Origin of the sequence: Klebsiella sp. GG_Kp175, from assembly GCF_040062325.1 — a bacterium.
In the GTDB taxonomy this organism is placed as follows: Bacteria; Pseudomonadota; Gammaproteobacteria; order Enterobacterales; family Enterobacteriaceae; genus Klebsiella; species Klebsiella quasipneumoniae.
The window spans coordinates 168,121-223,478 of sequence record NZ_JBEAFX010000001.1; the positions used below are offsets into that span (position 1 = coordinate 168,121).

General features: G+C 60.1%; 52 protein-coding genes, 1 tRNA gene, 3 pseudogenes and 1 riboswitch (2 of these 57 only partly in view). Of the genes and pseudogenes, 22 read left to right on the forward strand and 34 right to left on the reverse strand.

Annotation, left to right across the window (positions count from 1 at the left end; translation table 11 throughout):
- A protein-coding gene (gene rlmG / locus ABLU73_RS00885) for a 23S rRNA (guanine(1835)-N(2))-methyltransferase RlmG (RefSeq protein WP_065802869.1) crosses the window boundary here: on the forward strand, window positions 1–137 show its 3' end. 994 nt of this gene lie to the left of the window's left edge; only the last 137 of its 1,131 coding nucleotides appear in the window; its start codon lies off the left edge, out of view; the stop codon is at window positions 135–137.
- Between the two features lie 155 nt (window positions 138–292).
- Here the strand turns inward: rlmG and ABLU73_RS00890 are convergent, their stop codons facing one another.
- From ABLU73_RS00890 to lsrR, 3 genes are all read right to left on the reverse strand, one after another.
- Window positions 293–2,314 carry an NADPH-dependent 2,4-dienoyl-CoA reductase gene (locus tag ABLU73_RS00890; RefSeq protein ID WP_348850013.1) on the reverse strand — a complete coding sequence of 674 codons (2,022 nt, stop codon included), beginning with the start codon at window positions 2,312–2,314 and terminating at the stop codon, window positions 293–295.
- Between the two features lie 364 nt (window positions 2,315–2,678).
- Window positions 2,679–4,277, reverse strand: a complete 1,599-nt coding sequence (lsrK, locus tag ABLU73_RS00895; RefSeq protein WP_017900671.1) for an autoinducer-2 kinase — start codon at window positions 4,275–4,277, stop codon at window positions 2,679–2,681.
- Between the two features lie 37 nt (window positions 4,278–4,314).
- Window positions 4,315–5,286, reverse strand: a complete 972-nt coding sequence (gene lsrR, locus ABLU73_RS00900) for a transcriptional regulator LsrR (protein WP_348850015.1) — start codon at window positions 5,284–5,286, stop codon at window positions 4,315–4,317.
- 218 nt (window positions 5,287–5,504) lie between these two features.
- Between lsrR and lsrA the strand changes: the two genes are divergently transcribed.
- Genes lsrA through lsrG form a run of 6 tightly spaced genes read left to right on the forward strand, consistent with a single transcriptional unit; the run spans window position 5,505 to window position 11,230 of the window.
- Entirely contained in the window at window positions 5,505–6,992 is a 1,488-nt protein-coding gene (gene lsrA, locus ABLU73_RS00905) for an autoinducer 2 ABC transporter ATP-binding protein LsrA (RefSeq protein ID WP_264923576.1), read from the forward strand.
- Window positions 6,989–8,023, forward strand: a complete 1,035-nt coding sequence (gene lsrC, locus ABLU73_RS00910; RefSeq protein ID WP_062914468.1) for an autoinducer 2 ABC transporter permease LsrC — start codon at window positions 6,989–6,991, stop codon at window positions 8,021–8,023. Before lsrA ends, lsrC begins: the two co-directional genes overlap by 4 nt.
- A complete protein-coding gene (gene lsrD / locus ABLU73_RS00915; protein WP_264923577.1) occupies window positions 8,024–9,028 on the forward strand; it encodes an autoinducer 2 ABC transporter permease LsrD in 1,005 nt (334 codons plus the stop codon). It abuts the gene before it with no gap.
- Window positions 9,025–10,038: an autoinducer 2 ABC transporter substrate-binding protein LsrB gene (gene lsrB, locus ABLU73_RS00920; RefSeq protein ID WP_004206101.1), complete on the forward strand. Its 1,014-nt coding sequence runs from the start codon at window positions 9,025–9,027 to the stop codon at window positions 10,036–10,038. The genes lsrD and lsrB overlap by 4 nt, the downstream gene beginning before the upstream one ends.
- Before the next feature lie 11 nt (window positions 10,039–10,049).
- A complete protein-coding gene (gene lsrF, locus ABLU73_RS00925; protein ID WP_004206100.1) occupies window positions 10,050–10,937 on the forward strand; it encodes a 3-hydroxy-5-phosphonooxypentane-2,4-dione thiolase in 888 nt (295 codons plus the stop codon).
- Window positions 10,934–11,230, forward strand: coding sequence for a (4S)-4-hydroxy-5-phosphonooxypentane-2,3-dione isomerase (lsrG, locus tag ABLU73_RS00930; RefSeq protein WP_004181386.1), 297 nt, complete (start codon window positions 10,934–10,936; stop codon window positions 11,228–11,230). Before lsrF ends, lsrG begins: the two co-directional genes overlap by 4 nt.
- A 70-nt stretch (window positions 11,231–11,300) precedes the next feature.
- Here the strand turns inward: lsrG and ygjG are convergent, their stop codons facing one another.
- Together ygjG and ABLU73_RS00940 are read right to left on the reverse strand one after the other, a co-directional pair.
- Entirely contained in the window at window positions 11,301–12,680 is a 1,380-nt protein-coding gene (gene ygjG, locus ABLU73_RS00935) for a putrescine aminotransferase (RefSeq protein ID WP_032426172.1), read from the reverse strand.
- A 257-nt stretch (window positions 12,681–12,937) separates the two neighbouring features.
- Window positions 12,938–13,492, reverse strand: coding sequence for a PadR family transcriptional regulator (locus ABLU73_RS00940; protein ID WP_004206098.1), 555 nt, complete (start codon window positions 13,490–13,492; stop codon window positions 12,938–12,940).
- 237 nt (window positions 13,493–13,729) lie between these two features.
- Between ABLU73_RS00940 and ABLU73_RS00945 the strand changes: the two genes are divergently transcribed.
- Window positions 13,730–14,506: a siderophore-interacting protein gene (locus tag ABLU73_RS00945; protein ID WP_074404081.1), complete on the forward strand. Its 777-nt coding sequence runs from the start codon at window positions 13,730–13,732 to the stop codon at window positions 14,504–14,506.
- A 154-nt stretch (window positions 14,507–14,660) separates the two neighbouring features.
- On the opposite strand, the gene ABLU73_RS00950 is transcribed toward ABLU73_RS00945, so the two are convergent.
- From ABLU73_RS00950 to ABLU73_RS00970, 5 genes are all read right to left on the reverse strand, one after another.
- Complete coding sequence (locus ABLU73_RS00950) at window positions 14,661–16,310, reverse strand: glycerone kinase (protein WP_043520960.1); 1,650 nt, start codon at window positions 16,308–16,310, stop codon at window positions 14,661–14,663.
- 74 nt (window positions 16,311–16,384) lie between these two features.
- A complete protein-coding gene (dhaM, locus tag ABLU73_RS00955) occupies window positions 16,385–17,806 on the reverse strand; it encodes a dihydroxyacetone kinase phosphoryl donor subunit DhaM (protein ID WP_264923579.1) in 1,422 nt (473 codons plus the stop codon).
- Between the two features lie 10 nt (window positions 17,807–17,816).
- Window positions 17,817–18,449 carry a dihydroxyacetone kinase subunit DhaL gene (gene dhaL / locus ABLU73_RS00960; protein ID WP_017899726.1) on the reverse strand — a complete coding sequence of 211 codons (633 nt, stop codon included), beginning with the start codon at window positions 18,447–18,449 and terminating at the stop codon, window positions 17,817–17,819.
- Between the two features lie 10 nt (window positions 18,450–18,459).
- Window positions 18,460–19,530: a dihydroxyacetone kinase subunit DhaK gene (dhaK, locus tag ABLU73_RS00965; protein ID WP_004206091.1), complete on the reverse strand. Its 1,071-nt coding sequence runs from the start codon at window positions 19,528–19,530 to the stop codon at window positions 18,460–18,462.
- Between the two features lie 173 nt (window positions 19,531–19,703).
- Window positions 19,704–19,889, reverse strand: a complete 186-nt coding sequence (locus ABLU73_RS00970; protein ID WP_087770974.1) for a hypothetical protein — start codon at window positions 19,887–19,889, stop codon at window positions 19,704–19,706.
- Between the two features lie 251 nt (window positions 19,890–20,140).
- Here ABLU73_RS00970 and ABLU73_RS00975 point away from each other — a divergent pair, with 251 nt between their 5' ends.
- Both ABLU73_RS00975 and dhaR read left to right on the forward strand, forming a co-directional pair.
- Window positions 20,141–21,238 carry a glycerol dehydrogenase gene (locus ABLU73_RS00975; RefSeq protein ID WP_017899727.1) on the forward strand — a complete coding sequence of 366 codons (1,098 nt, stop codon included), beginning with the start codon at window positions 20,141–20,143 and terminating at the stop codon, window positions 21,236–21,238.
- A 101-nt stretch (window positions 21,239–21,339) separates the two neighbouring features.
- Entirely contained in the window at window positions 21,340–23,265 is a 1,926-nt protein-coding gene (gene dhaR, locus ABLU73_RS00980) for a dihydroxyacetone kinase operon transcriptional regulator DhaR (RefSeq protein WP_004206088.1), read from the forward strand.
- Here dhaR and ABLU73_RS00985 read toward each other — a convergent pair.
- The 3 genes and pseudogenes from ABLU73_RS00985 to ABLU73_RS00995 all read right to left on the reverse strand — a co-directional run.
- Window positions 23,243–23,341, reverse strand: a pseudogene (locus tag ABLU73_RS00985) (cobalamin adenosyltransferase); the annotation flags it as partial. The gene dhaR and the pseudogene ABLU73_RS00985 overlap by 23 nt on opposite strands.
- 113 nt (window positions 23,342–23,454) lie before the next feature.
- Window positions 23,455–23,760 (reverse strand): acid-activated periplasmic chaperone HdeB, encoded by a 306-nt coding sequence (hdeB, locus tag ABLU73_RS00990; RefSeq protein WP_004206087.1) that lies wholly within the window; start codon window positions 23,758–23,760, stop codon window positions 23,455–23,457.
- A 26-nt stretch (window positions 23,761–23,786) separates the two neighbouring features.
- The gene (locus ABLU73_RS00995) at window positions 23,787–24,362 is read right to left on the reverse strand and encodes an HdeD family acid-resistance protein (RefSeq protein WP_023319177.1); all 576 of its coding nucleotides are present in this window, start codon (window positions 24,360–24,362) and stop codon (window positions 23,787–23,789) included.
- Between the two features lie 239 nt (window positions 24,363–24,601).
- On the opposite strand from ABLU73_RS00995, the gene ABLU73_RS01000 reads away from it, so the two are divergent.
- Window positions 24,602–25,264, forward strand: coding sequence for a YfdX family protein (locus ABLU73_RS01000; RefSeq protein ID WP_072140371.1), 663 nt, complete (start codon window positions 24,602–24,604; stop codon window positions 25,262–25,264).
- Between the two features lie 89 nt (window positions 25,265–25,353).
- Here the strand turns inward: ABLU73_RS01000 and ABLU73_RS01005 are convergent, their stop codons facing one another.
- Together ABLU73_RS01005 and evgA are read right to left on the reverse strand one after the other, a co-directional pair.
- Entirely contained in the window at window positions 25,354–28,596 is a 3,243-nt protein-coding gene (locus ABLU73_RS01005) for a transporter substrate-binding domain-containing protein (protein ID WP_264923581.1), read from the reverse strand.
- 4 nt (window positions 28,597–28,600) lie between these two features.
- Window positions 28,601–29,215 (reverse strand): acid-sensing system DNA-binding response regulator EvgA, encoded by a 615-nt coding sequence (evgA, locus tag ABLU73_RS01010; protein ID WP_004205283.1) that lies wholly within the window; start codon window positions 29,213–29,215, stop codon window positions 28,601–28,603.
- Between the two features lie 300 nt (window positions 29,216–29,515).
- Between evgA and ABLU73_RS01015 the strand changes: the two genes are divergently transcribed.
- The gene (locus ABLU73_RS01015; protein ID WP_072140372.1) at window positions 29,516–29,881 is read left to right on the forward strand and encodes an HdeA/HdeB family chaperone; all 366 of its coding nucleotides are present in this window, start codon (window positions 29,516–29,518) and stop codon (window positions 29,879–29,881) included.
- 68 nt (window positions 29,882–29,949) lie between these two features.
- Here ABLU73_RS01015 and ABLU73_RS01020 read toward each other — a convergent pair whose 3' ends face one another.
- Together ABLU73_RS01020 and ABLU73_RS01025 are read right to left on the reverse strand one after the other, a co-directional pair.
- On the reverse strand, window positions 29,950–30,222 hold the full coding sequence (locus ABLU73_RS01020; protein WP_004205279.1) for a hypothetical protein: 273 nt from the start codon (window positions 30,220–30,222) through the stop codon (window positions 29,950–29,952).
- 569 nt (window positions 30,223–30,791) lie between these two features.
- A tRNA-Ile gene (locus ABLU73_RS01025) sits at window positions 30,792–30,867 on the reverse strand.
- 124 nt (window positions 30,868–30,991) lie between these two features.
- Between ABLU73_RS01025 and mug the strand changes: the two genes are divergently transcribed.
- Window positions 30,992–31,498 carry a G/U mismatch-specific DNA glycosylase gene (gene mug, locus ABLU73_RS01030; protein WP_004205266.1) on the forward strand — a complete coding sequence of 169 codons (507 nt, stop codon included), beginning with the start codon at window positions 30,992–30,994 and terminating at the stop codon, window positions 31,496–31,498.
- A 99-nt stretch (window positions 31,499–31,597) separates the two neighbouring features.
- Here mug and rpoD read toward each other — a convergent pair whose 3' ends face one another.
- The 3 genes from rpoD to rpsU all read right to left on the reverse strand — a co-directional run bounded on the left by rpoD (window position 31,598) and on the right by rpsU (window position 35,731).
- Entirely contained in the window at window positions 31,598–33,439 is a 1,842-nt protein-coding gene (gene rpoD, locus ABLU73_RS01035; RefSeq protein ID WP_004174339.1) for an RNA polymerase sigma factor RpoD, read from the reverse strand.
- A 219-nt stretch (window positions 33,440–33,658) separates the two neighbouring features.
- Window positions 33,659–35,404, reverse strand: coding sequence for a DNA primase (gene dnaG, locus ABLU73_RS01040; RefSeq protein WP_017899733.1), 1,746 nt, complete (start codon window positions 35,402–35,404; stop codon window positions 33,659–33,661).
- A 111-nt stretch (window positions 35,405–35,515) separates the two neighbouring features.
- Window positions 35,516–35,731 (reverse strand): 30S ribosomal protein S21, encoded by a 216-nt coding sequence (rpsU, locus tag ABLU73_RS01045; RefSeq protein WP_001144069.1) that lies wholly within the window; start codon window positions 35,729–35,731, stop codon window positions 35,516–35,518.
- A gap of 237 nt (window positions 35,732–35,968) precedes the next feature.
- On the opposite strand from rpsU, the gene tsaD reads away from it, so the two are divergent.
- Window positions 35,969–36,982: a tRNA (adenosine(37)-N6)-threonylcarbamoyltransferase complex transferase subunit TsaD gene (tsaD, locus tag ABLU73_RS01050; protein WP_002916879.1), complete on the forward strand. Its 1,014-nt coding sequence runs from the start codon at window positions 35,969–35,971 to the stop codon at window positions 36,980–36,982.
- 44 nt (window positions 36,983–37,026) lie between these two features.
- Here tsaD and ABLU73_RS01055 read toward each other — a convergent pair whose 3' ends face one another.
- The 8 genes from ABLU73_RS01055 to ABLU73_RS01090 form a co-directional block, all read right to left on the reverse strand.
- Window positions 37,027–38,634, reverse strand: coding sequence for a cytosine permease (locus ABLU73_RS01055; RefSeq protein WP_049003153.1), 1,608 nt, complete (start codon window positions 38,632–38,634; stop codon window positions 37,027–37,029).
- A 152-nt stretch (window positions 38,635–38,786) separates the two neighbouring features.
- A complete protein-coding gene (gene ureG, locus ABLU73_RS01060) occupies window positions 38,787–39,404 on the reverse strand; it encodes an urease accessory protein UreG (protein ID WP_002916877.1) in 618 nt (205 codons plus the stop codon).
- Between the two features lie 8 nt (window positions 39,405–39,412).
- The gene (locus ABLU73_RS01065) at window positions 39,413–40,087 is read right to left on the reverse strand and encodes an urease accessory protein UreF (RefSeq protein WP_004205263.1); all 675 of its coding nucleotides are present in this window, start codon (window positions 40,085–40,087) and stop codon (window positions 39,413–39,415) included.
- A 1-nt stretch (window position 40,088) separates the two neighbouring features.
- A complete protein-coding gene (gene ureE, locus ABLU73_RS01070; protein WP_017899736.1) occupies window positions 40,089–40,565 on the reverse strand; it encodes an urease accessory protein UreE in 477 nt (158 codons plus the stop codon).
- Window positions 40,566–40,574: 9 nt separating this feature from the next.
- Window positions 40,575–42,278, reverse strand: coding sequence for an urease subunit alpha (gene ureC / locus ABLU73_RS01075; protein ID WP_017899737.1), 1,704 nt, complete (start codon window positions 42,276–42,278; stop codon window positions 40,575–40,577).
- The gene (locus ABLU73_RS01080) at window positions 42,271–42,591 is read right to left on the reverse strand and encodes an urease subunit beta (protein ID WP_017899738.1); all 321 of its coding nucleotides are present in this window, start codon (window positions 42,589–42,591) and stop codon (window positions 42,271–42,273) included. Before ABLU73_RS01080 ends, ureC begins: the two co-directional genes overlap by 8 nt.
- A 9-nt stretch (window positions 42,592–42,600) precedes the next feature.
- Window positions 42,601–42,903, reverse strand: a complete 303-nt coding sequence (locus tag ABLU73_RS01085; RefSeq protein ID WP_002916871.1) for an urease subunit gamma — start codon at window positions 42,901–42,903, stop codon at window positions 42,601–42,603.
- A 9-nt stretch (window positions 42,904–42,912) separates the two neighbouring features.
- The gene (locus ABLU73_RS01090) at window positions 42,913–43,737 is read right to left on the reverse strand and encodes an urease accessory protein UreD (protein WP_065802860.1); all 825 of its coding nucleotides are present in this window, start codon (window positions 43,735–43,737) and stop codon (window positions 42,913–42,915) included.
- Here ABLU73_RS01090 and ABLU73_RS01095 point away from each other — a divergent pair.
- Window positions 43,727–43,873: a hypothetical protein gene (locus tag ABLU73_RS01095; RefSeq protein ID WP_032447021.1), complete on the forward strand. Its 147-nt coding sequence runs from the start codon at window positions 43,727–43,729 to the stop codon at window positions 43,871–43,873. The two genes, ABLU73_RS01090 and ABLU73_RS01095, sit on opposite strands and share 11 nt — an antisense overlap.
- A gap of 10 nt (window positions 43,874–43,883) precedes the next feature.
- Here ABLU73_RS01095 and ABLU73_RS01100 read toward each other — a convergent pair.
- Together ABLU73_RS01100 and plsY are read right to left on the reverse strand one after the other, a co-directional pair.
- Window positions 43,884–43,985 (reverse strand): annotated as a pseudogene (locus ABLU73_RS01100) (hypothetical protein); the annotation flags it as partial.
- Window positions 43,986–44,134: 149 nt separating this feature from the next.
- A complete protein-coding gene (gene plsY / locus ABLU73_RS01105; protein WP_004205257.1) occupies window positions 44,135–44,752 on the reverse strand; it encodes a glycerol-3-phosphate 1-O-acyltransferase PlsY in 618 nt (205 codons plus the stop codon).
- A gap of 107 nt (window positions 44,753–44,859) precedes the next feature.
- On the opposite strand from plsY, the gene folB reads away from it, so the two are divergent.
- Both folB and bacA read left to right on the forward strand, forming a co-directional pair.
- Window positions 44,860–45,243: a bifunctional dihydroneopterin aldolase/7,8-dihydroneopterin epimerase gene (gene folB, locus ABLU73_RS01110; RefSeq protein WP_004150923.1), complete on the forward strand. Its 384-nt coding sequence runs from the start codon at window positions 44,860–44,862 to the stop codon at window positions 45,241–45,243.
- A 198-nt stretch (window positions 45,244–45,441) separates the two neighbouring features.
- Complete coding sequence (bacA, locus tag ABLU73_RS01115; RefSeq protein WP_004205255.1) at window positions 45,442–46,263, forward strand: undecaprenyl-diphosphate phosphatase; 822 nt, start codon at window positions 45,442–45,444, stop codon at window positions 46,261–46,263.
- An 11-nt stretch (window positions 46,264–46,274) separates the two neighbouring features.
- Here the strand turns inward: bacA and ABLU73_RS01120 are convergent, their stop codons facing one another.
- Both ABLU73_RS01120 and ABLU73_RS01125 read right to left on the reverse strand, forming a co-directional pair.
- Entirely contained in the window at window positions 46,275–47,516 is a 1,242-nt protein-coding gene (locus ABLU73_RS01120) for a multifunctional CCA addition/repair protein (RefSeq protein ID WP_017899740.1), read from the reverse strand.
- Between the two features lie 61 nt (window positions 47,517–47,577).
- Window positions 47,578–48,198, reverse strand: a complete 621-nt coding sequence (locus tag ABLU73_RS01125; protein ID WP_004205252.1) for a TIGR04211 family SH3 domain-containing protein — start codon at window positions 48,196–48,198, stop codon at window positions 47,578–47,580.
- 214 nt (window positions 48,199–48,412) lie between these two features.
- On the opposite strand from ABLU73_RS01125, the gene ABLU73_RS01130 reads away from it, so the two are divergent.
- Genes ABLU73_RS01130 through hldE form a run of 3 tightly spaced genes read left to right on the forward strand, consistent with a single transcriptional unit; the run spans window position 48,413 to window position 54,061 of the window.
- Window positions 48,413–49,711 carry an inorganic triphosphatase gene (locus ABLU73_RS01130; RefSeq protein WP_032456631.1) on the forward strand — a complete coding sequence of 433 codons (1,299 nt, stop codon included), beginning with the start codon at window positions 48,413–48,415 and terminating at the stop codon, window positions 49,709–49,711.
- Window positions 49,712–49,731: 20 nt separating this feature from the next.
- Complete coding sequence (gene glnE / locus ABLU73_RS01135) at window positions 49,732–52,569, forward strand: bifunctional [glutamate--ammonia ligase]-adenylyl-L-tyrosine phosphorylase/[glutamate--ammonia-ligase] adenylyltransferase (protein WP_004205250.1); 2,838 nt, start codon at window positions 49,732–49,734, stop codon at window positions 52,567–52,569.
- 58 nt (window positions 52,570–52,627) lie between these two features.
- Complete coding sequence (gene hldE / locus ABLU73_RS01140) at window positions 52,628–54,061, forward strand: bifunctional D-glycero-beta-D-manno-heptose-7-phosphate kinase/D-glycero-beta-D-manno-heptose 1-phosphate adenylyltransferase HldE (RefSeq protein ID WP_064187774.1); 1,434 nt, start codon at window positions 52,628–52,630, stop codon at window positions 54,059–54,061.
- A gap of 80 nt (window positions 54,062–54,141) precedes the next feature.
- Here hldE and ABLU73_RS01145 read toward each other — a convergent pair.
- Window positions 54,142–54,288: pseudogene (locus ABLU73_RS01145) on the reverse strand (hypothetical protein); the annotation flags it as partial.
- Between ABLU73_RS01145 and glgS the strand changes: the two are divergent.
- Entirely contained in the window at window positions 54,280–54,477 is a 198-nt protein-coding gene (gene glgS / locus ABLU73_RS01150; RefSeq protein ID WP_004205248.1) for a cell surface composition regulator GlgS, read from the forward strand. The pseudogene ABLU73_RS01145 and the gene glgS overlap by 9 nt on opposite strands.
- A gap of 34 nt (window positions 54,478–54,511) precedes the next feature.
- Here glgS and ABLU73_RS01155 read toward each other — a convergent pair whose 3' ends face one another.
- Window positions 54,512–54,784 (reverse strand): accessory factor UbiK family protein, encoded by a 273-nt coding sequence (locus tag ABLU73_RS01155; RefSeq protein ID WP_004174355.1) that lies wholly within the window; start codon window positions 54,782–54,784, stop codon window positions 54,512–54,514.
- Window positions 54,785–54,904: 120 nt separating this feature from the next.
- Window positions 54,905–55,056: riboswitch (FMN riboswitch) on the forward strand.
- Window positions 55,057–55,161: 105 nt separating this feature from the next.
- Here ABLU73_RS01155 and ribB point away from each other — a divergent pair.
- A protein-coding gene (ribB, locus tag ABLU73_RS01160; protein WP_017899745.1) for a 3,4-dihydroxy-2-butanone-4-phosphate synthase crosses the window boundary here: on the forward strand, window positions 55,162–55,358 show its 5' portion. It continues 457 nt past the right edge of the window; only the first 197 of its 654 coding nucleotides appear in the window; its start codon is at window positions 55,162–55,164; its stop codon lies beyond the right edge, outside the window.

The window sequence follows — 55,358 nt, forward strand, 5'->3', positions numbered from 1 at the left end:
GTGAGCTGTACGTCGTCGGCAACCGTCATCTCGACTACTTCCGTAAGCTGAAGCGCGCTTTTGGTAACTGCACGACGATTGCGACGAACAATAAGTTTGTCATTTTGAAAGCGACCAAGGTGCGTAAGCAGCGCTGATCCGTGTGGCTATTTCCCCGGCTTGCGGCTGTCGCCTTAGCCGGGCTACCGACTGTCGCCTTAGCCGGGCTACCGGCTGACGCCTTCGCCGGGCTAGCGTGCGGGATTATCGTGGTAGCCCGGGGAAGGCGCATCGCGCCGCCCCCGGGACACGGCTAAATCGTCAGCGCCAGCTTCGTGCCCTGGGCAATCGCCCGGCGCGCATCCAGCTCCGCCGCCACGTCGCAGCCGCCGATCAAATGCACCGTTTTCCCTGCCGCGCGCAGCGGTTCCGCCAGCTCGCGGCGCGGCTCCTGACCGGCGCAGACAATCACATGATCCACCGCCAGCAGCTGGCGTTCGCCGCCGATAGTCACATGTAACCCCTCATCATCGATCTTCTCATAGCTGACCGCCGGGATCATTTTCACGCCGCGCGCCAGCAGCGTCGCGCGATGGATCCAGCCGGTGGTTTTGCCGAGCCCTTCGCCCGGTTTGCTCGCTTTGCGCTGCAGCATCACAATCTGTCGCGGGCTTTGACTCAGCTGCGGGCCTTCAGGACGCAGCCCTCCCGCCGTTTGCAGGCTGGTATCGATCCCCCATTCGCGACAGAACTCGCCGATATCCTGGCTGGTGGCCACGCCCGACTGGCTTAGGTACATCGCGGTGTCGAAGCCGATGCCGCCGCAGCCGATGATCGCCACCTTCTCGCCAACCGGCGCTTTGTCGCGCAAGACATCCAGGTAGCTGAGCACCTTGGGATGATCGATCCCGGCGATCGCCGGCAGGCGCGGGGCGATACCGGTGGCGAGGATCGTCTCATCGAACGCCAGCAGATCGTCTGCCGTAACGCGGGTGTTCAGGCGCAGATCGACGCCGTTAAGATCGAGCATGGTGCGGTAGTAACGCAGCGTCTCGTGGAACTCCTCTTTGCCAGGGATCTGTTTGGCGATATTAAACTGGCCGCCGATCTCCGGCAGCGCATCGAACAACGTGACCTGATGGCCACGGGCGGCGGCGTTAACGGCAAAGGCCAGACCGGCCGGCCCGGCGCCGACCACCGCCAGCCGTTTAGGCGCGTTGGCCGGCAGGACCGGCATCAGGGTTTCATGACAGGCGCGCGGGTTGACCAGACAGGAGGTGACTTTGCCGACGAAGATCCGATCGAGACACGCCTGGTTGCAGCCGATGCAGGTGTTGATCTGATCGGCACGATCGTTCTGCGCTTTTGACATAAATTCGGCGTCGGCGAGGAACGGGCGGGCCATCGATACCATATCGGCATCGCCGCGGGCGAGAATATCCTCCGCGACCTGCGGATCGTTGATGCGGTTGGTGGTGATCAGCGGGATCGACACCGCGCCTTTCAGCTTGCGGGTGACCCAGCTAAAGGCGCCGCGCGGTACCGGCGTGGCGATGGTTGGAATGCGCGCTTCGTGCCAGCCGATCCCGGTGTTGATGATGGTCGCCCCCGCCGCCTCGATGGCTTTGGCCAGCTCGGTGACTTCCGTCAGCGTGCTGCCGTCGTTGACCAGATCGAGCATCGACAGACGGTAGATGATAATGAAATCGTGGCCGGCGCGCTGGCGCACGGCCTTGACCACTTCAACGGCGAAACGCATACGGCGCGCGTAATCGCCGCCCCATTGATCGCTGCGCTGGTTAGTGCGCGCGGCGAGGAATTCGTTAATCAGATAGCCCTCAGAGCCCATCACCTCGACGCCGTCATAGCCCGCTTCCCGCGCCAGCTGGGCGCAGTGGGCAAAATCATCGATCAGCGTGAGGATCTCGTTGTGGCTCAGCTCATGAGGGGTGAACCGGTTTATCGGCGCCTGCAGAGGCGAAGGGGCGACCAGCGCGGGCTGGTAGCTGTAGCGCCCGGTGTGCAGGATCTGCAGGGCGATTTTACCGCCTTCCTGATGTACCGCGTCGGTGATCTGGCGATGATGCGCCAGATGGCTGGCATCGTTGAGCACCGCGCCGCCGGCCATGGTCACCCCGGACGGGGCGGGAGCGATGCCGCCGGTGACGATCAGCGCCACGCCGTGACGCGCGCGCTCGGCGTAAAAGGCCGCTAACCGCTGCGCGCCGTCGGGCAGTTCTTCCAGACCGGTATGCATGGAGCCCATCAACACGCGGTTTTTAAGGGTGGTGAAGCCCAGCTCAAGCGGGGCGAAAAGCGACGGATAGCGGCTCATAATGGCTTCCAATGTAAAATTATTGTTATGTGGTCGGATGAGTTACTAATTTAGCCGTCGTGGAGAAAAAGGGAAAAGGGGAGTGCGGTGATTGTGATGGGATTCAAAGAACGGCGAAGCGTTGCCCCTCACCCCGGCCCTCTCCCAAAGGGAGAGGGAGAAAGGCGGACCAGCACTGGTATTCAGGCCTGCGCCGGACGGTTCCCTCTCCCACCGGGAGAGGGTTAGGGTGAGGGCGAAGACGGGCACCGATATCCAGGCCAGCGCCGGACGGTTCCCTCTCCCGCCGGGAGAGGGTTAGGGTGAGGGCGAAGACGGGCACCGATATTCAGGCCAGCGCCGGACGGTTCCTTCTCCCACCGGGTTAGGGTGAGGGGGAAGACGCAACGCGCTGGCGGCGTTCCAGACCCGGCGCCTGCCACATCGATGTTGTCAGCCCGCTATCGACAAGACCAAGCTGATCGGCATACACCGACTGCCATTTACTCATCATCTCCTGATAAAGCTCGCGATGTTGCGGATTAGGGCTGAATTCGCGGTGCCAGCTCACTAACTTTTCTCCAGCGCTGGCCATATCGCCGTACAGCCCGGCGCCAGCGCCGGCGGCAATGGCGCAGCCGAGGGCAGTGGCTTCGCGGACCACCGGTACCCGCACCGGCAGGCCGGTGACGTCGCTGAGGATCTGGCTCCACAGCGCGCCTTTAGAGCCGCCGCCGGCAAACACCAGGCTGTCGAAAGTCACCCCGGAAAACTGCGAAATCTGCGCCAGGTTGCAGGCGGAGACAATCGCCGCGTTCTCCTCCAGGGCCCGGAACAGGGTGGCTTTATTGCACTTCTCCGGATCGATGGAGAGGTTAATAAACGATGGCGCAGCGTGGTACCACTGCTTAAAGTGCATGGCGTCGGAAAAAATAGGCATCACGCCGTGGGAACCGGCGGGTACGCGGCTGGCCATCTCCTCCAGCAGCGAATAGGCATCGACGCCGAGACGCTCGGCAATCAGCTTTTCTTCAGCGCAGAAGGCGTCGCGGAACCAGCGCATGGTCAGTCCGGTAAAGAAACTGATCGATTCCGCCTGCGCCATGCCGGGGATCACGTGAGGATTGACGCGGATATTCATCTGCGGGTCGGTGCGCACCTGCGGCAGATTGACCACCTGCTGCCAGAAAGTGCCGCCGAGTACCGCGCTTTGCCCGGCGCGTACCACCCCGAGCCCGAGGCAGCCGAGCTGCACGTCGCCGCCGCCCATCACCACCGGCGTCCCGACGCGCAGGCCGCTCTGCTGGGCTGCTGCTTCGGTGACGGCGCCCAGCAGCGTGCCGGTCTCTTTCACCGGCGAGAGCATATCGGCGCGCAGCCCGGCCATATCCAGCAGCGCCGGACGCCAGTCGCGGCTGAACAGATCGAGCATGCCGGTGGTGCCTGCGTTTGACGGGTCGACCGCCAGCTCGCCGGAAAGCTTCGCCGCCAGCCAGTCGCTGATCATGGTGATAGTCGCCGCCTTGCGGTAGATATCGGGACGATGGTGCGCCAGCCACAGCAGGCGTGGCATGGCGCTGAGCGCCAGCGTTTGCCCGGAGACCTCGTACACCTCGGATTCAAAACGATAGTCGTGGATCTCCTTAAGCTCCGCCACTTCGCGGCTGGCGCGGGCATCAACGTTGGCGCAGGCCCAGATGGCCTCGCCGTTGCGGTCATAGAGGACGATCCCTTCGCGCATCGAACAGCAGGCGACGGACTGAATATCGGCGGCAGAGAGCCGGGCGGCGTCGAGCGCCTGGCGAATGCACTGGCAGGCCAGCTGCCAGTTGGTGGTAAGGTCGAACTCCATCGAGCCGGGGACGTTATCGACGCTCAGGTGTTTCCATTCGGCCTGGCCCACCGCCAGCTGGCGGCCATTAAGATCGAAAATGACCGCCCGTATGCTGCCGGTCCCGGCATCTAACGCTAACAGGTAACTCATGACATGCGCCTCACTGTTGTCGCGCGGCGCCGGGCCGTCAGGAGGCCAGTGCGAGCACCGCGCGTGCTGTTGTCTCTTCCGTTACCAGGCCATTAATGCGCTTGCCAATCAGAGCGGCATGAATCGCCTGCGCTTTTTGTTCTCCCCCGGCGACGCCGACGATGGTCGGCAGCTGCGCCAGCTCATCAAGGGTCACGCCGAGCAGTTCCCGATGGATCTCCAGTCCTTCTACCGGCCGGCCGTCGGCCTGCAGGAAATAACCTAAAATGTCGCCGACCGCCCCTTTGCGGGCGTACATCAGCTGTTCGCCCTCGCTGATATAGCCGGAGCGCAGAATGGTCGCGTCGCGCCGCTGATCGATAGCGCCAATGCCAACCACCGCCGCGTCCGCCGCCGTCGCCGCCAGCATCACATCGCGCACGCTGGATTCGCGGCGCAGGATCTCAGCGACCTCCGCCGACGAGACCCGCAGCGGCGCCGGAATAATACTGACGCTGCAGGCGGCATCCAGTTGGCCGATGCCGGTCATATAGGGGCCGACGCCGCCGGAGAGAGTGACCAGTCGCACCTGCTGCGAGCCGATAAAGCCGCTGAGATGCTGCAGGCAGCTCATGGTGGCTTCGCCGAAGCCGACCGCCAGCAGCTGTCCCGGTTGCAGAATGCCCATCAGCGACTGCGCGGCACCGATCCCCAGCCGGGTATTCACCGGCGGGGTGTTGAGCGCCGGCAGCACACGGGCAATCTTGAGGCCAAAGCGCTGCTGGAGTTCACTTTCCAGCGCCAGACAGCCCTCATAGCGCGAGTTGATCTGCACGCGGATCACCCCGGACTGGCGGCCTTTCTCCAGCAGGCGGGAAATCTTCAGCCGCGGCAGCCCCAAACGCTCGCCGATGTCGTTTTGCGTCAGGCCGTCGTGGTAGTAACACCACGCCACCCGCGCCACCAGCTCTTCCTCGGCTAACGCCAGCCCGGCGTAGCGATGGTCTTCCGTAATGCGTTTTTCGCTCATAAATTGAACTCTTATAAAAATTTAGATCATATGTTCGCTATTGCGCGGCCGGAAAGTGTGAGCCGACTGGCAAAACGGATCTTTCATCTCTGGCCGCTTTTTTCCGGACGATCTAAAGCGCCAAACTGTGATCTTCGCACGGTTGTAAATATAGTTCACCGTCTACGCTTTTGAACATTATTAAATTTAAAAATCATTTGTTCAAACGAGGCGCGACGATGAAGCCACTGCTTGAAGCTCGCCAGATCCGCAAACAGTTCTCCGGCGTTGCCGTGCTGAAGGGCATCGACTTTACGCTATGCGCGGGCCAGGTGCATGCGCTGATGGGGGGCAACGGCGCGGGTAAATCGACGCTGATGAAGATCATCGCCGGCGTCGAAACCCCGGATAGCGGTGAACTGACGATCGGCGAACGCGCGTTTGCGCGCCTTAACCCGGCGTTGGCCCACCAGCTGGGCATCTATCTGGTGCCGCAGGAGCCAATGCTGTTTCCCAACCTCAGCGTGCGCGAGAACATTCTCTTTCGTCTGCCGAAGCGGGCGGATACCACCGCGCGGCTGCAGGAAAAACTGCAGCAGCTGAACTGCCAGATCAACCTCGATGCCAGCGCCAGCACGTTGGAAGTGGCCGATCAACAGATGGTCGAGATCCTGCGCGGCCTGATGCGCGAGGCGCGGATCCTGATCCTGGATGAACCCACCGCCTCTTTAACGCCGGGTGAAACCGAGAGACTGTTTAGCCAGATCCGCGCGTTACAGGCGCTGGACGTTGGGATCGTCTTTATCTCGCACAAACTGCCGGAAATCCGCCAGCTGGCCAGCCATGTGTCGGTGATGCGCGACGGGGCAGTGGTGCTCAGTGGCGAAACGGCGGGCTACGGCGACCAACAGCTTATCAGCGCCATGACGCCGGCCAGCCGCGACCATGCGCTGAGCGACACGCAAAAGCTGTGGCTGGCGCTACCGGGCAATCGCCGTACCCAGGCGCAGGATTTTCCCGTGCTGCGGGTGGAGGATCTAACTGGCGAAGGTTTTATCGATCTCAGTCTGGAGATCCGCGCCGGGGAGATCGTCGGCCTTGCCGGGCTGGTGGGATCCGGGCGCACCGAATTTGCCGAAACCTTATACGGCCTGCGTCCGCCGCGCGCCGGGAGGATCTGGCTGGAGAACCGCGAGATTAGTCAGGAGAGCACCCGCGCCAGGTTGGCCAGCGGGCTGGTCTATCTGCCGGAAGACCGCCAGGTCTCCGGGCTGTTTCTCGATGCGCCGGTGCGCTGGAACACGGTGATGTTCAATCAGCCGTCGTGGTGGCAGCAGGGGAAACGGGAGGCGGCGGTGGTCGAGCGCTATCACCGGGCGCTGGGGCTCAAGCTGGCCGATGGCGACCAGCCGGTACGCACTCTCTCCGGCGGCAACCAGCAGAAGGTGCTGCTGGCGCGCTGTCTGGAAGCTAATCCGTTGCTGCTGATTGTCGATGAGCCGACGCGCGGCGTGGATGTCTCCGCCCGCGCCGATATCTATCAGCTGCTGAAAAGCGTCGCCGCGCAAAATGTGGCGGTGCTGATGATCTCTTCCGATGTGGAGGAGTTCGTCGGTCTGGCCGACCGGGTGCTGGTGATGCATCAGGGCCGCCACAGCGGCGAGCTGGCGCGGCAGGCGGTGACCGTCGATCGCATGATGACCCTGGCCTTCGGAGGGCAGGCATGAAAACGTTATTCAAGAATCGCGAACTGAGCGCCTTTTTTGCCATCGTGGCGCTGTTTGCCGTGCTGGTGGCGCTCAATCCGGCCTATTTCAGCCTGCAGACGCTGGCGATGATTTTCGCCAGCTCACAAATCCTGTGCCTGCTGGCGCTGGGGGCGACGCTGGTGATGCTGACCCGCAATATCGACGTGTCGGTGGGCTCCACCGTTGGCCTGAGCGCCATCGCCGTTGGGGTAGCGCTGAACAACGGCTACGGGCTGGCGACGGCGATCGCCTTCGCGCTGGCGATAGGCGCGCTGGCCGGGGCTTTTAACGGCCTGCTGGTGGTGGGGCTGCGCATTCCGGCGATCGTCGCGACGCTCGGCACGCTGGGGTTGTATCGCGGGGTGATGCTGCTGTGGACCGGAGGGAAATGGATCGAAGGCTTGCCCGACAGCCTGAAATCGCTCTCGGAGCCCGCGTTTATCGGCGTGTCGCCGCTGGGCTGGCTGGTGCTGGCGCTGCTGCTGGCGGGCGGCTGGCTGCTGTCGCGCACCGCCTCTGGACGTGATTTCTATGCCGTTGGCGATAACCTCGCCGCTGCCCGCCAGCTGGGCGTGGCGGTCAATCGCACACGGATGCTGGCTTTTACCCTCAACGGTATGCTGGCGGCCTGCGCCGGGATCGTCTTCGCCGCGCAGATTGGCTTTGTGCCCAATCAGACCGGCAGCGGCCTGGAGATGAAAGCCATCGCCGCCTGCGTGCTGGGCGGAATATCGCTGCTCGGCGGCACCGGTACGCTGCTCGGCGCGTTTCTCGGCGCCTTTTTCCTCACCCAAATCGACACCGTGCTGGTGCTGTTCCGCCTTCCTGCCTGGTGGAATGACTTTATCGCCGGCCTGGTGCTGCTCGGGGTGCTGGTGCTTGATGGACGCCTGCGCCAGGCGCTGGCCCGCCATCAGCGGGCGCTGAAGTACGGTCGTTTCCAGCCCGGCAACAAAGGGGGCAAACAGGTTGCCCGCTTTCCCGAACGCAAAAGCAAAGAGGTGGCTTAAATGAAGCTGAAGCTTAACTGGGAAAGCGCGCTGCTGGCGTTATTAGTCGTGGAAATCCTGCTGTTCGGCGCGCTGAATCCGCGCATGCTGGATCTCAATATGCTGCTCTTTAGCACCAGCGACTTTATCTGCATCGGCATCGTCGCGCTGCCGCTGACGCTGGTGATTATCAGCGGCGGGATCGATATTTCGCTGGGCTCGACCATCGGACTGTGCGCCATCGCCCTCGGGGTGATGACCCAGGCGGGCTGGCCGCTGTGGCTGGCGGTGTCGCTGACGTTGCTGCTGGGGCTGCTGTGCGGGCTAATCAACGCCGCGCTGATCCACTACACCGGCATCAGCCCGTTGGTGATCACCCTCGGGACGCTGTATCTGTACGGCGGCGGCGCGCTGCTGCTTTCCGGCATGGCCGGCGCCACCGGTTATGAGGGGATCGGCGGCTTTCCCGACAGCTTCACCGCCTTCGCCAATTTAACTCTGGGCGGGCTGCCGCTGCCGCTGGTGCTGTTCGCGGGTATCACCTTTCTCTTCTGGCTGCTGGCCCATCGCGGGCGCTTTGGCCGCCACCTCTTTTTACTCGGGCAAAACCCGCGCGCCGCGCGCTATGCGGCGCTGTCGGTGAACGGCATCCCGTATGTGCTGTATGGCCTGGTCGGTATTGCCTCGGCGGTCGCGGCGCTGGTGATGGTCTCCTATTTCGGCTCGGCGCGTTCGGATTTAGGCCGTGACCTGCTGATGCCGGCGCTGACCGCGGCGGTGCTCGGTGGGGCCAATATTTACGGCGGCTCGGGATCGATACTGGGTACCGCGCTGGCGGCATTGCTGGTGGGGTATCTGCAACAGGGTTTACAGATGGTCGGCATCCCCAACCAGGTGTCGAGCGCGCTGTCAGGGGCGCTGTTGGTTGTGGTGGTGATGGGGCGTTCGCTGAGCCTGCACAGTGAATGGGTGCGCGCGACCTGGCGGCGTCTTTTCTCGCGTAAAACAATCGGAGCACAACAATGAAAACAAAACGTATCCTGCAGGTCAGCGCGCTGGCGCTGGCGATGAGCGTGGCAACCGCGCAAGCGGCGGACCGCATCGCCTTTATTCCTAAGCTAGTCGGCGTCGGCTTCTTTACCAGCGGCGGCAACGGCGCGAAAGAGGCGGGGAAAGCGCTGGGCGTGGATGTCACCTATGACGGCCCAACCGAGCCCAGCGTCTCCGGCCAGGTGCAGCTTATCAACAACTTCGTCAACCAGGGCTACAACGCGATTATCGTCTCAGCCGTCTCACCGGACGGCCTGTGTCCGGCGCTGAAGCGGGCGATGCAGCGCGGGGTGAAAGTCCTGACCTGGGATTCCGATACCAAGCCGGAGTGCCGCAGCATCTATATCAATCAGGGCACGCCGCAGCAGCTCGGCGGCCTGCTGGTGGAGATGGCGGAAAAGCAGGTGACGAAGCCCGCTGCCAAAGTGGCGTTTTTCTACTCCAGCCCGACGGTGACCGACCAGAACCAGTGGGTGAAGGAAGCCAAAGCCAAAATCGAAAAAGAACATCCGCAGTGGCAAATCGTCACCACCCAGTTTGGCTATAACGATGCCACCAAATCGCTGCAAACTGCCGAGGGGATCTTAAAAGCGTATCCGGATCTCGACGCCATTATCGCGCCGGATGCCAATGCCCTGCCGGCGGCGGCGCAGGCGGCGGAGAACCTCAAGCGTCAGGGCGTGGCGATCGTCGGCTTTAGTACACCCAATGTGATGCGCCCCTACGTGGAGCGCGGCACGGTGAAAGCCTTTGGCCTGTGGGATGTGGTTCAGCAGGGCAAAATTGCGGTTAACGTCGCCGATCGATTACTGAAAAAGGGCGATCTTAACGTCGGCGATAGCGTTGAGGTGAAAGATATCGGCTCGCTGAAGGTCGAACCGAACAGCGTGCAGGGCTACCAGTATGAGGCGAAGGGCAACGGTATCGTGTTGCTGCCGGAGCGCGTGGTGTTCAGCAAAGAGAACATCAATAACTACGACTTCTGACGGAGGATGAGATGGCTGATTTAGATGATATCAAAGAGGGCAAGGACTTCGGCCTCGACCGCCCGCAGCAGAACACGCTGTACACCCTGAAAGGCTGCGGCTCGCTGGACTGGGGCATGCAGTCGCGGCTGGCGCGCATTTTTAATCCGCACAGCAACCGCACGGTCATGCTGGCCTTCGACCACGGTTACTTCCAGGGGCCAACCACCGGGCTGGAGCGTATCGACCTGTCGATTGCGCCGCTGTTTGAGGAGACCGACGTGCTGATGTGCACCCGCGGCGTTTTGCGCAGCCAGGTACCGGCGGCGACCAATAAACCGGTGGTGCTGCGCGCCTCCGGCGGTAACTCGATTTTAAGCGAACTCTCCAACGAATGCGTGGCGGTGGCGATGGAGGACGCCCTGCGTCTCAACGTTTGCGCGGTGGCGGCGCAGGTCTATATCGGCAGCGAATACGAACATCAGTCGATCAATAACATCATCAAACTGGTGGACGCCGGCAACCGCTACGGTATGCCGGTCCTGGCGGTCACTGGCGTCGGCAAAGAGATGGCCCGCGACGCCCGCTACTTCTCGCTGGCCAGCCGGATTGCCGCCGAAATGGGGGCGCAGTTTGTGAAGACTTATTTTGTTGAGGACGGTTTTGAGAAAGTGACCGCCAGCTGCCCGGTACCGATCGTCATCGCCGGGGGCAAAAAGCTGCCGGAGCATGAGGCGCTGGAGATGTGCTGGCGGGCGATCGACCAGGGGGCGTCCGGGGTGGATATGGGACGCAATATCTTCCAGTCCAGCGCCCCACGGGCGATGCTGAAGGCGGTGAAAAAGGTGGTGCATGAGAATCTGAACGCGCGCGAAGCGTACCAGTTCTGGCAGGAAGAGAAACAGGGAGAGCGGAAATGAACGTGACGCTGGTGGAGATCAATATCAAACCGGAGCGGGTCGACGAGTTTCTCGAGGTATTTCGCGCCAACCACGAAGGCGCGCTGCGGGAGCCGGGCAACCTGCGCTTTGATGTCCTGCAGGATCCGGAAGTGAAGACCCGCTTTTTTATCTACGAAGCCTATAAAGACGATGAGGCGGTGCTGGCGCACAAGAAAACCCCGCACTATTTAGCCTGCGTCGAAAAGCTGGAGGAGATGATGTCGCAGCCGCGGCAGAAGCGCAGCTTTATCGGCCTGCTGCCGCAGGTGTGAGAGAAATCCAGAGGAGAAGGTAACCCCGGCCCTCTCCCATGGAGAGAGGGCCGGGGGGAGGGGCAGTGTATTACGCCTCTGCAACCGAGACGCGCAGGGCCGCCAGCGCCTTACGCGCCGCCTTCAGCACCTGCTCGCACTGCTCAAGGGTGAGCGTCAGCGGCGGTTCAACGCGGATCGTCTTGGCGTTGTTTAACGTCCCGGCGACCAGCACCCGCTGTCTGAACATCTCGCTGGCAAAGTCGTAGCCAATCTCGTTATCGACAAACTCGATGGCCATCAGCATGCCTTTCCCGCGCACATCATTCACCAGGTCCGGATACTCCTGCGCCAGCAGGCGGAAACCGTCCAGCAGTATATCGCCTTTCTGCGCCGCCTGCGCCGGCAGGTTTTGCGTCAACAGCACGTTGATGGTCGCCAGCGCCGCCGCACAGGCCAGCGGGTTGCCGCCGAAGGTGGTGGTGTGCAGGAACGGGTTGTCGAACAGCACCGAGAAGACCTCCTCCGTCGCCACCGTCGCGCCGATCGGCATCACGCCGCCGCCGAGCGCTTTCGCCAGACACAGGATGTCAGGCTGAACGTTCTCATGCTCGCAGGCGAACATCTTGCCGGTGCGGCCCATACCGGTCTGCACTTCGTCGAGGATCAGCAGGGCGCCAAACTCGTCGCACAGTTTGCGCACCGCCGGCAAATACCCCGTCGGCGGCAGGATCACCCCCCCTTCGCCCTGAATCGGCTCAAGGATCACCGCCGCGACGTCGTCACCGGTTTTCTTGCACTCGCTCAGCATGGTGCGCATGGCGTTGATATCGCCGAACGGCACATGGCGGAAGCCCGGCAGCAGCGGCATAAACGGTTTGCGGAAAGTCGACTTGGCGGTGGCCGACAGCGCCCCCAGCGATTTGCCATGGAAGGCGCCGCTGGTGGCGATGAAGGTGAATTTACCTCGCGGCGACTGATAGGCTTTCGCCAGCTTGATGGCCGCCTCTACCGATTCGGTACCGCTGTTGCAGAAGAAGCTGTACTTCAGTTTGCCGGGCGTTAAGGCCGCCAGGGTTTTCGCCAGCATCGCGCGTAGCGGGTCCAGCAGTTCCTGACTGTGAAGCGGTTGTTTCGCGAGTTGATTCTCGACGGCGGATACCACAACTGGATTACGGTGCCCTACATTGAATATGCCAAACCCGCCAAGGCAGTCGATAAACTCCTGTCCCTGGGTGTCGACAAGCGTATTTAACCCTCCCGCTTGCCACTCTACGGCTCCGTAATCCCCGCCGGCTGTGACCGATTTTCGATACTCTAAAAACCCCGGATTCACATGCTCTTTAAAGTATTCTCTAACCTCCTGGTTAAGTGCTTTCATTTCCTCATGGTCAAGCGTGCGCTTTTCAATGAGATTCAGTGCGTGTGCGCTGCAGGCCAGAGCCGATGCGCTGGAAGGTAACCTGTTCAAAATGTGCTCCTGGGGCGGACGTATCACACGATACTGGATTAAGTATTGCAGGGATTACGCCAGTTCGGCAGAAGCGGTGAAAATCGGGATAAATGCAAAGTAAAAGACGAAATGTGTAAAATTTAATCTCATGGCGCCATTATTGGCACGTTTTATTCCTGAGCTGGCGAGATTTTCTGCCTTGTGGACTTTAGCGGGACGATCCGTCGTGGTGCGGGCTGCCCCAGCGCGGGGCAACCGATGGTGAGAAAAGAGGCTTAGTCTAGCTGGGAGATCTCCATCGCCGCTCGGTCGATAATGCCAATGATCTGCTTGAGCTGGGCGGCGCTGCTGGCCTGCTGGTTCACTTTCAGGTCGAGGACCGCTTTGAAATTCTCCAGCGCGCGCTTCATCTGCGGATCTCTGCGCAGCTCGCAGCCGACCATCCGCGCCTGCAAACGCGCCTGGATATGGGCCAGGTGCTCCTGGTTCTCCGCGTGCAGCTGTTTCCCCTCTTCGCTGATGACGATTTTTTTGCGTCCGTTGTCGTCTTCCACGCTGATAAGGCCCTGGTCCTGGAGCAGATCCAGCGTCGGGTAGATCACCCCCGGGCTGGGGCTGTAGTTCCCCTGGGTGAGGGTTTCGATCTCTTTGATCAGCTCATAGCCGTGGCTGGCGCTGCGACTGAGGATGTCCAGAATAATCAGCCGCAGTTCGCCGTGGCCAAAGAAACGCTGGCGACGTCCGCCGCCGCGGCGGCCATGTTCGCCGTGTTCGCTGGGATCGCTGTGGCGCCCGCGTGGCCCACGCCCCTCTTCATGATGATGTCGCATGGTTACCTCCTGCTGTTTTTGATATATCTAATTTATATCTAAAAAATGAATGTTCGCAATGCTGGTTGCTATTTATTTTCTAAGATATTGATATGTATGTAATTATTTTCTGGTTGTGGATTTTGATGCGGTTTGTTTTGACTATATCAAAAAAAGACTTGCATTCTTTTTAGTTGGCAATCATTATCATTTGCATCGAGTTTAGATATATCTATTTACTGTTCACGAAGGCGATCGATGATGACAAAAACCAAAGCAGACAAGTACCCGCAGCGTGTCCGCAATGAGCTGCGTTTCCGTGAGCTGACGGTGCTGCGCGTGGAGCGCGCAGGCGCGGCCTTCCAGCGCATCGTGCTGGGAGGCGAGGCGTTGGAAGGTTTCGTTTCCCGCGGCTTTGACGACCACACCAAGCTTTTCTTCCCGGAACCGGGCGCGGCGTTTGCGCCGCCGCAGGTGACCGAGGAGGGGATCGACTGGGGTGAGGGCGTGCGGCCTGCTACCCGCGACTATACGCCGCTGTACGATGCCGAACGCCATGAGCTGGCGTATGACTTCTTTATCCACGATGGCGGAATTGCCAGCCGCTGGGCGCTGGAGGCAAAAGTGGGCGATAAGCTGGTGATCGGCGGTCCGCGCGGCTCGCTGGTGGTGCCGGAAGATTACGCCTGGCAGCTGTATGTCTGCGATGAGTCCGGTATGCCGGCGCTGCGTCGTCGTCTGCTGGGATTGCGTCAGCTGGCGGTGACGCCGCAGGTGACGGCCATCGTCACTATCGCTGATGCGTCATATAAAGATTATTTGGCGGATCTCGACGGCTTTAACATCGAGTGGGTGGTGGGCCACAATCCGGCGTTCGTCGCCGAGCGTCTGGCCCAGGAGAAGGTGCCGGCGGAGGATTATTTCATCTGGCTGACCGGTGAAGGCGCGGTGGTGAAATCGCTGCTGGCGCGCTTTGAAGATGAGAGCATCGATCAGCAGCTGGTGCGTTCGCAGGCGTACTGGCACAGCAAGTAAAAAGCCATCGTGGTAAAACCCGGATAGCCGCGCGTAGTGCCTTATCCGGGCTAACCGCGATGCCGTTTTTTGTCGGGTGTCGGCTAACGCCTTACCCGACCTACCCTTCGGCGCTGTGACGTTGCCCCGGTAAGCGCAGCGCCACCGGGGAGGCTTATCGTTCCGCCAGCGCCTTAAACACCATCGCCACCGCGTGGGCGCCTGGGTCCATGTTGCCGAGCAGGCTGTCGCTGTTGAGATAGGACGCTCGTCCGGCGCCGGCTTTGCTCGACTGGCAGGTGCGATCCGCGCCGGCCTGCGCCGCGGCAAAAGCGGCCTGCAGGTTCTCCGGTTCGGCCAGCAGCGCCGTCAGCGCCGGCTGCAGAGCATCGATCATTGTCCGGTCGCCTTCATCGGCGCCGCCGTAAAATTTCATCTGCTCCAGACCAGCGTTCAGCGCCTCGGCCACGCTGGCGCCTTGCTCCAGTTTCTGCCCGGCAGCGGTGAAGAAGATCGACATCAATACCCCGCTGGAGCCGCCCATCACCACCGTCAGGCGTTCGCCCGTGAGCGCGAACAGCGTGGGTAGATCGTTGAGCGGCAGCTGCTGGCGCTGCAGCAGGTCGGCAATCTCACGCGCCCCGGCGGCGAAGGTGGAGCCGGTATCGCCATCGCCCACTTTGGCATCCAGCGCGTTGAGATGATCTTCAAGCCCGACGAGGGTGCTGGTCACCTGCGCGACGTAATCGCCCACCTGCGGGTTGGCAGAGGGCGTAAAGTCGACGCGTGCGCTGGCGAGAGTGGAGGGCATGATGTTAACTGTCCGCGGCTGCACCGGCCGTGGCCAGCCGGCGGTTTCCACATCCGCCAGCAGCGCTTTCTCAATACTCTCTTCCAGCACGATGGCGCTCAGCGAGAAACCCTTCATATCCAGGGCCGTCACCAGCGAGGCCGGGCCAATCAGCCAGTCAACGCGCGCCTGCAGCGGCGTGTTAGCCAGTTCGCGGGTCAGGATCGCCATTTCGGCCACCGACACGCCGCCGAGGTTATTGAGCATCACCGCCAGACGGCCGGTTTCCGGTAGGGCGGCGGTCAGTTTTTCCACCATCAGGTTGATGATGTCCGCACTGTTTTGCGTGGCGATGGTGGAGGCGCCAGGCTCGCCGTGGATGCCCATTCCCAGCTCGGCGTGACCGGCCTGATGGCGCGGCGCGCTGTCGGCCTCCTGTGGCAGATGGCAGCTGGCCAGCGCCACCCCGATGCTGGCGGTGTGGTTGGCGGCGTACCGCGCTTCGCGCAGAACGGTGGCGAGGTTGTAGCCGCGTTCGGCAAAATAGCCCGCCACCTTATGGACGAACAGCGTACCGGCGATGCCCCGCGGCTGTTTATTATCCGGCAGCGAAATGTCGTCGCCAACGATCAGCATTTCCACGTTGTAGCCAAGACGGCGCGCTTTCTCCGCCGCCAGGCCAAAGTTCAGCCGGTCGCCGGTATAGTTTTTTACGATCAGCAGGCAGCCCGCCTCGCCGGTCACCGCCTGAATGGCGGTAAGCACCGCGTCGACGCTCGGCGAGGCGAACAGATCGCCACAGACTGCGGCGGTCAGCATGCCTTTACCAATAAAGCCGACGTGCGCCGGTTCGTGGCCGGCGCCGCCGCCGGAGATCACCGCCACGTTGTTTTTATTCAGGTCGCGACGGACCACCACCCGGATCGCCGGGTCGCTCTCCAGCCGGGCGAGGTTATTCCACGGACTGGCGATGATGGTTCCCTCAATCACGTCGTTGACGAGGCTGGCGCGCTGGTTAAAAAAGAATTGAGACATAGTGGTTCCTGAAGAGTAAGCGAAAACTCACCCTCCGGAGGCAGACCTCCGGAGCGGTAACGGTCAAAGTGGATTTAGTGGCGGATAAGGCGCTGGTGGCGCATATCGAGCGCGATGGGCTCGCCGGGCTGCACGCTGTTCAGCGCCTCGCCCTGCTGGCACAGCCAGGCGATCCCCGCCGCGCGGGCGATAATCGCGCCGTGGGCCTGTTCGCTGCCGTCGCGCAGGCACAGGCCTTTGACGCGACTGGCATCCAGTTGCAGGACGGTCGACGGGAACATGTTGTCGGCGATAATAATGGTCGGCTCGCCGGGCGTCGGCAGCGTCTCCTGAACGTCCTGCAGATGGCGCAGGGTGCGCTGCAGAATATCTTCGATATCGATATAGCGCGCCTGCAGATAGGGGTCATCCAGCTGGCGATACTGCTGGCTGAGCTCCATCAGCACCTGATGCCACGCCCATTCCGCCGAGCACGGCTCGGTGAGCAGACGATCGTTGGCAGCATCAAACAGATCCTCATCGTCGAGCAGGGTGTGGTGCCCGGCGAAAATCGCCGCGATGTCGGCGTTAAATTTATTCTCCGCCAGCCCGGTCAGGGCGGTGAGCTCCGCCAGCGTCTGGTCGATGGCCCGGCGCAGTCGCTGCTGCTCGCGGGCGACATCGGCGGCGGCCGGACGCACAGGTTGGATCAGGGCCAGCGGATAGCGCAGCGCGATGCCTTCGACGCGCCCGGAGGCGGCAGGGGCTGCTGCCGGTTGCGCCGCAGGCGATTCGCCGAAGTTATCGGCGGCCAGCGCCTGAAACGCCGCCAGCGCCGCATCGGCCTCTGGCCCACGGGCCAGCAGGCGCAGCTTGTCGTTGCGTCGCACCTGCAACAGGGCGATTTGGTTGAGGCTGTCCGGTTTGACGCACTTCCCGTTTTTCTCCAGCAGCAGATCGGCGTTAAAGCCTGCCAGCGCGGCGACCAGCTTCGACGCCGGACGCACGTGCAGGCCGTTGTGGTTCTGTATGACCACCGCAAGCGATTTGCTGTCGCCATCGTCGGCAAGCGTCGGCGTCGGGGCGGCGTCAGGGGTTGGCGAAGGTAAACCCAGCTGGATCCGTTTGGCCTCCAGGGCGTTCATGGCGTCGGCGATCACTTTGTCGATCCCGGCGCCGGAAGCGGCGCTGACGGTGGCCGCCAGCGTCCCCTCCACCAGCGGCGCGGCGCACAGCCGCACCTTCGCGGCAATCGCCGGATCGAGCAGATCGAGAGCGGTCTCGGCGCTGAGCAACGCGCTGCCGATATCCATCATCACCAGCACGTGGTCGGTGTCGGCGACGGATTCGATCGCTTCCATGACCTTGATCGGGTCGGTGCCGATCGGGCTGTCGGGGTCGTCGATCCCGGCGGCGATCACCAGCTTGCAGCCGTCGTTGATTAACATCTGCCGGGCCAGTTCTCCGACACCTTCGCCCAGCCGGGCGCTATGAGAAACAATAACCAGGTTTACCATCGCGATTTCCTTACTCTTTGGCCGCGGCGGCCAACATCTGCATCATAAACATCACTGACGTGGCGCCCGGATCCTGATGGCCGATGCTGCGTTCGCCAAGGTAGCTGGCGCGGCCTTTGCGCGCCTGCATGGTGATGGTGCTGTGGGCGCCGGCTTCCGCTGCTTTGCAGGCGGCATCCAGCGCGGCGGCGATCGACAGGTGCTGCTCGCTGGACTGGCGCAGGGAGTCCACCACCGGCAGCCAGACGTCGCACATGGTTTTATCCCCCGGCTCCGCTTTGCCGCGGTTGACGACGCCGTCCGCGCCTTCGCGGATCATCAGGTACAGTTCGTCGAGCGTCAGGCTCTGGTGAGCCTGAGTGACCTGCGCGGCGCGAATGAAGAAGGTGCCGAACAGCGGGCCGCTGGCGCCGCCGACGTTGGAGAGCAGCGTCATGCCGGTGTTTTTGAGGATAAAGCCAATATCTTTATCGGCAATCGACGGCAGCTTTTCCACCACCTTGCTGAAGCCGCGGTGCATGTTCAGGCCGTGATCGGCATCGCCGATCTCTTTATCGAGGCCGGTGAGAAAATCGCTCTCTTTGGTGAAGATATCGCCGCAGCGGTACAGCCAGTCGACGATTTGCGTTCTGTTCAGTGACATGTCGTGCTCCTTAGTTTCCCCAGTTCAGCGCCGGGGTATGAACCGGGGCGTCCCATAGCGCCAGCGTCTCATCATCCACTTTCAGCAGAGTGATGGAGAAGCCCGCCATATCCAGCGAGGTGCAGTAGCTACCGACGAGGTTGCGTTCGATGATGATGCCGGACGCTTCGCAGCGCTGGGCGAGACGGTGATACACACCGTACAGTTCGGACAGCGGGGTGGCGCCGAGGTTATTGACCAGCGCGATGACCCGGTCGCCGTTTTGCAGCGCGGTTTTGCTCTGCTTCACTTCCTGCCACGCGCCCTTGACGGTATCCCACTGGCGCAGCGTGCGGCTGTAGGCGCCATTCTCCAGCAGGGTATCGAACATCTCATCGACGGTTTGGTCCAGCGAGCTGAAGCGACGGCGGTCGATGCCCGGCTCGCCGTGAATGCCGACGCCGAACTCCATTTCATCGTCCTGCAGGGTAAAGGAAGGTTGTCCGGCGGCCGGTACGGTGCAGGCGCCGAGGGCGATGCCAATGGAGTGGCCGAGATTATTCAGGCGGCGCCCCAGTTCAGCGCAGGCCTCCAGCGAATCGCCGCGCTCGGCGGCGGCGCCGACCAGTTTTTCGATCAGTACGGTATTGGCGACGCCGCGGCGGCCTGCGGTATAGAGACTGTCCTTCACCGCCACGTCGTCGTCGACCACCACGGTGGTGACTTTAATGCCGCTCTCATGCAGCAGCTCGGTGGCGGTTTCGAAGTTCAGGATGTCGCCGGTGTAGTTTTTGATAATCAGCAGGACGCCTTCGCCGCCGTCAATCTGCATCGCGCATTCGAACATTTTATCTGGCGTCGGCGAGGTGAAGATTTCCCCCGGGCAGGCGCCAGAAAGCATCCCCTGGCCGATATAGCCGCAGTGCATTGGCTCATGGCCGCTGCCGCCGCCGGAGAGGAGGGCGACCTTGCCGGCCACCGGCGCATCGGCGCGGGTGACGTACAGCGGGTCCTGATGCAGGGTAAGCTGCGGGTGGGCTTTAGCCAGCCCCTGTAATTGTTCATTCAGTACATCTTCAACACGGTTAATCAGCTTTTTCATTATTCAGTGCTCCGTTGGAGAAGGTTCGATGCGGCCTCTCTGCTGGCGGAGGCGGTCATCGCGTAGGGGTATCGTCTGACGGTGCAGCGTGCCTGGCGATATGATGATTCTGGCTGAGCGGACGAAAAAAAGAATGCCCCGGCGATTGGGTTTCATTACGAAACATCGCCTGCTTATTTTGTTTCTTTATGGAACGTTTTTGCTGAGGAAACGGTGAAAATGCGAGCTGGCGCGCTTTTTTTCCTCTGCCTTAAGCGCCGGTCATCGCGGCTGGCGCAGCGGGCGGAAAAAAAATTTTTGCTAAATTTCCCCCGGCTGTGGGGAAAAAGCCTGCCGCTAAAGGGGGATAGTAGGGGAATTATGCGGCAGAGGAGCGGATCGGGATCGCAATCCTGACGGAGAACAGGGCTTTTTGTTCCAATATGGAACGTAAGAATTTAACCTGTGTTTCATATCAGAACAAAAAGGCGAAAGATTTTTTTGTTCCCTGCCGGCCCTACAGTGATCGCACTGCTCCGGTACATTCCGTTGAGGCCGCGCTTTACCGGCCGGCGCGGATAACGCCAGGGCTCATCATGTCTACATGCGCACTTATTTGAGGGTGAAAGGAATGCTAAAAGTTATTCAATCTCCAGCCAAATATCTTCAGGGTCCTGATGCTGCTGTTCTGTTCGGTCAATATGCCAAAAACCTGGCGGAGAGCTTCTTCGTCATCGCTGACGACTTCGTGATGAAGCTGGCGGGGGAGAAAGTGGTGAATGGCCTGCAGAGTCACGATATTCGCTGCCATGCGGAACGGTTTAACGGCGAATGCAGCCATGCGGAAATTAACCGCCTGATGGCGATTTTGCAAAAACAGGGCTGCCGCGGCGTGGTCGGCATCGGCGGCGGTAAGACCCTCGATACCGCGAAGGCGATCGGGTACTACCAGAAGCTGCCGGTGGTGGTGATCCCGACCATCGCTTCGACCGATGCGCCGACCAGCGCGCTGTCGGTGATCTACACCGAAGCGGGCGAGTTTGAAGAGTATCTGATCTATCCGAAAAACCCGGATATGGTGGTGATGGACACGGCGATTATCGCCAAAGCGCCGGTACGCCTGCTGGTCTCCGGCATGGGCGATGCGCTCTCCACCTGGTTCGAGGCTAAAGCCTGCTACGATGCGCGCGCCACCAGCATGGCCGGGGGGCAGTCCACCGAGGCGGCGCTGAGCCTGGCCCGCCTGTGCTATGATACGCTGCTGGCGGAGGGCGAAAAGGCCCGTCTGGCGGCGCAGGCCGGGGTGGTGACCGAAGCGCTGGAGCGCATCATCGAGGCGAACACCTACCTCAGCGGCATTGGCTTTGAAAGTAGCGGCCTGGCCGCCGCCCACGCGATCCACAACGGTTTCACCATTCTGGAAGAGTGTCACCACCTGTATCACGGCGAGAAAGTGGCCTTCGGCACCCTGGCGCAGCTGGTGCTGCAGAACAGCCCGATGGACGAGATTGAAACCGTGCTGGGCTTCTGCCAGCGCGTCGGCCTGCCGGTGACCCTCGCGCAGATGGGCGTCAAAGAGGGGATCGACGCGAAAATCACCGCGGTGGCAAAAGCCACCTGCGCGGAAGGGGAGACCATCCACAATATGCCGTTCGCGGTGACCCCGGAAAGCGTGCACGCCGCTATCCTCACCGCCGATCTGTTAGGCCAGCAGTGGCTGGCGCGTTAATTCGCGGTGGCTAAACCGCTGGCGCCGGTCAGCGGTTTCTCTTTCTCCCCTCTGGCAGTGGCTGCCGGAGGGGTTCTCTATGGTAAAACGCGGAAAACAGTATGACTGTTCAGACTCAGGATACCGGGAAGGCAGTCTCTGCCGTCATCGCCCAGTCATGGCATCGCTGCAGCAAGTTTATGCAGCGCGAAACCTGGCAAACGCCGCACCAGGCCCAGGGCCTGACTTTTGACTCTATCTGTCGGCGTAAAACCGCGCTGCTGACCATCGGTCAGGCGGCGCTGGAGGACGCCTGGGAGTTTATGGACGGTCGCCCCTGCGCGCTGTTTATTCTTGATGAGACCGCCTGCATCCTGAGCCGCTGCGGCGAACCGCAAACGCTGGCGCAGTTGGCTGACCTGGGATTTCGCGACGGCAGCTACTGCGCGGAGAGCATTATCGGCACCTGCGCGCTGTCGCTGGCCGCGATGCAGGGGCAGCCGATCAACACCGCCGGCGATCGGCATTTTAAGCAGGCCCTGCAGCCATGGAGCTTTTGTTCGACGCCGGTGTTCGATAACCACGGGCGCCTGTTCGGCTCTATCTCGCTTTGCTGTCTGGTGGAGCACCAGTCCAGCGCCGACCTTTCCCTGACGCTGGCCATCGCCCGCGAGGTGGGCAATTCCCTGCTCACCGACAGCCTGCTGGCGGAATCCAACCGCCACCTTAATCAGATGTACGGCCTGCTGGAGAGCATGGACGACGGGGTGATGGCGTGGAACGAACAGGGGGTGCTGCAATTTCTCAATGTTCAGGCGGCGAGACTGCTGCATCTTGATGCCCAGGCCAGCCAGGGGAAAAATATCGCCGATCTGGTGACCCTTCCGGCGCTGCTGCGCCGGGCCATCAAACACGCCCGCGGCCTGAATCACGTTGAAGTTACCTTTGAAAGCCAGCACCAGTTTATCGACGCGGTGATCACCTTAAAACCGATCGTCGAGGCGCAAGGCAACAGCTTTATTCTGCTGCTGCACCCGGTGGAGCAGATGCGGCAGCTGATGACCAGCCAGCTGGGCAAAGTCAGCCACACCTTTGAGCAGATGTCAGCCGACGATCCGGAAACCCGGCGGCTGATCCACTTTGGCCGCCAGGCGGCGCGCGGCGGCTTCCCGGTGCTGCTGTGCGGTGAAGAAGGGGTGGGGAAAGAGCTGCTGAGCCAGGCCATCCACAATGAAAGCGAGCGGGCGGGCGGCCCCTATATCGCCGTCAACTGCCAGCTGTATGCCGACAGCGTGCTGGGCCAGGACTTTATGGGCAGCGCCCCCACTGACGATGAAAATGGCCGCCTGAGCCGCCTTGAGCTGGCCAATGGCGGCACCCTGTTTCTGGAAAAAATTGAGTATCTGGCGCCGGAGCTGCAGTCGGCCCTGCTGCAGGTGATTAAGCAGGGAGTGCTTACCCGCCTCGACGCCCGCCGCCTGATCCCGGTGGATGTGAAGGTGATCGCCACCACCACCGTCGATCTGGCCAACCTGGTGGAACAGAACCGCTTTAGCCGCCAGCTGTACTATGCGCTGCACTCCTTCGAGATTGTCATCCCCCCGCTGCGCGCCCGGCGCAACAGCATCCCGTCGCTGGTGCATAACCGGCTGAAGAGCCTGGAGAAGCGTTTCTCTTCGCGGCTGAAAGTGGACGATGACGCGCTGGCCCAACTGGTGGCCTACTCGTGGCCGGGAAATGATTTTGAGCTTAACAGCGTGATAGAGAACATTGCCATCAGCAGCGACAACGGCCACATTCGGCTAAGCAACCTGCCGGAATATCTCTTTTCCGATCGGCCGGGGGTCGATAGCGGCTCATCGCTGCTGCCGGCCAGCCTGACCTTTAGCGCCATCGAAAAAGAGGCCATCATTCACGCTGCCCGGGTGACCAGCGGGCGGGTGCAGGAGATGTCGCAACTGCTGAATATTGGCCGCACCACCCTGTGGCGCAAAATGAAGCAGTACGATATCGACGCCAGCCAGTTCAAGCGCAAGCATCAGGCCTAGTCTTCTCGATACGCGCCATGGAGAACAGGGCGTCCGACAGACGATTGCTGTAGCGTTTGAGCGCGTCGCGCAGTGGGCCAAATTGGCCATCCTCTGCCGTGCGAATGCGCTAGCGATGAGTGTGACGGGGCCCGCCGCATAACGGCGGGTAACGAGGTTAACTTTCCCCGGCGAGCGCCGGGGGAAGGCTTATTTTTTAATAACCGAGTTGAGGTCGCCGAGTTTAGCGGCGGGGTTCTTGTGGCACTGCTGCAGCATTTTCGGCACCGAGACGGTCTCGACTTCATGCCAGTCGACATAGTCCCCGCCGCTGAAGTCGGTGTTGCGATTCACTACCCAGAAGGCCACCGGGGTCATGCTTTTCGGGTTCATATCCATAAATTCCTGACAGGTCATATTCTGCGGTGTGGTTTCCTGTACCGCGAATGCCGGGCTGGTCATCAGACAGAATGTGGTCGCCGCCACGGTCAATACGAGTGCTTTAGGTAAATTCATTTTCTTCTCCAGTCATAAAATACGGCTTAAGCCCGAGCATGCTTCATCTTATTTCTCAGGACCAGAAAGCCGATGGCGCTAAATATCATTTCAACGCCGATAAATGCGGTAATAAATAACCAGCTTTGCTGCGGGTTCATTGCCAGCCACAGGCAGGCGATAATTAAATCCAGCAGACCGATAAAAATATTCCAGCCAGCGCCGCTTTGTTTTCGGGTTTTACATCCGCTGACGATGCGGGAAATACCGCCGAGAACAAATAAAAAGCCGAATAAAAAGGCCAGACTGCTCATGCCGTTGAGGGGATTGACGACAAAACTCAGGCCGAGCACGATCCAGGCGATGGCGAAGATCAGCGCCACCAGGCGTGATTTCCAGTGCTGCTGACGGAAAACAATCAGGCTGTATAGCGAATAGAAGCCGCAGATCATGAACAACATGCCGGTCACCGTGGCGAGATACCAGCCGGCGACCAATGGCCAGGCCAGACAACAGGCTCCGCAGATAAACAGCAGGGCGGCCATCATGCCGGCATGCCGTTTATATCGAATGAAGACGCGTGGGCTAAACGCATTTAAGGTGTAATGGCTAAACATAAACATAATTGCTCCGCAGATCCGGTTGGCGGCCTGACGCTGAATAAAATACGTTATGATTTATTCAGCGGGCCAAAAGAAATGTCTGAGGAAAATAGTAGGCCGTGCCATCGCCAGGCGTAAATAAGAGTGCTGAGGTCACTTTATACGCCTTGTCTGACAGCTGTCAGACAAGGCCCGCAATATCGATTCCGGGCTCTGATTCTCAATAACTACGATATTTTTTAAGCTGGCTGCGTTTGGTGATGCTTACCGATTTTAATCAGGAGTTAACGATGAAAAAAGTCATTCTGGCGAGCCTGCTGGCAACCATGATGGGTACCTCTCCGGTGTGGGCAGCAGATAACGCGACGGCAGCGCCTGCCGCGGCAGCCACAGCGCAGGTGCAGAAAGAAGCCGCCGATGTGTTACAGGTGGCGGTTCAGGGCGCGAACGCGATGCGCGACGTCCAGTTCGCCCGTCTGGCGTTGTTTCACGGCCAGCCGGAGAGCGCCAAAAAACTGACAGACGACGCCGCCGCGCTGCTGGCCGCCGATGACGCCAGCTGGGCGAAGTTCGTGAAAACCGACGCGACAGCCAAAATGATCGCCGATCGCTATGTGGTGATCAATGCGACCATCGCCTTGTCTGAAGACTATGTGGCCACCCCGGAAAAAGAGAGTGCCATTAAATCTGCCAACGAAAAACTGGCGAAAGGCGATCAGAAAGGGGCTATCGATACCCTGCGCCTGGCCGGTATTGGCGTGATTGAGAACCAGTATCTGATGCCGCTTAACCAGACCCGTAAGGCGGTGGCGCAGGCGCAAAAACTGCTGAAAGCCGGGAAGTATTACGAAGCGAATCTGGTGCTGAAAGGCGCTGAAGAGGGCATCGTGGTGGACAGCGAGATGCTGGTGGCGGGTAACTGATCCTCGTTCCACCCTGAGAGAGCGCAGAGGAAGAGACTGACAAGGATGTCCCCTTAGCGGTCGGGCAGCGGACTGCCCGACCGGAACGGCTAGCGGCCGATGAGGGCGTCGATTTCGCCATCGATCTCGCACAGGATGCCGGTGATGTGCTGTACCACCTCCAGACAGCTTGCCGGCGTCAGCGAATCAGGTCGCTTAGCCTCAAAAGGGGCGCACAGTTGTTGTAGCGCAGTAATCCCCAGGATTTGTGCTGAACCGTGCAGACGGTGCAGCGCCCGCAGAAAGGTCTGCGGCTCATGCCGGGCGATAGCCTGTCCGGCGGCCTGTAAATCTGTGGCCGACGCATCGCGGAACGTCTCCAGCATCTCAGCCATCAGCGCCTGGTCTCCCCCCGTATTTTCGGTCAGCACGCTGAGCTTCAGATGCCGGGCGGCGTTAGGTGATGCGTGGCCCACCGCTAAGCGGCTGAGCTCATGGCTCAGCGTCTGAACCGACACTGGCTTAAACAGACACATATTCATGCCGCTGGCCAGACATGCCTCCCGAGACTGCGGCAGCGCGCTGGCGGTCACTCCCCAAATCACCAGGCTCGGGTAGCGTCGGCGTAACGACGCCGCCAGCGCCAGGCCATCTTTCTTCGGCATATTGAGGTCCGTGATCAGCAGATCGTAATGTTTGCCGGCGAGCTTATTCTCCGCTTCTTCACCGTCGCAGGCTTCATCGACACTGTAGCCGATAGTGTTGAGCTGGCGTTTGAGCAACAGCCGGTTGGTGGGGTGGTCGTCCGCTATCAATATCGACAGCCCGGGCAGGGCCTGCGGCCTGGCGGGCAACGCCTGTGGCGCGTGAATCGCGCAGCGACTCACCCTGACCGGCAGCGTGATGGTGAAAGTGGTCCCCACGCCCGGACGGCTGACCATCTCCAGCCGGCCCTGCATCAGCGTAACCAGCTCCTGGCAAATGACCAGCCCCAGCCCGGAGCCGGTCTGCTGGCGTCCCTGGCGCGCCTGGGCATAGCGATGAAAGAGGGTGGCCTGCTCAGCTTCACTGATCCCGCAGCCGCTGTCGCTAACGATGAGGGTCAGCTCTCCCTGTGTCTCATCCGCCTGCGCCAGCCGGCAGGAGATCTGAATCGCGCCCTCGGCGGTAAACTTCAGCGCATTGCCGATGAGATTATTGAGAATTTGCCGCAGCGCCTGAGGGTCGACCCACAGCGCGATCCCCTCCTGCAGAGGGAGATGGCTATGCAGCGCGATCCCCTTCTGCTGCGCCAGCGCGCCGAAGGTGTGGCACTGCTGCGACACCACCTGCGCCACATCGCTCCACTGTGGGGTGATCTGGTATTTTCCCGACTCAATCTTGTCGATATCGAGAATATTGCCGATAAGTCCCAGCAGGGTTTGCGCCGTCGACCCCGCCAGCTCGATCGCCTCTTTACGCTGACCGACGTTCAGCTCTGGTTTCGCCAGCAGTTCCAGAAAGCCGACGATGGCGCTCACCGGCGTGCGCAGCTCGTGGCTCATGCTGGCCAGAAAGCGACTCTTGGCTTTTGTCGCTTGAATCGCTTTGTCTTTTTCCCGCTCCAGCGCGCAGGAGAGGGCTTCCTTCTGCGCCAGCTCCTCTTCCAGCCGCTGCTGAGAGTCTTTGCGTTTGCGTACTTCCCGGCACAGGGAGAGTCCCCAGCCGAGGCTGATGGCGATCAGCACCAGCGCGAAGGCGATCAACTGGTAAAACTGGCGGCTGTACTGGCTCCAGTTCTCTATTTGCTGGCTGGAGATTTTCGACCACTTCTCGGTCATCTGCAGAATGTCCCGCGGCGGAATGGCCTGCAGCGCTTTGTTGAGCACGGCGGCCAGCACCGGTTCATCGCGTGGGATCGCCAGCCGAATGGCGGCGACCGGGAGTCCATCGATGCGGGTGTAGTGAAGATCTTGCGGATAGTAGTGATCGATCATATAGCGGGCGGAAAGCTCCGAGGCCACGGCGGCATCCACCTCGCCTTCCTCCACCATCTTCATGGCGACACCAACGTTATCCGTCTCCACCCAGTTAACCTGCGGAAAGCGCGCTTTCAGGTCGTGGGCGGCGATCGGCCCCACCGGCAGGGCGATCCGTGCCGGGCGCGTCAGCAGATGCGGGTCGGGCGCGCTGCCGCGGGCGACCAGCACAAAGGCCACGTTAATGAGCGGCTCGCTGAGGGTGACGTAAGCCTGCGGCTGCGGGGTCAGGGTCGCGGCGGGCATGATCGCCCAATCCTCTTTTTCCATGCGCTTTGCCAGATCCTGACGATTGCGCACCAGAATAGGGTCAAACTGCAGCCCGGTCTGTAGTGAGAAAATATTCAGCATATCGGCCATGATGCCGCGCAGCTCATCTTCGTCATCCACCAGGGTAAAAGGTGGAAAGTAGGGGTTAACCAGCAGGCGGATGTGACGATGCTTCCGCAGCCAGCGCTGCTCCTCAGCGGTAAAAGGCAACGGGGTATTAAGAAACGACAGATCGCCGCGGTTGAGCCAGTTTTGCATGATCCGCATCGCGGTATCGTTGTCGATGGCGTGGATAAAACGGTCAAGGAGCTGGTGCAGCGCCGGTCGATCTTCACGGGTGACAAAGCGGTTGTGCTGCTCCTGCTGACGAAAATAGTGCGTGATGACCAGCGATTGCGAGAAATATTTCGAGATGCAGTGGCCGGTGGTGATGTTGTTGCCGATGAAATACTGATTCTCGCCGCTGACCACCGAGGCGAGGGCCTGATAGTCGCTATCATAAAGGGTGATTTTGGCGTTGGGAAACGCCTGTTGAATAATATCGAAAAAGGCGCAATCGCGGGTGCAGGCTAGCTTGACGCGGCGGTCGGTGGTTAGCGGCGGCAGGGGGGATTTTAGCGAGGTGACCAGCGTCGGCCAGGTTTTGATCAGCGGTGCGGATTGAACCAGGCCCGGGGCGAGCGCATCCCGGTGCGCCACCTGAGTGAGCAGGGTATCGACCTGGCGGTCGGCCAGGGCGGCCAGCGCCTGCTGCTCGGTGTCATATTGGCGGATAACCACCTTTAGCCCGAGGCTGTGCGCCATCAGCGCCAGATAGTCGGCGTTAATCCCCTGATAGCTTTCTTCGTCGCTGTCGTAGACGACGGGCGTCATCTCAGGGAGCCAGGTGCCGACGATCAGCGTTGGCTGGGCGGCCAGCCAGGCCTTTGCCTTATCGTTGAGCGGAATGTCGATCGCCGCAATGTGGGCATGGCTTTTCAGCTCCAGTTGCTTCATGGCAAACGCGGAGGGAGAGAGACTCAGCGCTAGCCCGACAATCAGGGATAAAATAAGACGAATGACCATGCCATCACCCTATTTTATTGCGTTGCGCAAAGTCATAAAGCTCAAGCAGGGAGCTGCAGCCTAATTTATCCATCAGACGGACCTTATAGGTGCTTACCGTCTTATTGCTGATATTCATTTTGCTGCCGATGGTGGTGTAGTCGATGCCGCTGAGAATATAGCGGAAGACCTTCATCTCCTGCGTTGACAGCGTATCCAGTCGGTCCTGATCGGTGATGCCGTGGGTGCAGAAGCGCTCCAGTGAAAAAGGGAAATAGCTGTAGCCATTATTGGCCGCGTCGATCGCGGCGAGGATATTATTCATTCCCTCTTTTTTACTCACAAAACCATTGGCCCCGCAGTCGGCGCTACGTTTGCCGTAAAACAGTTCATTCTTGGCGGAAATGACGATGATTTTTCCCCGGTAGCGGCGTTTTCGCAGCTGCTCCAGAACGTCTATGCCGCTGAGTTCCGGAATATCAACGTCGACGATCAGCAGGTCAGGCTGCATGGTTTCGGCGGTCTGTACCGCATGGGCGCCGCTGTCGAGTTCCGCTGCGACGGTAATGCCGTTGCTGTCGAGAAGGTTGCGAATGGCGATACGTGCCAATGGATGATCGTCAATGATTATCGCATTCATGGGGGCGTAAATCCTGATATGAAAAAAGAGGGCGATGCCTGATGCAGGTGCGGCGGGGGTTATTTTTATCGGTGCCGTAATAAGGCGCAATTGTAACACAAATCGTTTTCGGCCGGGAAAATATTGTGGATGTGTGCCTGCCGAATATATTTGCATATCGGGATGACAGCTGTAGGAAAAGGCGTTCGCTTGCTTCAGCGCTGTCTGCTGTTAAAAAAAATGCAAACGATTAATCTGCGCTTTTTAAGGTGAGGTGCCGGGAATATCGTCCGGTGACAGCTGGCAGGTAAAATAATAACAATGGTAAAAGCAAAGCGCCCCCTCTGGCGAAAATGGGCTTGGAAACGTCTGATGGCAGGAATAATCGTCCTGGCAATAAGTAACGCCGCGGTGGGAAAGGACGTGACGACCACTGAGGCGCGGACGCGCGATATGATGCGCTGTCAGGATTATCTGCAGCTGGATCCGCGCACCTGGACGCCGATGGTGATCTGGCTGATGAACGATCCTTTTTCCCTGCAGCCGCCGGAGTGGACCGACTTCCATGAAGCCGAGCTGGTGCTGACGCCGATCCTCACCGAAATCTGCCGTCAGGAGCCAGATGCCTGGCTGACTTCGCTGCGGGAACGGCTCAATTCTTATCAGCAGGTGCGGTCGCTGAACTAAGCGACCGCGGTAAAGCGGCAGAAAAAGTGACTAAACGTGCAGTTAGCGGCCAATTTCTGCGCCGAAGATCAGCAGCGGCCCGCTTTTTTCGACAGGGCGTCGCAGGTTTTGCTCGCTGGCGTCGGGTTGGCGCCGGCACAGATGGCATCCGAGACGGTGCTACTGCCGCCCAGCGGGATCAGTCCATACAGTTTCGGCTCGGCGGCTTTAGTCACATAGCAGCGATGGCGGGTGTTGCCGATGGTCGCCACAAAGTTGGTTTTCACATCCTGCTGCTTCGCATCGGAAATGGTCACCTGCGAAACATCGACATTAAAGGCAAAAGCGGCGGCTTCTTTCATTTCGCTTTCCGTCGCCATCGGTGGTTTAGCTACGCAACCCGTTAATAACAGTGCCAGACAGGTACTGACTGATATATCCCGTATTTTCATATTTTCATCCTTTTGTGTGAGTCAGCGGGTTGTATATATGAGCGACGGGAGGGGGGCGTTGATTTTGATCAGCTGGTACAGGGAAGGGGTATTTTTCGGAAATTGGCCTGAATTGTTAAAGTTATCGTGAGCAGTATGAATTCCAGCGTTGCGGGAATGAAAGGTGTTTTATGCCGACCTTGCGTAGTAAGACAGAGTAAACAGGAACGCGGCAATGATGGACTGGCTTCGGGAGGTGGACAACGCAGATGGCCTGCGCAAACTTTTGCCAGGATAGAGCACTGTCTATTTTAGCGTAAGCGTAAATTTTTCTTTTCGCGATAACGGATTGTTTTATCCTCTTAGCGGAATGGCAAGAAAATGCTGACCACGCGCATTGCTCAACGGCTTATGTTGCCATTTTATCGCTATTCTAAAATTTAGAAACAAAAAAGCCACTCTTTCGAGTGGCCTAACTATATGTATTTACTGCTAAAATTTGGTGGCCCCTGTTGGGTTTGAACCAACGACCAAGCGATTATGAGTCGCCTGCTCTAACCACTGAGCTAAGGGGCCGTGGCGAGGGATTATAAAGTAACTGACGGTTGCAATCCAGCGTAAAGCGCGCAGCTGCTGTTTTTATAAACAATGCATTTTCAATCCTTTATAATCATGTTTTAGCCATACAGCCGGAGAAAACATGATTAGCGATATCCTTGCGCCGGGCCTGCGCGTCGTCTTTTGCGGTATCAACCCGGGGAAGTCTTCCGCCCATACCGGCTTTCATTTTGCCCATCCTGGCAACCGCTTCTGGAAGGTCATCCATCAGGCCGGCTTTACCGATCGGCAGCTCAGGCCGGAAGAGGAGCTGCAGCTGCTGGATACGCGCTGCGGCATCACCATGCTGGTTGAGCGTCCGACGGTGCAGGCCAGCGAGGTCGCCCTGCAGGAGCTGCGCAGCGGCGGCCGTGAGCTGGTGAAGAAGATTGAGGAGTATCAGCCGCAGGCGCTGGCGGTGCTCGGCAAGCAGGCCTTCGAGCTGGCCTTTAACCAGCGCGGGGCGAAGTGGGGGAAACAGGCGATGACCATTGGCACGACCCAGGTGTGGGTGCTGCCCAATCCCAGCGGTTTAAACCGGGCGACGCTCGATAAGCTGGTGGCGGCCTATCGTGAACTGGATGATGCCCTGGCGACCCGCGGTCAGTAGCGGAGAGCGGCGGCTTTCCCCGAGCGGCCAGCGAAACGCCATAAAAAAAGCTCCCCGCAGGGAGCTTTTTAACCGGCTGTGGACGCTGTCCCGCGACGATTAATCGTCGAGGAAGCTACGTAGCACTTCAGAACGGCTCGGGTGGCGCAGTTTACGCAGCGCCTTCGCTTCGATCTGACGGATACGTTCGCGAGTAACGTCGAACTGTTTACCCACTTCTTCCAGCGTGTGGTCGGTGTTCATGTCGATACCGAAACGCATACGCAGGACTTTCGCTTCACGAGCGGTAAGGCCGGCCAGCACGTCGTGCGTTGCCGCACGCAGGCTCTCGGTGGTCGCGGAATCCAGCGGCAGCTCGAGGGTGGTATCCTCGATGAAATCCCCCAGATGCGAATCTTCATCGTCGCCGATCGGCGTTTCCATGGAGATAGGCTCTTTGGCGATCTTCAGCACTTTACGGATTTTGTCTTCCGGCATCAGCATGCGCTCAGCCAGCTCTTCCGGGGTCGGTTCACGGCCCATCTCCTGCAGCATCTGACGGGAGATACGGTTGAGCTTGTTGATGGTCTCAATCATATGCACCGGAATACGGATGGTGCGCGCCTGATCCGCGATGGAGCGGGTGATCGCCTGACGGATCCACCAGGTAGCGTAGGTCGAGAACTTGTAGCCGCGACGGTATTCGAACTTATCCACCGCTTTCATCAGACCGATGTTGCCTTCCTGAATCAGGTCGAGGAACTGCAGACCGCGGTTGGTGTATTTCTTGGCGATCGAGATAACCAGACGCAGGTTCGCTTCCACCATCTCTTTCTTCGCACGGCGGGCTTTCGCTTCACCGATGGACATGCGACGGTTGATATCCTTCACCTGCTCGATGGTCAGGCCGGTCTCTTCTTCGATCTGCTGCAGCTTCTGCAGGCCGCGCTGCACGTCTTCTTTCACTTCCAGCAGCTTCTCGGACCACGGCTTGTTCATCGCCACCGCGGCGTTGAACCAGGTTTCGCTGGTTTCGTTGCCGGTGAACAGGGTGATGAAGTTTTTCTTCGGCATTTTGCACTGCTCAACGCACAGCTTCATGATGATACGTTCCTGAGTACGAACGCGATCCATCATGCTACGCATGCTGTTGACCAGGTAATCGAACTGCTTCGGCACCAGGCGGAACTGCTTGAAGACTTCAGACAGCTTCAGGATCTCTTCCTGGGCGGCGGCATGGCTACGACCTTTGGCTTTGATAGTGTCGCGCGTCAGCTCGTACTGGGTACGCAGCTCGGCGAACTTCTCACGGGCCAGCTCAGGGTCGATGCTGTTGTCGTCATCGCTGTTGTCGTCGGCGTCTTCATCTTCGTCTTCGTCTTCGTCGTCATCCATCTCTTCCTGAGACAGCTCGGAGCCAACGTGGGTGGCGGTCGGCGCCATATCTTCTTCGGCGTTCGGATCGACGAAACCGGTGATCAGATCGGACAGACGGGCTTCTTCCGCTTCCACGCGGTCGTACTGCTCAAGCAGGTAGGTGATCGCTTCCGGGTATTCGGCAACGGAGCACTGCACCTGGTTGATGCCGTCTTCAATGCGTTTGGCGATGTCGATTTCGCCTTCACGGGTCAGCAGCTCTACGGTACCCATTTCACGCATGTACATGCGCACCGGGTCGGTCGTACGCCCGATTTCGGATTCCACGCTGGAGAGCACCTGCGCGGCGGCTTCGGCAGCATCTTCATCCGCGGTGTTTTCGGCAAGCATCAGATCATCGGCATCCGGTGCTTCTTCCATCACCTGAATGCCCATGTCGTTGATCATTTGGATGATGTCTTCGATCTGATCGGAATCGACGATATCTTCCGGCAGATGGTCATTGACCTCGGCATAGGTCAGATAGCCTTGCTCCTTACCACGTTGGACAAGAAGCTTCAGCTGTGACTGCGGGTTTTGCTCCATAAGACGGTATCCACACTTAATTCGTTTGATTGGTGTCGGCAGGCGGGCTGTCGACATTTAAAGCGAGGGCGTACTTATATTATTGCCGCTGCGCCTCTGCGCGGCTGTCGGGGGCTTCCCGATCGATACTCGGCACTTAAGCCGTTAAATACGGTGTCCTTCACGTCGCTCTGCGTTCTGCTGCTGCATCAATGCAACGTGAATGACTGAGTCTGTCATTTATTTCTTCGCCAGCTCCTGGCTGATGGTCCAGAGCTCCCGGCGTTCCTCACTGCTTAAACCGTGTGTGCGATCGCGAGCAATCAACTCTTCCTGTCGCAGTTCCAGCAGTGAATCAAACATATGGTTGAGCGAGTCGGTGAAGGTTTGTTCAGCGATATCTTTATCTGCTATATCGTCCCACATCGACAGTTTTTCAAGGGTTGCGGCCTCTTTTGTGCCGCGATATTGCTCTAAAAGTTGCCCGGTTGTCAGACCAGGCTGCGCCAGACAGCTCTTCACCAGCTCGCCGAACAGGCTCAGCCCCGGCATTTTGCGCGAGTCCAGCCCCTCCAGCGGTGGGACTAACGGCGCCAGATCCGGGTTTTGCACCAGCAGTCCTATCAGTATACGCATGGTCGTGCGTTTTAGCTGTGGTGCGGGGCGCGGGGCGCCATTTTCCGCCTGTTTTGGCATTAAACGTTCAAGCTGGGCGTCATCTAAAATGCCCAGCTTGTTGCCCAGCTCCTGACGCAAATAGATGCGCAGGGTTTCGCCCGGCACCTGGGTTATCAGCGGCAGCGCCAGCGTGCTCAGCTGCGCGCGCCCGTCCGGCGTGCTCAGGTCGACCTGCGGCAGCAGGCTGTTAAACAAGAACGTGGAGAGCGGCTGAGCCTGCTCCATCCGCGCCTCGAACGCCGCTTTGCCCTCTTTACGCACCAGCGTATCCGGGTCTTCGCCGTCAGGCAGAAACATAAAACGCAGCTGGCGACCATCGGTCATGTACGGCAGCGCCGTCTCCAGCGCGCGCCAGGCGGCATCGCGGCCGGCCCGGTCGCCGTCGTAGCAGCAGATGACGTTATTGGTCACCCGGAACAGCAGCTGGATATGATCGGCCGTGGTCGAGGTACCCAGCGAGGCGACAGCATAATTGATGTCGTACTGCGCCAGCGCCACGACGTCCATATAGCCTTCGACAACCAGCAAACGCGGTGGTTCGGGGTTGTCCTGCTGCGCTTCATACAGGCCATATAGCTGACGGCCTTTATGGAATATGTCGGTTTCCGGGGAGTTGAGATACTTCGGCAGGGCATCGCCCAGCACCCGTCCGCCAAACCCAATCACCCGGCCTCGCTTATCGCGGATGGGGAACATCACCCGTTCGCGGAAGCGGTCGTAACTGCGTCCCTGATCGTTGGTGACCAGCATGCCGGCATCAATAAGCGACTGGCGGTTTTCCTGATTGCCGCCAAAACGTTTTAAAACGTTATCCCAACCTGGGGGAGCATAGCCGATGGCAAAGCGCGTAATCACCTCGCTGCTTAACCCCCGTTTTGCCAGGTACTGGCGCGCAGGGTCGGCGGCGGGCTGCATCAGAGACTGTTGATAAAACGTATTCAGACCATCCAGTAACTGGTAGAGGTTCTGCCGTTGATGGCGCTCTATCTGGCTGGGTCCGTTGCCTGCTTCATAAGGCACTTCGAGGTTGTGCATGGCGGCCAGCTCTTCGACCGTTTCCACGAACTCGAGCTTGTCGTAGTTCATCAGGAAATCGATAGCATTGCCGTGCGCCCCGCAGCCGAAGCAGTGGTAAAACTGTTTTTCACCGTTGACGGTGAAAGAGGGGGTTTTTTCGTTATGGAACGGACAGCACGCGTGAAAATTTTTGCCCTGCTTTTTCAGCTTTACCCGCGCATCGATCAGATCGACGATGTCGGTTCTGGCAAGCAGATCGCTAATAAATACACGTGGAATTCGTCCAGCCATAAGCCCCGTTATTTCTGATGACTATAAACGAAAATAAGCCGCGCATTCCTTTCGGAAGCACGGCCTTACAACTACAACTCGGTCTGAATTGAGAGCGTCGCTCTCAACAGATTAGTACAGACGAGTACGGCGTGCGTTTTCGCGAGCCAGTTTCTTCGCGTGACGTTTCACTGCAGAAGCTTTAGCGCGCTTACGTTCGGTAGTCGGTTTTTCATAGAACTCACGACGACGAACTTCCGCCAGAACACCTGCTTTTTCGCAGGAACGCTTGAAGCGACGCAGAGCTACGTCGAACGGCTCGTTTTCACGTACTTTAATTACCGGCATGTGCCTCTCACCTTTGATTAATTCGGTTTGCCGCTGGCCGCAATGCCAGCTTATTTCAAAATGGTGCGGAATTTTACTGCAACTACTGCTGCTTTGTAAAGCACCTGCGCCTTTTTTGAAAGGGACTTTTATAAGGGTGAGGAGTATACACGAAGAGAACACCAGGGGTGAGCAAAGTTTTACATCGCCGGTCATTGGACCTACACTGCGCGGTATTGAAGCGAGGTAAAACAACTCATGCGTGTACTGGGCATTGAAACATCCTGCGATGAAACCGGCATCGCGATTTATGACGACCAGCAAGGTCTGTTAGCCAACCAATTGTATAGTCAGGTGAAACTGCATGCGGACTACGGCGGCGTGGTGCCGGAGCTGGCATCGCGCGACCACGTGCGCAAAACGGTGCCGCTGATCCAGGCGGCGCTGAAAGAGGCCGGCCTGACGGCGAAAGATATCGACGCCGTCGCCTATACGGCGGGTCCTGGCCTGGTCGGCGCGCTGCTGGTCGGGGCGACCGTTGGCCGGTCGCTGGCCTTCGCCTGGAACGTGCCGGCGATCCCGGTACACCATATGGAAGGGCACCTGCTGGCGCCGATGCTGGAAGATAACCCGCCGGCGTTCCCGTTCGTCGCGCTGCTGGTTTCCGGTGGCCATACGCAGCTGATCAGCGTCACCGGTATCGGCCAGTACGAACTGCTGGGCGAGTCGATTGACGATGCGGCGGGCGAAGCCTTTGATAAAACCGCAAAACTGCTGGGGCTGGATTATCCCGGCGGGCCGATGCTGTCGAAAATGGCGTCCCAGGGTACTGAAGGCCGCTTCGTCTTCCCGCGTCCGATGACCGACCGTCCGGGGCTGGACTTCAGCTTCTCCGGACTGAAGACCTTCGCCGCCAACACCATTCGCAGCAACGGCGACGATGAACAAACCCGCGCCGACATCGCCCGCGCGTTTGAGGATGCGGTTGTCGATACGCTGATGATTAAATGTCGCCGCGCGCTGGAGCAAACCGGCTTTAAGCGTCTGGTGATGGCGGGAGGCGTGAGCGCCAACCGCACCCTGCGGGCGAAGCTGGCGGAGATGATGCAAAAACGCGGCGGTGAGGTATTCTACGCCCGCCCTGAGTTCTGTACCGATAACGGCGCGATGATCGCCTACGCCGGCATGGTGCGTCTGCAAACCGGCGCCAAAGCTGAGCTCGGCGTGACGGTCCGCCCGCGCTGGCCGCTGGCCGAACTACCTGCCGCCTAACGCAACCTGAAACAGGCCGACGTCACGTCGGCCTGCCTACCTGACTACTCCATACTTTTACACAGTGAGCAGATGGCACCCTGATGCTTATGTGAATGCATCACGTCCGGGCGCTCGTACTCTTCCTCACAGCTAACGCATTGATACACGGTGGTCGAGGCGTTCCCCGCCGCGTCATAGCGCGGTTCGGCGATCCCGTCATCCACCTGCTTAATATAGTAGCGCCCGCGGGTGAGGATCCCCATCAGCGGGGTCATGAAAAAGGCGACGACCAGCGCGATCAGCGGTGAGAACGGCGCCAGCGTCGTCCCCAGCAGGCCGAAGAAAGCGCAGATCGACAGCCCGGCGGCCAGGCCAAAGGAAACCACGCCCACCGGGTTAACGTTGTAGATCATGCCGCGACGATATTCCGGCTGCGCCGGGGCCAGCTTGAGCAAGCCTTTATTAAAGGTGATGTCGGTCGCCACCACCACGACCCAGGCGATAGCGAAGTTGGAGTAAAAGCCGAGGATCCACGACAGGGCGCTGAACATATCGCCTTCCATCAGCGCCAGGGCAATCGCCAGATTGACCACCACAAAAATAATCCGCCCCGGATAGCGTTTGGTGGTGCGGGTCCAGGCGCTGGTCCACGCCAACGAGCCGGAGTAGGCATTGGTGACGTTAATTTTGATCTGCGAGATCACCACCAGCACCACCGCCAGCGTCAGGGCCAGCCAGCCGGGCACCAGATTATCGAAGACGCTGACGAACTGCTGCACCGGTTCGGTATTGTGCACCGCCGGAAAACGGGTCAATAGATAGAAGCCGAGGAAGGCGCCGATGATCTGTTTGATCGCGCCTAACACCACCCAGCCCGGGCCTGCGGAAAAGACCGCCAGCCACCAGCTTTTACGGTTCTCCGCGGTTTTAGGCGGCATAAAGCGCAGGTAATCAATTTGCTCGCCAATTTGCATGATCAGCGACAGGCATACCCCGGCGCCGAGCATGATGGCGGTGATGTCCACCGTCGACGCGCTGTTTTTACCAGCGAAATGCAGGAAGCCGTCCACCAGCTGCGGATCTTTGACAATCAGCCACACCACCGGCACCACCATCAGCACCAGCCACAGTGGAGTGGTCCATACCTGCAGGCGGGTCAGGGCTTTCATGCCATAGACCACCAGCGGGAGCACCATCAGGGTGGCGATCAGATACCCCATCCACAGCGGTATCCCGAGGCCCACCAGCAGCCCCTGGGCCATGATCGAGCCTTCGAGGGCGAAGAAGATAAAGGTGAAGCCGGCAAAAATAATGCTGGTGATCACCGAGCCGAAATAACCGAAGCCGGCGCTGCGGGTGATCAGGTCAAGGTCAATGTTGTAGCGCGCGGCGGTGATCGCCAGCGGAATGCCGGTGAGGAAGATCACCAGCGCCGCCACCAGGATCGAATAGATGGCGTTGCTGGTGCCCCAGGCCATACCGATGCTGGCGCCGATGGAAAAGTCCGCCAGATAGGCGATGCCGCCCAGCGCCGTGACCGCGACGACGCCCGGTCCCCAGCGGCGGAAGCTCAGCGGGGCGTAACGTAAGGTGTAATCTTCTAAGGTTTCCCGGGAGCCGGAAGTCCGCGCTGTCGCGGGTAATTCAGGGTTGAGATCCAGTGATGACATAGTCATTCCTTAATGGTTAGGCATGACTTGAATTAGCAAACCTTATGCCATATTGCAGGGCAGGCGTGGCGGGGAGGGGAGCGCAGGGTGATAGAAGAGAGAGCAGGGGTTGCACCATCCGGACGCGTCTGCGCCCGGCTGGTGCAACAGGCCTATTTGCCGAGCATGCCTTTGTCTTCGAGGAAGGCGATAATGGTGCTCAGGCCGTCTCCCTGCTTCAGATTGGTGAAGGTCCACGGGCGATCGCCGCGCATACGCTGGGTATCGCTGGCCATCACCTCCAGCGAAGCGCCGACATAGGGGGCAAGGTCGGTTTTATTGATCACCAGAAAATCGGATTTGGTGATCCCCGGCCCGCCTTTGCGCGGGATCTTCTCCCCTTCGGCCACGTCAATGACGTAGATGGTCAGATCCGCCAGCTCCGGGCTGAAGGTGGCGCTCAGGTTATCGCCGCCGCTTTCCACGAAGATAAGGTCGAGGTTACCGAACTTTTCACTCAGCGCTTCCACGGCGGCGAGGTTCATCGAGGCATCTTCGCGGATCGCTGTGTGCGGGCAGCCGCCGGTTTCTACACCGACAATGCGTTCAGGGGCCAGCGCGCCCGCTTCGGTGAGGATGCGCTGATCTTCTTTGGTATAGATGTCGTTAGTGACCACCGCCAGCTGCCAGGTATCGCGCATCGCTTTGCACAGCGCTTCCAGCAGGGCGGTTTTACCAGAGCCGACCGGGCCGCCGACGCCGACGCGCAGCGGGTGTTTATAAGAATTCATGGCTTCTCCTAGGAACGGAATAATCGGGAGTATTGGGTTTCATGCCGGGCAGAGGCGATGGCGGCGAGCGGCGTGGCCGATCCGATATCGCCGTCCGGCGCGGCCAGTGCGCGGGGCATCGCCGCTGCATAGTGGTCGCAAAGACGTAAAATGAGCTGCTGGGCGGCCTGCTGGCCGAAGGGCACCAGCTTGACGCCGGCCATTACGGCGCTCTCAATCCAGCTGTAGCCCAGGCTTAAGGCCATCTCGGGCAGCGCGATGCGCCAGCGCACGCCGAGCCAGGCCATCCCGGCGAGCTGGCTTTGCTGGCACAGCGTGCGCCACGGCGGCGGACAGTCCGGCTGCCAGTCGCCCAGCAGGCGGGCAAACGCCGCGCCGCGGTTGCGCTCTTCCTCCCGCAGTTCACGGGTCTCCCGGCAGGCCAGCAGATAAGCCGTCCAGCGCCGGGCCGCGGCGATATCGCCTTGGTCGCAGGCGCGGTACAGGCGGGCGAACAGCGGCAGGTCAACGGTAAAAAAGCCTTCCGTCATCTGCCGTCGCTGCCAGCGCTCGAAGGCCGCGACGTCCGGCACCCAGCCGGCTTCCACAGCCCACTCCAGCCCCTGGGACCAGCTGTAACCTCCTACCGGCAGGTTGCTGCTGGCCAGCTGCATCAGCCGCAGGCGTTGTTCCGCTGTCGACATGCTAGTGGCTGTGAGCGTGGTGGTCATGATGAGCATGATGATGACCGTGGCTTTCGCTGGCGTAAGCGCCGGCTTCCGGCTCGAACGGCAGCTGGCCAAAGGTCACCGTCAGGCCGAACTGGCGCAGCATATCGTCCAGCACGTGATCGTGATGGTAGCGCAGCTCGCCTGGCATAATCTGCAGCGGTACGTGACGGTTGCCGAGGTGATAGCAGGCCTTCGCCAGCATAAACGGGTCGTCGCAGCGCACCACCGACACCCCTTCATCAGCGGCAATCACCTGCACAAATTCGGTGCCGTCTTCGTTACTCAGCACATCGCCGCCGCGCAGCAGCAGGCCGCGGGGCAGCAGCAGACCGGCTTCCCGGCCATCGTTGAGGGTAACTTTTACCCGGCTTTTGACGCGAACATCAATCGGCAGCGTAACGCTGGCGGTCGCGGCGGCGGGGGTCTCCAGACGTTGAGTTAAATAAAGCATCCGCACTCCTTAAAACAGAAAATAACGTTGCGCCATCGGCAGAACCTCTGCCGGCTCGCTGGTGATGAGTTCGCCATCCACCCGCACCTCATAGGTCTGCGCGTCGACGGTGATGTTAGGCTGCAGGCTGTTGTGCACCATGTCGGCTTTCTGCACCGTGCGGCAGCCTTTCACCACGGCAATCGCGCTGCGCAGGTTCAGCCGCTCGGCTACGCCATGGTCCGCCGCTGCCTGCGACAGGAAGGTGAGGCGGCAGTGATGGCGGGCGCTGCCCAGCGCGCCAAACATCGGACGGTAGTGTACCGGCTGCGGGGTCGGAATAGAGGCATTGATATCGCCCATCGGCGCGATGGCGATCATGCCGCCTTTGATCACGGTGGCCGGTTTCACGCCGAAGAAGGCAGGCGACCAGACCACCAGGTCCGCCAGCTTACCCACCTCAATGGAGCCGACTTCGTGCGCGATGCCGTGGGTCAGCGCCGGGTTGATGGTGTATTTGGCGATGTAGCGCTTCACGCGGAAGTTGTCGTTATCCCCGGTCTCCTCCGCCAGCGCGCCGCGCTGCACCTTCATGCGGTGCGCCACCTGCCAGGTGCGGAGAACCACTTCTCCGACGCGGCCCATGGCCTGCGAATCGGAGGAGGTGAGCGAGAAGGCGCCAAGGTCGTGCAGCACGTCTTCTGCGGCGATGGTTTCCCGGCGAATGCGCGACTCGGCAAAGGCCACGTCCTCGGCGATGTCCGGGTCCAGATGGTGGCAGACCATCAGCATATCGAGATGTTCGTCGATGGTGTTGAGGGTGTAGGGCAGCGTTGGGTTGGTGGAGGACGGCAAAATGTTCGGGTGGGCGCAGGCGGTGATGATGTCCGGCGCATGGCCGCCGCCGGCCCCTTCGGTATGGAAGGTGTGGATGGTGCGCCCGCCGATGGCGGCGAGGGTATCTTCCACAAAACCGGACTCATTGAGGGTGTCGCTGTGCAGGGCGACCTGAATATCCATCTCATCGGCGACGGTTAATGCGCAGTCGATCGCCGCCGGGGTGGCGCCCCAGTCCTCATGGATCTTCAGGCCAATAACACCCGCCGCCACCTGCTCGCGTAGAGCGTCCGGCTGAGAAACGTTGCCCTTGCCCAACAGGCCGATATTAACCGGCAGGCTGTCGGCCGCCTGCAGCATGCGTGAGATATACCATGGCCCCGGGGTGCAGGTGGTGGCATGGGTACCCGCCGCCGGGCCGGTGCCGCCGCCGACCATGGTGGTCACGCCGGAGACCAGCGCCTCTTCCGCCTGCTGCGGACAGATCCAGTGAATATGGGTATCGATCCCGCCGGCGGTGACGATTTTTCCTTCGGCGGCAATCACTTCCGTCGCGGCGCCGATGGGGATGGTGACGTTGGGCTGGATGTCGGGGTTGCCGGCTTTGCCGATGGCGAAGATCCGGCCGTCCTTCACGCCGATATCGGCCTTAACGATGCCCCAGTGATCGACGATCAGCGCGTTGGTGAGCACCAGGTCAACACAGTCGGCGGCCAGCATCTGTCCCTGGCCCATCCCGTCGCGGATCACTTTGCCGCCGCCGAATTTGACCTCTTCCCCGTAGGTGGTCAAATCGTCCTCCACCTCGATCCACAGCTCGGTATCGGCCAGGCGCACCTTATCGCCGACGGTGGGGCCGAACATGTCGGCATAGGCCTGGCGTGAAATATTACTCATCGTTTGCCTCCAGTGGGCCCATGACTTCGCCGCGGAAGCCGAAGACGGCGCGGTGACCGGCGAAGGCCACCAGCTCAATCTCGCGTTTCTGGCCAGGTTCAAAGCGTACCGCCGTGCCGGCCGGGATATTCAGGCGATAGCCGGTGGCCTGCTGACGGTCGAACTTCAGCGCCGGGTTGACCTCGGCGAAATGGTAGTGCGAACCGACCTGAATCGGACGATCGCCGTGGTTTTCAACGACCACGCGACAGGTCGCCCGGCCGGTGTTGAGGGCTATCTGGCCGGGCTTAACGTGATATTCACCAGGGATCATGGCGCTGCCTCAGATAATCGGGTTGTGAACGGTGACCAGCTTCGAGCCGTCCGGGAAGGTGGCTTCGACCTGGATATCCGGGATCATTTCCGGGACGCCTTCCATCACCTGCTCGCGGGTCAGGACGTGACGACCTTCCTCCATCAGCGAGGCCACGCTTTTGCCGTCGCGGGCGCCTTCCATAATAAAGGCGCTGATCAGGGCCACGGATTCCGGATAGTTGAGCTTCAGGCCGCGGGCCAGGCGGCGTTCCGCCACCAGCGCGGCGGTAAACAGCAACAGCTTGTCTTTTTCTCGGGGGGTCAGTTCCATAACGTTCTCTTAAGTCAGCCAGATTCGGGGGAGTACGGGGGACTTGCCGGTGAGATGAGGGCGCAGAAACTGCCAGACGTCGCGCATCACCTGCTGGCAAATCAGATTATCGTCGCTGAGGAAGCGCACCGTCAGCAGGCGGTCGGTCAGGCTGGCGCCGGCGTAGAGGCCGAGCGGCGCCAGCGCGTCGCGCACCCCGTCGAGCAGGGCATCGGTTGCCGGATAGCACAGCAGCGTGCCGACCCAGGGACGTCCAGCGATGCTGGAGAGCTCTCCCTCCTGCAGGTGCAGGCGCTCGACCAGCAGCGGCTCATCGTCCACCCATACCTCCAGCCGGTTGCTGAGGGTGCCGTGGCTGAAGGTTTCGCCGATCACCGGGCGGCCAAGGCAGAGCAGATCCCAGGCCAGCAGGGTGCTGGAGGCACACAGGTGAAAGGTGGTGGACAGTCGGGCGTTCGCCCCGGGAAAGAAGATGGCATCCTGCGGGAGCCACTCCAGGGTCGCCTGCGGGGCGAGGGTCAACTGCTGGCGCAAAAGCGCTTGCGCGCCGCTGCTGCGGTAAAACTTGCTGGCGCCAGGCATGGTGATCAGGGTATGGCAGCCGGGATCAAGGTGGGCGCTAATCGTCAGTTCATCACCGCCGACGATGCCGCCGGGGGGGTGAAGCAGATAGAGGTGACAGGTCTCTTCTTCCGGGTAAAACGGGCGCTGGACGGTCAGCGGGCCGACGTGTTGGGCGCTGGCGAGAACGGTCTTGCCGCCGGCCTGCTGAAAGCGCAGATCCAGCGTGGCCTGCCAGCCTTTTTTGAGTGGTGGTAACACGGTGCCGTGCAATGTTGCGCCCCTGCAAAATCAAGATAAAACAGCAGCAATGAGTATTGATCGGCGGGAGATTATCCCGGTCATACGAAACGCTTATGTCATCTGTTACCCGCAGCGTCGCATTGGGCGCAAGGGGAAAGCGGCATAACCGCTCCGGATTATTCACCCGGATAATCATTGCCGTCAATATCCTGATCCGCTGCCTGGCCGCGGCGGAAAAGGCGCCAGCGGGGGGGACGCCGCGCCGCTGGTCGCTGGCGTGATTTTTGCTGAGGGTCACCGCTAACGCATTGTTACAAAAGAGGGATGTGGTGAAGATCGCCAATCATGACGACGTAAGGCGAAAAGGCGGGTGAGACAGGTAAATAGAAGCGGCGATCCCTCCGGCTGGCGGGGCCGGGAGGGGAGATTACTTCTCTTCTGGCGTTTTTTTCTTCTTCACACGCGTCCAGATTTTGCTCTCCTGGCGGCGCCACAGACGCTGAATGTTGTCGTGATGGCGCAGGAGGATCAGGCAGGAGAGCATCGACACCGGGAAGGTGTACTGCGGTTTAAACCACCAGACGTAGAACGGAGCGATCAGCGCGCTGACGATAGCGCCAAGGGAAGAGTAACCGCTGAGCAGGATGGTCAGCAGCCAGGTCCCGGCCATCACGCCGGTCAGGTCGAGGCCGATGGGGGCGATAGCGCCGAAGGCCGTGGCGACGCCTTTACCGCCGCGGAAATGAAAGAAAACCGGCCAGATATGGCCCACGCAGGCGGCAATCGCCACTAAACCCAGCCAGAACGGCGTCAGGCCCAGCGCCCAGGCGCCCCATACCGGCAGCATGCCCTTCAGCACATCAAAAATAAGTACCGCTACGGCCGCCCCTTTTCCGCCAATTCGTAGTACGTTAGTGGCCCCGGGGTTGCCTGAGCCGCTGTCGCGTGGGTCGGGCAGGCCAGCAAGGCGACATACCAGAATGGCGCTGGAAATGGAGCCGCAGAGGTAGGCGAGGAGTACCAGTCCAGGCGCGATTGCACTCATAACGCTGTTCCGTTTTGAAAATGTCGTTGTATTCTCTGCATCTGTGGATAATACGCATAATTCGCCGGAAGTGGTATCCGGTTTAGCTAAAAAGCAGGCAGGGCGTGATGGATATTGTATTTATAGAGCAACTTTCGGTAATCACCACCATTGGTGTTTATGACTGGGAACAAACCATTGAGCAGAAGCTGGTGTTCGATATCGAAATTGCATGGGATAACCGCAAGGCGGCCGCCAGCGATGATGTCAGCGATTGCCTCAGCTATGCTGATATCAGCGAGCGCGTCATCGCGCATGTTGAGGGGGGAAAATTCGCGTTAGTGGAGCGGGTGGCGGAAGAGGTGGCCGACCTGCTGCTGGAGACATTCCAGTCGCCATGGGTGCGCATTAAAGTCAGCAAACCTGGCGCCGTGGCTCGCGCGGCAAACGTCGGGGTGATTATTGAACGTGGCCTTAATCTGAAACAAAACTTTTCAGGTCATACTTGTTAAACAAATTGCGTTTATACCGGTCATAGCATCCGGTCATCAGGCAATTTTACTGGCGATCTTCTACCAGAACGGCAGGCGAATCCTTGTGTACGCCGTGTATGCTGCGGATTGTGCGCCCTCTGGCAGTCGGGTTGTGCCTGTTGAACGATACCGTGTTCCTGGTTTTTTTCATTTTACTTTTTTAAAGGGTTTAATTGGATGAGCGATATACACTCGCTGCTGGTGGCGGCAATATTGGGTGTGGTTGAGGGGTTGACAGAGTTTTTACCTGTTTCCAGTACCGGTCATATGATTATTGTTGGTCACCTGCTGGGGTTTGAAGGTGATACGGCAAATACCTTTGAAGTGGTTATTCAGCTAGGCTCGATACTCGCCGTGGTGGTCATGTTCTGGCGTCGCCTGTTCGGCCTGATCGGCATCCATTTCGGCAGGCCGCCGGAGCACGAAGGCAAAGGCAGCGGTCGCTTGTCGCTTATCCATATCCTTCTCGGCATGATCCCCGCGGTGGTAATGGGGCTTATTTTCCACGACACCATTAAGTCTTTGTTTAACCCGGTAAACGTGATGTACGCCCTGATTGTCGGCGGTGTGCTGTTAATTGCGGCGGAAGTGCTGAAGCCGAAACAGCCGCGCGCGGTCGGGATTGACGATATGACCTATCGTCAGGCGTTCGTTATCGGCTGCTTCCAGTGCCTGGCGCTGTGGCCGGGCTTCTCCCGCTCAGGGGCGACCATCTCCGGCGGCATGCTGATGGGCGTCAGCCGCTACGCGGCGTCGGAATTCTCATTCCTGCTGGCGGTACCGATGATGATGGGCGCCACGGTGCTGGACGTCTACAAGAGCATCGGCTTCCTCAACATGGGCGATGTCCCGATGTTTGCCGTCGGCTTCGTGATGGCGTTTATCGTGGCGCTGATTGCGATTAAAACCTTCCTGCAGCTGATCAAACGGATCTCGTTCATTCCGTTCGCTATCTACCGCTTTATCGTCGCGGCAGCGGTTTACGTGGTCTTCTTCTAAGGCCTGCGCCCTCAGCCTTGCGGCTGGGGGCAACGCTGTTCCTTCCACTGCGCCACCGCCGCAATTCTCCGCCGCGTCAGCTCCTCGCGAATTTCCGCCCCTTTAAACCCCGCCGCCACCACCTCTTTGGTGGAGACCGACCGCGCCACTTCCCAGGCCTCTAATAGCAGGCGCCCCTGCGGATAATCGCTAGCCTCGAAACCGGTGCGCCCGCGAACGTCGGCTTCGCTGGTGAGGGCGATCTGCTGCACGCGCTGCGGTTTACGCCAGGCGTCAATGCTGTCGAAGAGTTTGACGAGGGTTTTCGGCTGCAGGATCGGCAGGGTGTGGATCAGATCATGATACTCCGCCACCAGTTTCGCGAGATCGCGGATATCGTTCGGCACCCGCAGACGCGCGCAGAGCTGCTCCACCAGCTTGACTCCCGCCGGGCCATGGCCGTGGTGACGCGGCCAGAGCGCTTTCGGCGTCAGCCCTTTGCCGAGGTCATGGCATAGGGTGGCGAAGCGCACATCGACGTCCGGCGACAGCATCGCGGCCATCGTGACGGTCATCAGGGTGTGCAGGCCGGTGTCGATTTCCGGGTGCCATTTGGCCGGGGCCGGCACGCCGTACAGGGCGTCAATCTCCGGGAACAGCACCTTGAGGGCCTGGCAGTCGCGCAGCGTCTGAAAAAAGACCTGCGGGTTGCGGGTGGTCAACGCGCTTTCCGTCTCTTTCCACACCCGCTCCGGCGTTAAATGGGCCAGTTCGCCGGCCTCAACCATGGCGGCCATCAGGGTCTGGGTCTCTTCGGCAATGCGAAAACCGAGATGGGCATAGCGGGCGGCAAAGCGCGCCACGCGCAGCACGCGCAGCGGATCTTCGCTAAAGGCGGGGGAGACATGGCGCAGCAGACGCTGGCGGAGATCGTTTTGTCCACCGTAGGGGTCGATAATTGCGCCGTCGGCGTCCTGGGCGAGGGCGTTGACCGTCAGGTCACGGCGCAGCAGATCCGCTTCGAGGGTGACGTCCGGGGCGGCATAGCAGGTAAAACCGGTATAGCCTGCGCCGGATTTGCGCTCGGTGCGGGCCAGGGCATACTCTTCCCGGCTTTGCGGATGAAGGAACACGGGAAAGTCGCGGCCTACCTGCTGATAGCCCGCGTCAAGCATCTGTTGCGGGGTGGCGCCCACCACCACCCAGTCTCGGTCTTTGACCGGCAGTCCTAACAGCGCGTCGCGCACCGCACCGCCGACCAGATAACTCTTCACGCCTGATTCTCCCGTATCTGTTTTTTGCAAGATGATACGTAAGTCTGGCAGAGAAGACGAATTAGTTCATCCACCGGTCTTTACGTTTGCGGCTTGGCACCAGATGCGGCAGCACCAGACCCAGCAGCAGACCGACGCCCAACACGCCGCCGCCGTACATAAACCACTGCATGATAATGGTGCGCTGTTTGTCATCAAGCTGCAGATTCGCCGCATTCACCTTCTTCTGCGCGACAACCAGCTCATTTTTCAACTTTTGGTTCTCGTCTTTCAGCGCGTTGATCACGCTGTCGCTGCCGGCGACTTTCTTCTGCATATCCGCCGTGCGCTGGTTCCAGGTGGCGTCGATATTATTCAGCTTATCGGTCAGCGTTTTGACCTGGTTTTCCAGATCAGGGACGCGGGTGCGCAGGCTGGGCTCGTTGCTCAGCTCTTTCAGCGGGATCCAGGCGGTACGCCCATTGGCGTCGCGGATCTGCGCGTAGCTGGTGCTGTCGTTGGTTTGCAGCACCGCCACTTCTTCCCCGGCGTTGATGGTGCCGACCAGACGATAATTATCGCCCGGGCCGCTGCGAACCCAGGTGTTCAGCTCATCGGAAACGTAGCGCTTTTCTTCTGCGTGAACCGCCGTGGCGGCGCTAAGCGCGAGCAAAGTAAAAGTAATCAGGCGTAATTTTGGCATCAGGTCATCGTTTGGTCATAAAAAGTGGAACGATAGTAGAGGCATCGCCAGAGCGACGCAAAGTTTTCCGCCACAATCGGAATCATCCAGGAGGTGGCCCGGCAAAAAGCGCGTTGCATGGCGATTCGCCGCAAAATACTATCTACTGACAAAAAATATCGTCGTAAGTTCGCCGCAATTTGTCGGCGCAGCACAGAAGCGGAAGAATTCAGTCATGGCTCAAGAAATCGAACTTAAGTTTATCGTCGCTCAGGATGGGGTAGAGACGCTGCGCGAGCAGCTCAATGCGCTCGAGGCGAAACATACGCCCGCGGGCCAGTTGCTGAACATTTATTACGAAACCGCCGATAACTGGCTGCGTCGTCACGACATGGGGCTGCGCATCCGCGGCGATCAGGGGCGTTATGAAATGACGCTGAAAATCGCCGGTCGGGTGGTGGGCGGCCTGCACCAGCGCCCGGAATACAATATTCCCCTGGATAAACCGGAGCTGGCGCTTGAGCGCCTGCCGGCGGAGGTTTGGCCGCAAGGGGAACTTCCGACCGCGCTGGCGGAGCATGTCCAGCCGCTGTTCAGCACCGATTTTGCCCGTGAACGCTGGGTGATCCAGGAAGGAAAGAGTGAGATTGAGATTGCCCTCGATCGCGGCGAAGTGAAGGCGGGCGAGCATCAGGAGCCGATCTGCGAGCTGGAGCTGGAGTTGCTCGCCGGGGAGACCGCCGATCTGCTGCGCTTCGCGCAGCGTTTGCTGGAGAGCGGCGTCCTGCGTCAGGGGAGCCTGAGCAAAGCCGCGCGCGGGTATCATCTGGCGCAAGGCAACAATGAGCGCCCGGTGGCCCGGCTGGCGGTGCTGCCGGTGGCGGCGAAGGCCAGCGTGGAGCAGGGGCTGGAGGCGGCGCTGGAGAGCGCCCTGGCGCACTGGCTGTATCACGATGAGGTCTGGCTGCGCGGCAACGCGAAAGCTAAAGCGGAAATCCTGCTGGCGTTGGCCCGCGTGCGCCATGCCCTCGTGCTGTTCGGCGGCATCGTGCCGCGGAAGGCGACCACCCACCTCCGCGCCTTGCTGAACGACGCCGAAGCTGCGCTGCTGGCCGCGGACACCGCCGAGGAGGCGTTATTCCGCACCGAGGTCGTCGCCGCCAAACTGGCGCTGACCGAATGGCTGGTCCAGCGCGGCTGGCGTCCGTTCCTCAACGAGGCGGGAGAGAAAAAAATAGCCGGATCGTTCAAACGGTTTGCCGATATTAACCTCTCGCGGGTGGCGGCCGAGCTGCGCAGCGCCGTGCAGCATCTGGCGGTTGAAGATGCCGCCGACCAGTTGCCGAAGCTGTCCCGCGATATCGACAGCGTCCAGCTGCTGGCGGGCGCCTATGGCGACGCCGTCGCGCCGTGGCTGGAGAACTGGCAGGAGCTTCAGCGTGCGATAGAGCATGACGACCGCAGCGTCTTTGAATATTTCCGTCGCCAGGCGCTGGCTGCCGAGCCGTTCTGGCTGCATAGTGGAAAACGATAATTACAGGCCAGGGAGCCCCTATGATGCCGCTTTCTTCGCAGTTACAGCAGCACTGGCAGACGGTCGCTGACCGCCTGCCAGCGGATTTTCCCGTCGCCGAACTGAGCCCGCAGGCCCGGTCGGTGATGGCGTTCAGTGATTTTGTCGAACAGAGTGTGATCGCCCAGCCAGGCTGGCTGAACGAGCTTGCGGACTCCTCGCCGGAGGCGGAAGAGTGGCGGCATTACGAGACCTGGCTGCAGGATCGCCTGCAAGCGGTGGCTGACGAAGCGGGGTTGATGCGAGAGCTGCGTCTTTTCCGCCGCCAGATGATGGTCCGCATTGCCTGGGCGCAGGCGCTGTCGCTGGTAAGCGAAGAAGAGACGCTGCAGCAGCTGAGCGTCCTGGCAGAGACCCTGATTGTCGCCGCTCGCGACTGGCTGTATGCCGCCTGCTGTAAGGAGTGGGGAACCCCCTGCAACGCCGAGGGTCAGCCGCAGCCGCTGCTGATCCTCGGGATGGGAAAGCTGGGCGGCGGCGAGCTGAACTTCTCTTCCGATATCGATCTGATTTTTGCCTGGCCTGAGCATGGCGCCACCCGCGGCGGCCGCCGCGAGCTGGATAACGCCCAGTTCTTTACCCGCCTGGGGCAGCGGCTGATCAAGGCGCTCGACCAGCCGACGCAGGACGGCTTTGTCTATCGGGTGGACATGCGCCTGCGACCGTTTGGCGACAGCGGGCCGCTGGTGCTCAGCTTTGCGGCGCTGGAGGATTATTACCAGGAGCAGGGCCGGGACTGGGAACGCTACGCGATGGTGAAAGCGCGGATCATGGGCGATAACGACGACGCCTACGCCAGCGAGCTGCGCGCGATGCTTCGCCCCTTCGTCTTCCGCCGCTATATCGACTTCAGCGTGATCCAGTCGCTGCGTAACATGAAAGGGATGATCGCTCGCGAAGTGCGGCGTCGCGGGCTGAAAGACAACATCAAGCTCGGCGCCGGCGGGATCCGTGAAATTGAGTTTATCGTGCAGGTCTTTCAGCTGATCCGCGGCGGTCGCGAACCTGCGCTGCAGCAGCGGGCGCTGCTGCCGACGCTGGCGGCGATTGATGAGCTGCATCTGCTGCCGGAAGGCGACGCGGCGCTGCTGCGCGCGGCCTATCTGTTCCTGCGCCGGCTGGAAAATCTGCTGCAGAGCATCAACGATGAGCAGACTCAAACTCTGCCTCAGGATGAACTGAACCGCGCCAGGCTGGCGTGGGGGATGCATACCGATGACTGGGAAACGCTGAGCGCGCAGCTGGCGAGCCATATGGCCAGCGTGCGGCGGGTGTTTAATGAGCTGATCGGCGATGATGAGGCTCAGTCGCCGGATGAGCAGCTCGCCGAGTACTGGCGCGAGCTGTGGCAGGATGCGCTGGAAGAAGATGACGCCAGCCCGGCGCTGGCGCATTTAAACGACGCCGACCGCCGCAGCGTGCTGGCGCTGATTGCCGATTTCCGTAAAGAGCTGGATCGGCGCACCATCGGCCCGCGCGGCCGCCAGGTGCTGGATCAACTGATGCCGCATCTGCTGAGCGAAATCTGCTCGCGCGCCGATGCGCCGCTGCCTCTGGCTCGGATCACGCCGCTGTTGACTGGGATCGTCACTCGCACCACCTATCTTGAGCTGCTGAGCGAATTCCCCGGCGCGCTGAAGCACCTGATTACGCTCTGCGCCGCGTCGCCGATGGTCGCCAGCCAGCTGGCGCGCCACCCGCTGCTGCTTGATGAGCTGCTGGATCCCAACACCCTCTATCAGCCGACGGCGACCGATGCCTATCGCGATGAGCTGCGTCAGTATCTGCTGCGGGTGCCGGAAGAGGATGAAGAGCAGCAGCTGGAGGCATTGCGCCAGTTCAAGCAGGCGCAGCAGCTGCATATCGCCGCGGCGGATATCGCTGGCACGCTACCGGTGATGAAGGTTAGCGATCACTTAACCTGGCTTGCCGAAGCCATCCTCGACGCGGTGGTGCAGCAGGCATGGGGACAGATGGTGGCCCGCTACGGCCAGCCGACCCATCTGCACGATCGCCAGGGGCGCGGCTTCGCCGTCGTCGGCTACGGCAAGCTCGGCGGCTGGGAGCTGGGCTACAGTTCCGATCTCGACCTGGTGTTCCTCCATGACTGCCCGCCGGAGGTGATGACCGACGGCGAGCGGGAGATCGACGGCCGTCAGTTCTACCTGCGGCTGGCTCAGCGGATCATGCATCTGTTCAGCACCCGCACTTCGTCCGGTATTCTCTACGAAGTTGACGCCCGGCTGCGCCCTTCCGGCGCGGCGGGGATGCTGGTTACCACCGCCGACGCGTTTGCCGACTATCAGCAGAACGAAGCCTGGACATGGGAGCATCAGGCGCTGGTGCGCGCTCGCGTGGTCTATGGCGACCCGGCGCTGCAGGCGCGATTTGACGCCATTCGGCGCGATATTCTGACCACCGTGCGGGATGGTGCGACCCTGCAGACCGAGGTTCGCGAGATGCGCGAGAAGATGCGTGCCCACCTTGGCAACAAACATGCCGATCGTTTTGATATCAAAGCCGATGCCGGTGGGATCACGGATATTGAATTTATTACCCAGTATCTGGTCCTACGCTATGCCAGCGACAAGCCAAAGCTGACCCGCTGGTCTGATAACGTGCGTATTCTCGAGCTGCTGGCGCAGAACGACATCATGGACGAGGAGGAAGCGCGAGCTTTAACGCACGCGTACACCACCTTGCGTGATGCGCTCCATCACCTGGCCCTGCAGGAGCTGCCGGGACACGTGGCGCCGGAGGCATTCAGCCGGGAGCGTGAGCAGGTCAGCGCCAGCTGGCAGAAGTGGCTGATGGCTTAACTATAAAATCGGGTGTGCTATTATCGCGCGCAAAGTTTGCGTCTCGCAGGAGAGAGTCATGAAAGTAACGCTGCCGGAGTTTGAACGTGCAGGAGTGTTGGTGGTGGGTGATGTGATGCTGGACCGCTACTGGTACGGCCCCACCAGTCGTATTTCCCCGGAAGCCCCGGTGCCGGTGGTGAAGGTGGAAAATATCGAAGAACGTCCTGGCGGCGCGGCAAACGTAGCGATGAACATTGCCTCCCTGGGGGCAACGTCGCGCCTGGTGGGATTGACCGGGATTGATGACGCCGCTCGCGCGCTGAGCCAGGCGCTGGCCAACGTCAATGTGAAGTGCGACTTCGTCTCCGTCCCGACTCACCCGACCATCACCAAGCTGCGGGTGCTGTCGCGCAACCAGCAGCTGATCCGCCTCGACTTTGAAGAGGGCTTCTCCGGCGTTGATCCGCAGCCGATGCACGAGCGCATTCAGCAGGCGCTGGGCGCCATTGGCGCGCTGGTTCTCTCGGATTACGCCAAAGGGGCGCTGACCAGCGTCCAGACGATGATCAAGCTCGCCCGTGAAGCAGGCGTGCCGGTGCTGATCGATCCGAAAGGTACCGATTTCGAACGCTATCGCGGCGCAACGCTGCTCACCCCGAACCTCTCTGAGTTTGAAGCGGTGGTGGGCAAGTGCCAGGATGAAGCGGAGATCGTTGAGCGCGGCATGAAGCTTATCGCCGAATTCGAACTGTCAGCGCTGCTGGTGACGCGCTCAGAGCAGGGGATGACGCTGCTGCAGCCGGGGCGTCCGCCGCTGCATATGCCGACCCAGGCTCAGGAAGTGTACGATGTCACCGGCGCCGGCGACACGGTGATTGGCGTACTGGCGGCGACCCTGGCGTCCGGCAACACCCTGGAAGAGGCCTGCTATTTCGCTAACGCCGCGGCGGGCGTGGTGGTCGGTAAGCTGGGTACATCCACCGTTTCCCCTGTCGAGCTGGAAAACGCGGTCCGCGGCCGGGCTGAGACCGGCTTTGGCGTGATGAGCGAAGAAGAACTCAAACAGGCGGTTGCGGCGGCGCGCAAGCGCGGCGAGAAAGTGGTGATGACCAACGGCGTCTTCGACATTCTGCACGCCGGCCATGTCTCCTATCTGGCGAATGCGCGCAAACTGGGCGACCGTCTGATCGTGGCGGTCAACAGCGATGCCTCCACCAAACGACTGAAAGGCGAAACCCGCCCGGTAAACCCGCTGGAGCAGCGGATGATCGTGCTGGGGGCGCTGGAGGCGGTCGACTGGGTGGTCTCCTTCGAAGAAGATACACCGCAGCGCCTGATTGCCGGGATCCTGCCGGATCTGCTGGTGAAAGGCGGCGACTACAAACCGGAGCAGATCGCCGGCAGTGAAGAGGTCTGGGCGAACGGTGGCGAAGTGCTGGTGCTCAACTTTGAAGATGGTTGCTCAACCACCAACATTATTAAGAAAATACAAAAAGATAGCGAAAAATAACCGTTTCGCTATTCCCCCGCCATAACGGTGCGGCATCACGGCCTGCGATAGCGATATCGCGGGCCGTTTTTATTTAATGATGTGGAAAATGATTTGGCGCAATAAATAATCATATTAAGCGCATTTTTCGTACAAATGGCGTTAAGGTAAGCGTAAATACTGAAGTGAGTAAAAGGCATATGACTGATCAGAACATCCACCGCTGAAGGAGTATGCGCATGAACCATAACGACATGTATTCAATGAAGAATTTTGATTTTTTGGCACGAAGTTTCGCCAGAATGCACGCCCAGGGCCAGCCAGTTGATCTTCAGGCCATTGTCGGCAATATGGATGAAGAACATCGTGAATGGTTTTGCCAGCGCTATGAACTGTACTGCCGTCAGGTGAACAGCCCGGCGGAAGCCGCACACTAAGCCAAAGCAAACGGGCCCCTGAGGGCCCGTTTTTTTACTGCTGCTCTTCGCTGCCAGGCGTCGTCGCCGGGCGGTTTTCGAGGTCATTCAGGCGCTGTTCCAGCAGCGCCAGTTTTTCCCGGGTCCGCAGCAGAACCTGAGTCTGCACGTCAAACTCTTCGCGGCTGACCAGGTCCAGACGGGTCAGCTGCGACTGCAGCGCCTGGCGGATTTTCTTTTCAACATCCTCACCCAGATCGCGAAGTCCTTTTGGCATCGACTCATGGACCTGGCGGGCGATTTGTTCAATTTTTTTCGGGTCAATCATGGTGGTTTCCTGCTCGGGTCGGATGATTGATCATTGTAGTGCGAACCAGGCCGCCTATAAACCAGAAATGTTTGAAGCTTATGCATTGCCGAGGATAGTCAATAGCGTTATAGTTATCTCGCTTATTCTCAGGGCGGGGCGAAATTCCCCACCGGCGGTAAATCAACCATGGCGTTGAAAGCCCGCGAGCGCTTCCCGTGACTACGGGAAGGTCAGCAGATCCGGTGTAATTCCGGGGCCGACGGTTAAAGTCCGGATGGGAGAGAGTAACGGCACAGTCGGGCCCAGGCCCGCTCGCGTTGACTTTTGCCGCTAAACCGGCGCTCCTAAGACTGCCCTGATTCTGGTAACCATAATTTTAATGAGGTTTTTTTACCATGAATCAGACGCTCCTTTCTTCTTTTGGTACCGCTTTTGAACGTGTGGAACACGCTTTGGACGCCCTGCGCGAAGGCCGCGGCGTGATGGTGCTTGACGATGAAGACCGTGAAAACGAAGGCGATATGATCTTCGCCGCCGAAACCATGACCGTAGAGCAGATGGCGCTGACCATTCGTCACGGCAGCGGCATTGT

What these genes read in the sequence shown, in the direction of transcription:
- ABLU73_RS00890 (WP_348850013.1), bottom strand. Translation starts at nt 2,314, where the DNA reads ATGAGCCGCTATCCGTCGCTTTTCGCCCCGCTTGAGCTGGGCTTCACC.
- lsrK (WP_017900671.1), bottom strand. Translation starts at nt 4,277, where the DNA reads ATGAGTTACCTGTTAGCGTTAGATGCCGGGACCGGCAGCATACGGGCG.
- lsrR (WP_348850015.1), bottom strand. Translation starts at nt 5,286, where the DNA reads ATGAGCGAAAAACGCATTACGGAAGACCATCGCTACGCCGGGCTGGCG.
- lsrA (WP_264923576.1), top strand. Translation starts at nt 5,505, where the DNA reads ATGAAGCCACTGCTTGAAGCTCGCCAGATCCGCAAACAGTTCTCCGGC.
- lsrC (WP_062914468.1), top strand. Translation starts at nt 6,989, where the DNA reads ATGAAAACGTTATTCAAGAATCGCGAACTGAGCGCCTTTTTTGCCATC.
- lsrD (WP_264923577.1), top strand. Translation starts at nt 8,024, where the DNA reads ATGAAGCTGAAGCTTAACTGGGAAAGCGCGCTGCTGGCGTTATTAGTC.
- lsrB (WP_004206101.1), top strand. Translation starts at nt 9,025, where the DNA reads ATGAAAACAAAACGTATCCTGCAGGTCAGCGCGCTGGCGCTGGCGATG.
- lsrF (WP_004206100.1), top strand. Translation starts at nt 10,050, where the DNA reads ATGGCTGATTTAGATGATATCAAAGAGGGCAAGGACTTCGGCCTCGAC.
- lsrG (WP_004181386.1), top strand. Translation starts at nt 10,934, where the DNA reads ATGAACGTGACGCTGGTGGAGATCAATATCAAACCGGAGCGGGTCGAC.
- ABLU73_RS00940 (WP_004206098.1), bottom strand. Translation starts at nt 13,492, where the DNA reads ATGCGACATCATCATGAAGAGGGGCGTGGGCCACGCGGGCGCCACAGC.
- ABLU73_RS00945 (WP_074404081.1), top strand. Translation starts at nt 13,730, where the DNA reads ATGATGACAAAAACCAAAGCAGACAAGTACCCGCAGCGTGTCCGCAAT.
- ABLU73_RS00950 (WP_043520960.1), bottom strand. Translation starts at nt 16,310, where the DNA reads ATGTCTCAATTCTTTTTTAACCAGCGCGCCAGCCTCGTCAACGACGTG.
- dhaM (WP_264923579.1), bottom strand. Translation starts at nt 17,806, where the DNA reads ATGGTAAACCTGGTTATTGTTTCTCATAGCGCCCGGCTGGGCGAAGGT.
- dhaL (WP_017899726.1), bottom strand. Translation starts at nt 18,449, where the DNA reads ATGTCACTGAACAGAACGCAAATCGTCGACTGGCTGTACCGCTGCGGC.
- dhaK (WP_004206091.1), bottom strand. Translation starts at nt 19,530, where the DNA reads ATGAAAAAGCTGATTAACCGTGTTGAAGATGTACTGAATGAACAATTA.
- ABLU73_RS00975 (WP_017899727.1), top strand. Translation starts at nt 20,141, where the DNA reads ATGCTAAAAGTTATTCAATCTCCAGCCAAATATCTTCAGGGTCCTGAT.
- dhaR (WP_004206088.1), top strand. Translation starts at nt 21,340, where the DNA reads ATGACTGTTCAGACTCAGGATACCGGGAAGGCAGTCTCTGCCGTCATC.
- hdeB (WP_004206087.1), bottom strand. Translation starts at nt 23,760, where the DNA reads ATGAATTTACCTAAAGCACTCGTATTGACCGTGGCGGCGACCACATTC.
- ABLU73_RS00995 (WP_023319177.1), bottom strand. Translation starts at nt 24,362, where the DNA reads ATGTTTATGTTTAGCCATTACACCTTAAATGCGTTTAGCCCACGCGTC.
- ABLU73_RS01000 (WP_072140371.1), top strand. Translation starts at nt 24,602, where the DNA reads ATGCTTACCGATTTTAATCAGGAGTTAACGATGAAAAAAGTCATTCTG.
- ABLU73_RS01005 (WP_264923581.1), bottom strand. Translation starts at nt 28,596, where the DNA reads ATGGTCATTCGTCTTATTTTATCCCTGATTGTCGGGCTAGCGCTGAGT.
- evgA (WP_004205283.1), bottom strand. Translation starts at nt 29,215, where the DNA reads ATGAATGCGATAATCATTGACGATCATCCATTGGCACGTATCGCCATT.
- ABLU73_RS01015 (WP_072140372.1), top strand. Translation starts at nt 29,516, where the DNA reads ATGGTAAAAGCAAAGCGCCCCCTCTGGCGAAAATGGGCTTGGAAACGT.
- ABLU73_RS01020 (WP_004205279.1), bottom strand. Translation starts at nt 30,222, where the DNA reads ATGAAAGAAGCCGCCGCTTTTGCCTTTAATGTCGATGTTTCGCAGGTG.
- mug (WP_004205266.1), top strand. Translation starts at nt 30,992, where the DNA reads ATGATTAGCGATATCCTTGCGCCGGGCCTGCGCGTCGTCTTTTGCGGT.
- rpoD (WP_004174339.1), bottom strand. Translation starts at nt 33,439, where the DNA reads ATGGAGCAAAACCCGCAGTCACAGCTGAAGCTTCTTGTCCAACGTGGT.
- dnaG (WP_017899733.1), bottom strand. Translation starts at nt 35,404, where the DNA reads ATGGCTGGACGAATTCCACGTGTATTTATTAGCGATCTGCTTGCCAGA.
- rpsU (WP_001144069.1), bottom strand. Translation starts at nt 35,731, where the DNA reads ATGCCGGTAATTAAAGTACGTGAAAACGAGCCGTTCGACGTAGCTCTG.
- tsaD (WP_002916879.1), top strand. Translation starts at nt 35,969, where the DNA reads ATGCGTGTACTGGGCATTGAAACATCCTGCGATGAAACCGGCATCGCG.
- ABLU73_RS01055 (WP_049003153.1), bottom strand. Translation starts at nt 38,634, where the DNA reads ATGTCATCACTGGATCTCAACCCTGAATTACCCGCGACAGCGCGGACT.
- ureG (WP_002916877.1), bottom strand. Translation starts at nt 39,404, where the DNA reads ATGAATTCTTATAAACACCCGCTGCGCGTCGGCGTCGGCGGCCCGGTC.
- ABLU73_RS01065 (WP_004205263.1), bottom strand. Translation starts at nt 40,087, where the DNA reads ATGTCGACAGCGGAACAACGCCTGCGGCTGATGCAGCTGGCCAGCAGC.
- ureE (WP_017899736.1), bottom strand. Translation starts at nt 40,565, where the DNA reads ATGCTTTATTTAACTCAACGTCTGGAGACCCCCGCCGCCGCGACCGCC.
- ureC (WP_017899737.1), bottom strand. Translation starts at nt 42,278, where the DNA reads ATGAGTAATATTTCACGCCAGGCCTATGCCGACATGTTCGGCCCCACC.
- ABLU73_RS01080 (WP_017899738.1), bottom strand. Translation starts at nt 42,591, where the DNA reads ATGATCCCTGGTGAATATCACGTTAAGCCCGGCCAGATAGCCCTCAAC.
- ABLU73_RS01085 (WP_002916871.1), bottom strand. Translation starts at nt 42,903, where the DNA reads ATGGAACTGACCCCCCGAGAAAAAGACAAGCTGTTGCTGTTTACCGCC.
- plsY (WP_004205257.1), bottom strand. Translation starts at nt 44,752, where the DNA reads ATGAGTGCAATCGCGCCTGGACTGGTACTCCTCGCCTACCTCTGCGGC.
- folB (WP_004150923.1), top strand. Translation starts at nt 44,860, where the DNA reads ATGGATATTGTATTTATAGAGCAACTTTCGGTAATCACCACCATTGGT.
- bacA (WP_004205255.1), top strand. Translation starts at nt 45,442, where the DNA reads ATGAGCGATATACACTCGCTGCTGGTGGCGGCAATATTGGGTGTGGTT.
- ABLU73_RS01125 (WP_004205252.1), bottom strand. Translation starts at nt 48,198, where the DNA reads ATGCCAAAATTACGCCTGATTACTTTTACTTTGCTCGCGCTTAGCGCC.
- ABLU73_RS01130 (WP_032456631.1), top strand. Translation starts at nt 48,413, where the DNA reads ATGGCTCAAGAAATCGAACTTAAGTTTATCGTCGCTCAGGATGGGGTA.
- glnE (WP_004205250.1), top strand. Translation starts at nt 49,732, where the DNA reads ATGATGCCGCTTTCTTCGCAGTTACAGCAGCACTGGCAGACGGTCGCT.
- hldE (WP_064187774.1), top strand. Translation starts at nt 52,628, where the DNA reads ATGAAAGTAACGCTGCCGGAGTTTGAACGTGCAGGAGTGTTGGTGGTG.
- glgS (WP_004205248.1), top strand. Translation starts at nt 54,280, where the DNA reads ATGAACCATAACGACATGTATTCAATGAAGAATTTTGATTTTTTGGCA.
- ABLU73_RS01155 (WP_004174355.1), bottom strand. Translation starts at nt 54,784, where the DNA reads ATGATTGACCCGAAAAAAATTGAACAAATCGCCCGCCAGGTCCATGAG.